The organism is Pseudoalteromonas sp. MER144-MNA-CIBAN-0113 (assembly GCF_040308965.1).
Classification (GTDB): Bacteria; Pseudomonadota; Gammaproteobacteria; order Enterobacterales; family Alteromonadaceae; genus Pseudoalteromonas; species Pseudoalteromonas tetraodonis.
Genome location: NZ_JBEOOG010000028.1, coordinates 1 through 47,220 on the forward strand (window position 1 = coordinate 1; position 47,220 = coordinate 47,220).

Here is a 47,220-nt window from a genome sequence, read left to right on the forward strand (position 1 = left end):
GTGACCAAGGTGATTATTATGCCTTGATCTGATCACTACATATTCTATAAGTTCAATTTATAATGATCTTGCCGTGACCAAATGGGCGTAAAGCGCCAAATAGTGCCATTGCTAGTGAGTTGCTTAATAGCATTATTTTTACTGCGATCTTTTAAGTAAATTTCGTACTCGCCGCTTTCATCGCTCATGTAGGCTATGTAGCGCCCATTTGGTGACCAGCTTGCATCTATTTCGCGGCTTTTTTCTGTGTAAGATAAGTTGCGTGTAGGCCCTTGTTTAATTGGTACACTAAACAGCTCACCACGGGCAGTAAATACAGCACGTTTACCATCGTGAGAGAGCGACATAGAATCAATAAAATCGCTAACATTTTTGCTATACGGCATTGCGTATTGGCGCACGCCAGCAATGTTAATGCTTAGCTTAGCGCTTTTTTGTGTTTTTGCGTCAAAGCGATATAAATAACCGCCGTTTTCATAAACAATCGCATTTGGGCCAGCTGAAGGCCAAAGTACGTCAAAGTTTTTATAGTTGGTAAGTTTTTTTGGTTCGCTGCCTTTGCGGTACTGGTAAAGGTTTAGCGTGTAATCACGGTCAGACACAAAGTAAATATCGTCACCAACCCAAGTTGGTTGCTGGTCGGTTGCACGGTTTGTAGTTAGTTGTTCTGATGTGTTTTTTTCTAAATCATAAATCCATACATCTTGCGCACGACCACCACGAGTACGTTTCCACGTACGAAATTCTCGATCAATTGGCGTGTAAACATATTTGCTGCCATCTGGAGATAGCATGCCGCCACCAGTTTCTGGAATCGCTAATGGCTGTTCAAGTCCGCCATCTGCAGGCACCATGTAAGGGCGGCCCATACGTTTTCCCCATGGTGTGCGGTTAGCTCTAAATACCACATTTTTACCATCGGCGGTCCAATCTAAAACGCGGTAATCAAAACCTCCACGCGGTGGCATTGGGCCAACGTCATTATAATAAGTAAGTTGCTTTAGGTTTGAACCGTCACTGTTGATCACATAAATTTGTCGGCTACCGTTATACTCGGCTGAAAATGCAATGCGCTTACCGTCAGGGGAAAACTTAGGAAATGCTTCAAATCCAATATGGTCGGTTAAGCGTTTGCTTTCGCCTGTTTGCGTATTCGCAATATAAATATCGCCACTGTAGACAAAGGTAACGGTTTGGTTATGGATATCTGGAAAGCGGAGTAAACGAGTGTCTTTAGTCTCATAGGCCGATACACCCGGCGCGATTGCTGCAGCCAAGGCAAGAGCCAATGTTGTTAGTTTTTTCATGGAATTACATCCTATATTAATAGCTATCCCATCATAACAATAAGGTGAAAAATAGCGATGCACTTACGATAAAAGGTCTGTTACAAAATGTGAATAAAAAAGGTTGGCAAAAAGCGCCAACCTTTAAGTAAATACAGATATAAAATTAATGTTCGTGTGCGTGTTCTTCCTCTTGTGCAATACCTAACCAAGTGATTGCAGCTGGTGGGAATGTAAGTTCTAGTTCGCCTTCAATTTCTAAGTCTTCTAGGTGTACTTGCACAACATGTTGGGCTATTGGGTCGGCTACGTAAGCAAACTGACCATTTTGCGCTACTGTCATACTAAACTTCATACCTTCAGGCATGGTTGTTACATCTTCTTGTGTAATATAAACTTGACCTGTTAGCTCCCAGTGTATTTCGCCGTCGTGCGCATGCGCCTCAAGCACGTTTAAAAAACCAAGGCTGTCTAAAACTAAAAAGTGCTCACCGTTCGCTGAGAAAGAGTAAGAAACAGCGCTTGCGCCATCGGCTAGTTGCCATTCAAATTCTTCCATTTCAGCTTCCGCAGGGTTAATGCTTAAGAGCACTGCAGGGCCGCCGCCGTGACCAGACACTACGCCAATAAAGGCCTCGCTATCTTCGTGGCCATAAATACTACCAATACGTAAATCGCCAACGGCTGCAATGTTCGCTATTTTTTCAGCTTCGTACTCGTCATCATGTTGGTGATCATGCTCGTCACCGTGGTCATGATTATGCTCATCACCATGGTCGTGGCCGCTTTCGGCGTATAGGCCTGTGTCGATTTGGTAATAATAATTGTCTACTTGGTTGTAGAAAGCATTAAGAATAAAACCGATATCACCTTGGGTTTTACGAAACGTTAAATCAATATTGTTTGCTGTTTCTAGGTCAAGCGCTTGCTCAGATAAACCAAAATGGCCGTCTTCATGAATATCAAATAGTGCGCCTACTTCATAAGTACCAGTTCCAATGTGAGGGCCGAATGATAATAGCTCAGACACCGAAGGAGCGCGCTCAGAACGAGATACCGATAAACCCAAGTTGTAACTAGGTGCAAAATCCCACACAACACCCGTTGATAAACTGACAGGAGTGAATTCTTGTTCTACGTCAAATACGCGAGTATTGCCGGCATGTTCTTCATGAGCATGATCGTCATGAACACCTGTGTCATTGTGTGCGTGTGCATCAATGTTAGGTAGTAACACGTTATCAGCATCGATAGTTACCCGTTCAACTCGGCCACCTAATTGCACTAAAAAGTCACCAAAATGATTAGTGCTATAGCAAAGCTTTGTGTTTGTGACGGTGGTGTGAATGCCTCTGAGCCTTGCGCTTCAACATCACTGTGTTTGTAATGAAAGCTCAAACTACCATTCCACAGCGCAAACGGGTTATGCATTAAGTTTACGCGTAACTCATTGGTTTCATTTTCAAACGTGGTACCCACTGCGCCATGTTCAATTTCAGCATGTTCGTAATCTGTAAAACCTGCGCGCAGGTTTACTCTATTAAGCCATTTGTTATCAAGGTTATATTCACCTAGCAACTGCACTTTAGTTTGCTCTAAGTCGGCATATACGCTTTCCTCAGCGCTATTAACATCTTCGCCACCGTGGGTGTGGCCTGGAATGCCGTATTGACGATTAAATTGCTCAACAGCTCTCCCAACAAAACCTTGGTCCATTAAATAGCTGGCCCCTAGGGTAAAGCCGTCAGACTCTTCATTACTATTTGCAACGGTGTAATCGCCACTATGTATGTTCTTCATGGTTATGGTCATGGTCATGGTCATCGTGGGCTAATTCAGCGGCCACAGGGATTTCATAGTCATCAGCTTCACGCCAAAAGGCATCAGCATAAAATGCAAAAGAATCAGTGCCAGTAGTGGCGTTAAGCGAGGCTACTTTTTGATTATCAACAGAGTTGTGCTCAAGGTTCCATTCGCCGCGAGTAGTGCTATCTGTTGGCACCCGATTATCAACTACATTAACCACACCACCAATTGCGCCGCTGCCATAAAATAATGTGGCAGGGCCACGTAATACTTCGATTTGTTTTGCGGTTGATGCCTCTGATGCGACTGAGTGATCAGGGCCAACGCGCGAAACATCACTGACATCAAGGCCATTTTGAGTAATTAACCTCAGATCTGCATAAGAATTAAAGCCGAGTCACTTTAATACTCGGCTTTTTAGTCTGAAAGGTATAGGCAATTAATCCAGCCATTAAATTAACCATAAATGAGATGCAGCTGCGGTGCCTGGTATGGTCTATTTGAGCCATATTTTTCAGTTGGTCGAAAACTGTTTCAATGATAAAACGCTTTGATAACATCGCTCTATCCCAAGATGATATTGGCTGACGTTTCATATTACTTCGTTGACCTATAATAAAATCAATGCCTTGCTCAGCAAGTTCCGCTTTTAGGTTTGCAGATACATAACCTTTATCAGCGTATAAACTACGTGTAACATTATCGACCATATCTAACACCGGCTGTCTATCATCAACATTCCCAGCTGTCACTTTTACTGCTAATAAACCACCTTCATCATTCATGATGAGGTGAAGTTTAAACCCATAAAACCAGCCCATTGTTCCTTTACCCCGCTTGGCTTTTCCCGCGAAAACTTGGTGGCGAGGAATACGCATGTTGTGACACACCTTGAGAGAAGTAGAATCGATAAATGCAATGCCTGTTGGTTTATCAAAGCGCTGCTTCAGATAGCTACACAGAGCAGGTAACGTGGCCTGAAGTAACTTCAACATACGTGTATAACTGACTAAATCAGGAAAATAATGTCGCCAATACTGACAAGCAAATTTGGTGTAGTAAGTTTTAAAGTCGCGATAACCTGATTGATGAAAGGCAATTAATATAGTCATCACTTCGCTAGAGGATAGTCGAGACGGCTTAATGCGTTGCTTCTCACCTGATTCTATTAGGTGTTTAAGCCACTGAGGTTCAAACAATAAACAAAAATCATCGACATCTACGTAAATTGCATCTAAGTTATTCATGCCCTTGCCTCGGTAATCTTATGTTTCTTGGTCGAAAGATCTGATCACCGCATGGGCATTTAGTTCCATTTCTTATGTGCAGCTCAGGTTATATAGGTAACTCGTTAGGCGGTTTATTTGGCGCCGCTGTTTTATTTACGATGCCTGAGCTATTTAGCAATTATATTATTGGCAGCCCGTCGGTTTGGTTTGATAATAATGCACTGCTAGCGTTAAAAGCGAATAAGCCCCAAATGCCAATAAAGGTTTATGTATCTGTTAGGGCAAAGGAAACGCCAGCCTTTGGTGAAGGGCAAAATATGGTTGAAGGCGCAGCGCAACTTGTGAAAAAAATTAATGCGCTCAATAGTGATAATATAAAATTAAAAAGTGTTGTTATTGAAGGGGCACAGCATGCAACCGCATTCCCAACCACCGCAATACAAGGGCTCGATTGGGTATTGGGAAGCAGTCAATAAGCTCGCAATGGATTTTCGATGCTTTTATAGTTAAATAATTGATATTAAATCGCTTTAATGTCGCTTTTCCACTTTACCAGCGCTGCTATAAATTCGGGGCCAATACCACAGCAGCCGCCAATAATTGTTGCGCCTAGGCTATGCCATTGTTTAGCAAATGCTACATACTCAGCAGGTGATAAATCGCGGTAACCTTGCGAGCCTTCATTGGCTTTATAATCACTGGCGATTGGTGTAAAACCATTCGCAAATGCCCCTAAATCAACATGTTTATTTTGCTGTTTTAGCACGCGATTAGTGTCGCGCAGCGCTTGTTCAATAACCTCGGGAATAGAGCAGTTAAAGAATATGCCCGCTATTTTATATTCGAGTAGTGCTAGGATAGCGTCTGATACTAATTCACCAGAGCGCAATGTCGCTTGTTCGCTTACTTCATCACTTAGGGTAAATGCGTAATAACATGGCTTGTTTGAATTCTTCAGTACGCTTGCCATTACCCGCGCTTCTTCAATGTTTGATATGGTTTCACCAATCCAGATATCTACATATTCGTCTTGTGCTTTATACAGGGTATCTAAAATAGTAAATGCGCGATCACTTTGGAAAAAATCAGCACGATACGAGCCAAAGGCAGGAGGCAGTGAACCGGCAACGAGTACCGTTTGCTTTGCGTTTTGAGTCACCTTTTTTGCAATAACCGCTGCCTGCTCAGCAAGCGCAGCACCTTTTACTTGGTAAAGCGTTTCACCCAAGTGAAAGGGGACACATGCATAGCTGTTAACAGTAATTATTTCAGCGCCAGCATCTATAAAACCTTGGTGTGCTTGGGTTACACATTGCGGTGCTTCTATTAAAGCTTGCGCACTCCACAGTGGCTGTGAAAACGGCGCGCCCATGCGTTTGAGTTCACGACCCATGCCGCCATCTAATATTATTAACTTGCTCATGATGGACTTCTATATGGCTAAATAATTAAAGCTATTCAAACATACTTTTTGAAAATTCATAATGAAACTTCATCAGGTTGAGTATGAAAAAAGTTCAACATGTTAAAGCTGTTTTTAAAAGGCACAAAAAAAGCGACTACCTAGTAAGGTGTCGCTTTTCTTTTTACAAGTAAGCTATTACTTGTAAAACGCTTCTACAGTGCCTTTTACTTTCATAAGTAATGGCTGGCCGCGACGGTCTAGCGCTTTAGGTGCCGCTACTTTTATCCAACCTTCGCTGATGCAGTACTCTTCAACGTCAAAACGCTCTTTACCGTTAAGTGTAATACCGATTTCATGTTCAAATACTTCTTCTACATAAAATTTGCTACGTGGGTTAATAGACAGTTGATTAGGTAATTCTGGTTTGTTTGTATCAGTCATAATAGTGATCTGCGTTGAATTAATTATGCGCTATTGTAGGCAATAGCAAGCTTAGGCTCAAGCAAGAGATCAATAAACTAATATATTGTGATGTGCTTTTATAGAGCTGTTACATATATTATGAGAAGGGTTAAGCAGTCGATGGAAATACAAAGTAGGTGTTATTGATATAAAATTTGGCTGTCACCTTCTTGTCATTAAAATTACCTTTATTAGTAACATCTATTTCCTATAGTGCAGCGGTTGATGTTTTTGAGCTCACAGTTTTTAAAAATAACCACTACATAATGGGAATTACGGATGAAAATTAAAAAAGTCGCTGCGGCAATCGCACTCACCTGTGCGTTTAGTGCCGTTAGTCATGCCAATGTTCTACCGCAAAGTCAAAAAGACAGCAGCTGGTACAGTGCCGCACAAACAAAACTAACAACTAAAACAACGCAAGCACAAGCGGTTAAAAGCACCAAAGCTAAAAATGTAATTTTATTTGTAGGCGATGGCATGGGTATTTCTACCTTAACGGCAGCGCGTATTTTACAAGGTCAACGCAATAATCAGCTTGGCGAAGAAGGCTATTTAAGCTTTGAGCAGTTCCCTTACTCTGCGCAAGTTAAAACCTATAATGTGGATGCACAAACGCCAGACTCTGCAGGCACCATGACGGCCATGATCTCAGGTGTAAAAACCGATGTGGGTGTTATTGGTGTTGATGAAGATATTGAGCGCGGTGAGTGCTCAACGGTGGCTGGTAATGAGTTACTTACAGCCACTGAACTTGCTGAAATTAAAGGCCTAGCAACAGGAATTATCTCTACTGCTCGCATTACCCATGCAACGCCTGCGGCAACCTATGCTAAATCGGCAGATCGCAACTGGGAAGATATCTCAGACATGCCCGAAGCGGCTGTTAATGCTGGCTGTGAAGATATTGCCTCACAGCTGGTTAATTTTGAAAAAAACCTAGAAGCACGCTTTGTCGGAACCGATGTTGATGGCTTAGATTTTGTGATGGGTGGCGGCCGTCGTCACTTTTTACCAAAAGAGGCCGCGGCTAATTCTACTGACGCTATGAGCGCCGTAGAAGGCGATCGTACCGATGAGCGTAACCTTGTTACTGAGTGGCAAACACAGTATCCAAATGGCACTTATGTGATGGATGAAGCCGGTTTTAATAGCATTGCCGATGACGCCACTAAAGTATTTGGTTTATTTAATGAATCGCACATGCAATACGAAGCTGACCGTGCCAACGATATAGCAGGCGAGCCTTCACTTACCGAGATGACCACCAAAGCCATTGATGTACTGGGTAAAAACGAAAAAGGGTTTTTCTTAACGGTTGAGTCGGGGCGCATTGACCATGCTCACCATGCGGGTAACGCATATAATGCACTTAATGACACCATTGAATTTGCAAAAGCAGTACAAGCTGCCGTTGATAACACCAATCCAGAAGAAACCCTTATTTTAGTTACAGCTGACCACAGCCATGTATTTACTATTGCAGGTTACCCTAAACGTGGTAACCCAATTTTAGGTAAGGTGGTTGCTGTAGGGCAAACTACACCAACGCTAGCTGCTGATAACATGCCATACACCACAGTAGGTTATGCAAATGGCCTAGGTTTTAGAAACTTAATCGATGAAACGGATGCAGACGCAAGCTATGAAACAGCTGCGGTTGCAGGACGTGTTGAGCTAAATGGTGTTGATACAACAACGCCAGGTTTTCACCAAGAAACCACGGTACCACTGAGCTCTGAAACACACGCAGGTGAAGATATTTCACTGCATGCAACCGGACCGGGTGCTCACCTAGCTCAAGGTGTTATAGAGCAAAACGTTGTATTTCATTTAATTAATCAAGCTCTTGAACTAACTCAGCGATAATGGCGGCTCACATGAATAAATTAACAGTACTTTCTTTAGCAGTAATGGTCGCATTAACGGGGTGTTCGAGTGATGACGACAAAAACAGCAATAATATTTTAGCGGTCGATCTCCCAATTGCTGTAGGCTCAGCACAATGTATCAATGGCGGCGTAGAAACACAAAGCGGTGTTGATACCAATACAAACGGGCAATTAGAGAGCAACGAAGTAACGCACACTAACTTAGTCTGTAACGACCCAGCCACCTCATTAACGAGTGAGCAGCTGGCGTCTCTTAGCAATAACGTATGGTTTAGTGATGCACAAACTAAGCTCGCCGGCGCGCAAGATGCTGCAAGTAAAGTGGTAACTGAATCGGGTAAAGCTAAAAATGTGATCTTGTTTGTTGGCGATGGAATGGGTATTTCTACTGTGACAGCTGCCCGTATTTTAGCGGGGCAATTACAGGGTGAAATGGGTGAAGATCACCAATTAAGCTTTGAAACCATGCCGTACTCTGGGTTTGTAAAAACCTATAACGTGGATGCACAAACGCCAGATTCTGCCGGTACAATGACGGCAATGGCCTCAGGTGTAAAAACCGATGTGGGTGTAATTGGTATAGACGAAGCGGTTGAACGTGGTAGTTGTGCATCAGGCAAAGGACATGAGCTTGTTACGTCATTAGAGCTGGCTGAGATTGCCGGTAAGTCTACGGGTATTGTTTCTACTGCGCGTATTACTCATGCAACACCTGCGGCAACCTACGCTAAATCGGCAGACCGTAACTGGGAAGATATTTCAGATATGCCTGCTTCTGAGTCAGCTAATTGTGAAGATATTGCCTCACAGCTGGTTAACTTTGAAAAGAACCTAGAAGCACGTTTTAGTGGTGTTGATGTAGACGGAATTGAAGTGGTTATGGGTGGCGGGCGTCGTCACTTTTTACCAAAAGATGCCGCGTTTAACTCAGCTGATGCTGTTAGTGCTGTAGAGGGCGATCGTACAGATAATCGCGACTTAACCGCCGAGTGGAAAACGCAATATCCAAATGGTGCTTATGTGATGGATCAAGCGGGTTTTACTGCTATTGATGCAACCACAACTGAGCGTGTATTTGGTTTATTTAATGAATCTCACATGCAGTACGAAGCCGACCGTGGCAATGATATTGCAGGCGAGCCTTCATTATCACAAATGACCGAAAAAGCGATTGATGTGCTTAATAACAACGAGCAAGGCTTTTTCTTAACGGTTGAGTCGGGACGTATTGACCACGCGCATCATGCGGGTAATGCATACAACGCACTTAACGATACTGTAGAGCTGGCTAAAGCAGTAAAAGTAGCGATGGAAAACACCAACCCAGAAGAGACGCTAATTGTAGTAACAGCCGATCACAGTCACGTATTTACCATTGCGGGCTACCCTAAACGCGGTAACCCAATTTTAGGTAAAGTGGTTGGTGTAGGGCAAACAGAGCCCAGCCTTGCTGCCGACGATATGCCTTATACTACAGTTGGTTACACTAATGGTTTAGGCTACAGAGACCTAGGTGCAGAAACCGATGCTGATGCATCTTACTTAGCAGCACCCGTTACAGGGCGTGTTGATTTAAGTAATGTTGATACTACAACGCCAGGTTTTCACCAAGAGGCACTTGTGCCACTATCATCAGAAACTCACGCAGGCGAAGATGTAGGTGTGTATGCAATGGGCCCTGGGGCGCATTTAGTAACAGGTACTAATGAGCAAAGCTTTTTATTCCATGTTATGGACTTTGCCGCTGACTTTGTAAAAGCCGCGGATGAAAAAGTAGCGCAATAAACCTTGCGATATAAAACAACCCGCACACTGTGCGGGTTTTTTTATGTCATTAAACTGCCATTATTTTTGGTTATGTTAAAGGCAATTAAGCTAAAAGCGATTAACTAAAGAGATAGTCCAATGAAAAAAGTATTTTTAATAATGAGCGCATTATTTAGCGCAAGCAGCTTTGCTGAGCAGTGCGATATCAATCCACAGGTATTAAAAGCCACTTACACTATTATTAATAAGGCTCCACAAGCGCTTAAAAATAATAAGGAAAACAGCCAAACTCTCACCCTTTGGCGAAATGAGCAACAAGTGGCGCACCAAAGCCAAGTTATAACAGAGCTTTGGCAACATACGAGCAACAATCAAATACGGCCTATTCGTTATTTTAATGCGCAGCAGCGCGGTATTGAATATCAGCCCTCAGAGGTGCAAGGAGTGCAAAACTGGAGTGCAAAAGTACAGCTGGTAGATAATCATCTTATTGAAAAAATGACATTAGTGAGCACCGAAGGCGAAGGCTGCAACGAAATAAAAAATTACAGCTTAGAAGAAAATAACTCTCAGTATAACTTGGCATTTTTTACCCATTCAAAACTAGTAAAAACATTTAGTATTAGTAACCTAGCGAATAAAGCAAGCACGTCACTTAGCTTAGACGCTGTGCAAAATGACACACCAGCTATTAAGGCTCAGTTTGCAAAATGGGATAACTTTCAAACCACCGACTATGCCGACATTGGCGATAACGAAAGCGACCCATTTTTAGCAAAAATGATTAACCTAGGCTTTATAGAGCACGGCGCCACCGGTTTTTATAATCCTCAAGGTGAGGCTATTCAAGGTGGACATCATCATTAGGTCGTTTTTTGGGCTTAGCAGAGTCTTCTGTTAAGCCATTTTCATAATTGTTGGCATCACAGGTATTTAAATTTTGCTGTGCTTGCTTATCTTGCTGTAATACCTGTTTTAAATCTTCCATACGTTGGCGTACTGCAACGCCGTAGCTGGCATCATCTCCCCAAAGCTCAGAAAGTTGTAACACAGATGCACGGTCATGATCCCTAAATAATTTACCAGCACGCTCAGCGTCTTCTTTGCTATTGCCAAGTAGCTGCAGTGATTCTATGGCTAAGTTAATGGCTGAGTCGACGGTTTCGCGGTTAAATGCATCCACTTTTAGATTCAGTAATTGATACGCATGGCGACGATCGATTGCGCGCGCCACTATTTTTAATTGTGGGTAGTTTTTATGTGCCAGCTTAATAATTTCAATGGTTTTATCTGGGTTATCAATCGCAACAACCAGCATTTGTGCAGTATGCGCGCCTGCGGCTTCAAGCAGTTCTTGGCGAGCAGCATCACCGTAAAATACGGTGTTACCAAAGCGGCGCAGCAGTTCTATTTGGCTTGGGCTGTGATCAAGTACGGTAATTTCGTAGCCTTGTGCATGTAATAAACGTCCCATAATTTGCCCAAAGCGGCCATAGCCCGCAATAATTACGTGTTTAGCGGTATTTATTTGTTCTGGTTTATCAAACTCAGGCTTAGTGCTACTACTGCGTTTTTGTATTTGCTCATACAGCATCAGTAATAAAGGAGCTATCAACATAGATACCGCAACCACTAAGGTCACTAGACTGGTTTGTTCTGGGGTTAAAATACTTAATGTGGTGGTCACGCTTAAAAGTACAAAAGCAAATTCACCACCTTGTGCTAGTGCCAATGTAAACAATAGTTTTTGCTTTGAGCTAATTTTAAATGTGACAGCAAGGGCAAACAAAATGCAGGCTTTAATGACAATTAATAAGGCAACTAAAGCAACCACGGTACTAAATTGATTAAATAATAGCTCAAAATTAATTGAAGCCCCTACAGTGATAAAAAATAGTCCTAGCAATAGGCCTTTAAAGGGCTCTATGTCGGCTTCTAATTCGTGTCTAAATTCACTTTCGGCCAATACTACACCGGCTAAAAAAGTACCTAAAGCAGGTGATAGGCCAATACTGTGCATTACAAGCGAAATAGCCACGACTAAAAACAATGCAAAAATAGTGAATATTTCACGCATGTGAGTTTGTGCGATGTATCTAAACAGTGGCGCAGAAACATATTTACCGCCGGCAATAATAGCGGCAATAACAGCTACAGAAACGCCTACTTGTTGCCAAACAGGCCAGTCAGCAATGATTGAATCGCTAATTTGTTTTGAACTACTTGGTGCAGCAAAGGCCAGTAAGGGGAGTAGCGCTAAAATAGGAATAATGGCAATATCTTGAAATAATAAAACCGAAAATGCATTTTGCCCAGCTTCTTGCTTTAACCAGCCTTTTTCTTCGAGGCTTTGCAATACAATCGCGGTAGAAGAAAGTGCCAGCATTAAACCAATGGCCAATGCGGTTTGCCAATGCATGGTAAAAAACCAATAACAAAAGGCAAAAATAACCGCCGCAGTTAGCACCACCTGTAAGCCACCAAGCCCTAAAATAGAGTGCCGAAGCTTCCATAGTCGTGAGGGTTGTAGTTCAAGTCCGACCAAAAATAGCATCATCACTACGCCAAATTCGGCAAAATGCATTACATCGGTTTGATCCCCTACGACTCCCAATGCATAGGGACCAATTAGTATGCCAGCAATTAAATAACCCAGTACTGATCCTAAGCCAAGTCGTTTGGCAATAGGAACAGCCACAATGGCGGCGGCTAAATAAATTAAAGCAATTTCTAGCATGGGGTGCTCTCTTGAGGTTAGGAGTTATTTATATTTTGATACTACTATAAATTAAGTTTGAGTTAATTGTGAAAGAAACATTATTAACGCATACTAATCCGCAATACTATTTAATCATTTTGAACGGGTAAACCAGATGTTAGTTGCGTTAAAAACTTCTCTTTTAGAACAACTAAATAACAAAGTTTTACCTTGCTATCGACACGATTGCCTTCCCTCAAAATAGCTCACTTAATTAAGCGAATTGGTATTACTTTATTGTGTACCATTAAATTTAATAATATGTTTTTTATAGGAACTAAAATGAGTATTAAGCTGCTTTTAAAAATTATGCTGACCACTGTGTTTGCTGCGGTATTTACACAAACGGTGCAAGCTCAACAGTACAAGGTTGAGTTTGAACCACAGCGAGCTGAGCTTGAACAGCAAATTACTGGTGATGAATTTAATGACTATTTAGTTAGTGCAAAAGCAGGTGATATCCTGAATGTGACTCTGACTCCTTCAAATTTAAGTAACTACTTTAATATTTTGCCCTTAGACAGTAATGAAGCCGTATTTATTGGCTCAATAGAAGGGCATGAAGCTAAATATCAACTCAGCACAGATGGAGATTATATTGTGCGAGTTTATTTAATGCGTAATGCAGCGAGACGTGGTGAAACAAGTGATTATAAGTTAACCATCATTAAACATGCAGGTGTAGCCGTGCCTGTAAAAACTATGCACCCAAGCTGGGATAGCGATGGCGATGGAATAAATGATTGTGAAAACGATGGCAGTTGTGACCACACCATTGATTATACAAAACCAAAAACGGTCAATTAATTGACCGTTTTATATGATTTAAAAGTAAGATTAGATTATTAGTCTAGCTTTACTGAACCAGAGATATTATCGATACTAACATCGCCAGAGCCTGCTTCTGTAATTGTTAGCCCTTTAGCGTAATTAACGCGAATATCGCCAGAGCCATCTTCAATCGTCACGCTTGAGCCAATATGTTCAATCAACATATCTCCTGAGTTATCGTCTACGGTGACTGCGCCTTTAATATGTTTAATAGTTATGCCGCCCGAGCCATCTTCAACATTTAATACGCCTGTTACGTTAGTCACTTGCATTTCGCCCGAGCCATCTTCAATAGCGACATTACCACTGACATTATCAATATCAATGCTGCCTGAGCCGTCATTTAATACTAAGTCGCCGACCACATTTTTTACGTAAATACTGCCCGAGCCATCATCAATATTTAGGTTTTTAGCACTATTGATAGATAAGCTGCCAGAACCATCTTTTACATCAATATTGCTTTGCATCTCGTTAATAACAATATCGCCTGAGCCGTCGTTAATATCTAAATTTAGGGTGTTAGGTACGGTAACAACTAAATTGATACTTGGTGATTGCCCGCTGTAAAAGCTAATCCCATTATTACTTTTATTTTGTGCAACAAGTTTTGCTTGTGTACCGCTTTTCTCAAGGGTGAGTTCGTATTCATCGTCAATGTCGGCGGTGTAAATGATGGCATCAACGCTAATATTGGTTGCAGTATTAGAGCCCTGAATATCGAGCGAACCGGCACCACTTAATATCGCTAGGTACTCAAGGTTATTGCTTGGTAGTGAAAGCTGCTGGGTTTGTTTAACTGATGCGACACTGGGCGATATGTGAAATACACAACCGCTGAGTAATAAAATGCCGCTAATTAGTGAAACGGGCTTAGTGAAGTTGAATAGAGTTGATGCGCTCATGTTTAGTCCTTTGATATTGATTATTTTAGTTAATATACAAAGTATAGAGCAAAATTGAGGCCGAAATGTAAGTTGTTGTTTTATATGAAATGGCAGCAGTAGTTAAAAAGTTAAAATGCCAAAATATGGTTAAAAATACTAAATATTAATAAAAAGGATGCACACTGCATCCTTTTGTAATTACTCTATTGTTAATGGGCGTTTTACTTAAAAATTGTAAGTAATGTTACCGTATAAAAAGCGCCCATCTAAACTGTAGGGTGTGTAAGGCGTGTACGGAAATATTTGGCCAAAGTTAGAGTAGCCAATATTATCTACCGTTGCTTGAGGGTACTGATCGAACAAGTTATTTGCACCCACTGCAAATTTCCACGCTTCGTTAGGACGATAAGCGACTTCTAAATCGGCAATCCATTTAGCATCTAAATATTCATCACCCTCGCTGGTGGTTGAAATATCTGCCACTTCCCCATAGCGAGTTGCACGCAAGGTTGTTTGCCATTGGTTAAAGCTCCAAACAGCCGATAGGTTTAGTTTGTTATCGGGTGTGCCTTGCTCAAAACGGCCTACTTCACGACGGGCAAATACCACGTAGTCATCGCCTAAAGAATTTAGCTCGCTCGGGTTTGCATCTACATGAGTCACTTCGGTATCGTTAATGTTTGCCGCCGCATTTAAGCGCACATCACCCAATGTATTTAAATCAAGTGTGTACGTTGCCACAATATCAACACCTTGCGTGCGCGAATTGATAGCGTTGGTAAAGTAACGAACACTTTCGGTATTTAGTTCGCCAGCATTCGCTAGAATTTGCTGCACAGCGTTACCGCTTAAGTTTTCAGAGAGTACAATCCGGTCATCAATATCAATGCGGTACGCATCAACTGTTAAGCTAAAGCCACCTTGAGTGTAAACAAATCCAGCGGTAACATTAACCGAGTCTTCTGCATCGAGCTGTTTTGCACCTAACGCTTGAGCTGCAGGAGCAGAGCTTGGGAATAGACCAACTTCAAAAGGCTGGTTATTTTCGAGAATAGTCGATATTTGACGGTACGAGCTTTGTGCAAGTGACGGCGCACGAAAGCCAGTACTTGCCGCACCACGTAACGATAGGTTGTCGTTAATACTGTAACGCGTGGCTAATTTTGAAGTAAATGTGTTACCAAAATCGCTGTAATCTTCATAGCGACTGGCTAAAACAACATTCCATTTATCAGTAAAGTAAGTATCAAATTCAGCAAATACAGCAACATTATGACGACTTTCATTGGTTGCGCTTTGCGGCCCAAACCCAGGAAGCACTTGCGCACCGCCAGCAGCAATTGGGTTGCCGTTGTTATCAAGCGCAGTAATATAAGAGGCTTCTTCGCCTTGCTCTATTTTATAGCTTTCACGGCGATACTCAGCACCAATAGTGAAAAACACATCATCGGGTAGACCAAAATCAACGCTGGTATTAGCATCAAAATTAACTAAAAATTGATCGTAAACCATGGCGCCGTTATCAAACTCAGTTTGGCTGTTAGTACCTAACGAAGTATTGAGGCTATTTACAACCCCTAAACCAAAGTCATTTCGGCCGTAGTTGGTACTTACATCCCAAGTCCAGTCGCCACTATCGCCTTGTAAACCAAGTGCCAGCGAGTAATCTTTTACGTCGGTAGCAATTTGTGGCAAAAAGCCATTAGGGTATAGCTCTAAAACATTGCGGCTGTCTTTTGCACGACGGTAAAATCCGCCCGAGTTACCTTCACGCTCTGAATAGCTACCAAACGAATAAACATTAAAGCCATTCTCTAAATCGTATCCCATATTGTAAAACAAAGCGTAGTCTTCCAACGCTGCTTTACCAAAACGGTGATTGTAGCGATCAATTGTAAATTCGCGTGGGTCTAGGCTGCCATCATCTAGACGGTTGTATTGTTCGCGTGGATCAAAACCGGAGCGTTGAGTTGAGTCGTTATCACGGTATTCAATTGATACATTTACAAAACCATTGTCTGTTAATGAAAAACCTGAGTTTGTGCTAATTGTGCGGGTATTACCGTCGTTAACGTGACGATCGTCGCCTAAATTAAATGCAAGGTTGCCGTTATCATCCGCATAAGTGCTATTTAGTTGCGGTACACCGGCCATTTGGCTGTCGTATTGGCCATAAGTTACACTAACACTGCCGCCTTCGGTGGCATCTTTTAAAACAATATTGATTACTCCCGCAATGGCGTCAGAGCCATATTGTGCTGCAGCCCCATCGCGCAGTACTTCAACACGCTTAATTGCAGAGGTTGGGATCATGTTTAAATCAACCGCGGTAGAGCCGCGACCAACCGTACCCCCTAAGTTTAATAACGCACCAGAGTGGCGACGCTTACCGTTAATAAGGACTAAGGTGTGATCGGGTGCAAGGCCTCTTAAAACCGCTGGGCGAGCATGATCGGTGCCATCAGAGAGTGTGGCACTTGGGTAGTTAAAGCTCGGGACTTGGTTAGCGAGCACTTGGCTAATTTCAAGTTGCCCCGTACTTGCCATATCGTCACTGCTAATAATATCTACAGGCACAGTACTTTGCGCAATACTACGCAAACTGCGACGCGTGCCTGTTACTGAAATTACTTCGATATTTTCTTCGACTTGATTAGTTTGCTCAGCCGCATTAGCAGCTGAAAAAGAGGCGCTAAGTGCGGTGGAAATAGCCAAGCTAAGTGCTAATTTTTTATTAGCTGATAAATGCTGAAAAGTCATTAAGCGTGCCTTGAAGATTTTGAAAAGGGCGCATCATATATAAGCGGCTAGTGCATCGCAAAGATCTAAATTGACTAAGTTATTCAACTATTTTCATAAAAATAAGTGATCGGAATAATAGATTGAAACAGGAACAGACAAGGAGGCTAAAATATAGGATTATGCTTATTTAGGCAGCGAAAATGACTAACTTGGTTTAAAGCTTTGCTAAAGGGTTTAAATTATAAAGAAGCTACAGGCCAAGCGATTAATGTGGCCTGTAGGGAATTAAAAAGTTATTCAGGTGCTACTTCAAGGGTGGTAAATAATACATAGCGGCTGGCGTCTACACCTTTTTCGTTTACTGTCACTTTTTGAGAGGTTTCGATTAGGTATAGGCCTGGCTCTTTCCACGTTGTGCTAAACATGCCGTTTTTGTCGGTCGTTACTTTTATTTCGCCACGTTCGTTACGGTAGCGTGTATCGCCTTTTAAAATGCTTACTTCAATGCCTTCGCCAACCGGCTTTCCATCGCTTATTAGCTGAAAGCGCGCTTGCTCGCCAACAAATAAATCGTTTGGATGCGTTGGGCCGCTAAGCTCTAAGCCTTGACCTAATTGTGCTGGTTTAGAGGTACCATTATGACTAACAAAGGTATCAACAGTAGAGATGGTTTTAATTGTAGTGATGTCGCTGGCGTCTTTAGGTAGATTGGCATCTGCTTTTTTGGCGAATACACGGCTTCGCTCACCTGCTGCATTTTTATAGAAGGTCATGTACATAGGTTTTTGCGTCATCGCAATATGATAGGTGCCTTGTTGCTGAAGTTTTACTGCAGCAGAGCTTTTGCGTTGTAGGTAGTAGGCACGAATGGTATCGGTAACTTGCTCGCCATTTGGGGCAAGTGCCATAAGCAGAGTATCGTCGTACTCTGCGCCTTTTGTGCTTGGACGAAATGCTTTATCAGGTGCAAAAATTTCGTTAGAAATACTCGCATCAATCATTACATAATGGGCTTTATCCCCTGATAGCGAAGTATGCGAAGGTAGTAACCAGCGGCCATGTGCACTTGCAGCTGTTGATACCAGCGCTGATAAACTCATTACGCCAATGAGTGCTGTTTTTAATAAATTAACGTTCATTATTTTTCCTTTAAATTTGAATGATAAGTAGGGACTACCTAGCGGATACAGTGACAAAGCTGGTTGAAAATTCGTTTTTGCCATCAATGGTTATTTTTCCTGATTGGGTTAAATCAAGCTCAATACGGCTGTAATCACGCCCGCCTTCTTCACGAACAACTTCAACATTTAACAGGTATTTTCCTGCGATAACTGATTTGCCATTAAGATCGTTTCCGTCCCAATTAATGGTATAAGTGCCTGCGCGTTTGGTTGCGCTACTAACCCCATCGAAGTTTGCATCACTTTTACCTGCTTTACGCCACCATTGGCGTAGGTCTTTAAACCATTCCGCTTTTTGTACCCAAAGCGCTAAAGTTGTGACATGTTTACGCTCTGGTGTTTCGAGCCAAACAGCAACATAAGGTCGATGATAGGGCTGCACATCTAACTCAGGTAAAGTTAATTCGATTTCTAATTGGGGTGATTGCGCTGCCACCGAAGTGTGAAAACACACGGCAATTAACAGCAATACGGTGCTAATTAAAGATTTAAACTTGAACATTAAAACACTCCTTTAATTTGTGGAACCCAGCATAAATAAATAACCAATGGTGTTGCGATTCCTAATACGGTTATCCATATTCCTGCTAAGCGTTTTTTTCTGTTTTGAAATAAAATAATCATGCCGGTGATGGCAAATAGAATCATCAGCACCGCTGATATATCAATAACCCAGCTCCATACTTCTCCTGAGTGACGACCTTTGTGTAAATCGCTGATAACACTTAAAAAACCACCGGTTTGATAATCGAGCAACATTTCGCCACTGATAAAATCAAACTCTGCATAGGCATAGCCTGCTGGTAATGGGTAGTCGAGCATAACCAGTGAATCTTGCTTTTCCCATTCAATGCTTTTCACTTTATTAAGCCCATAGTGTTTGGCTAAATAAGCTTCTATTTTGGGATAAATAGCAGGCAGGCTATTTAATTGTGTATTTGCTTGAGTAAGCAGATCTTGGGGGATTTGGACCGTAATTTGGCCATTGTTTTTATCGTTTTTTAACCAGTCAACATGGTTTAGCACTATACCGCTTACACAAAATAGAATAAGTAAAAAAAACAAAGCGGTGGAAATATAGATATGTAGGGTACGACTTATACTATATAAAGTGCGTTTATTAACAAAGGGCATAAAAGGAGCTGGGTTATTTAATTTATACGGATGATAATGATTTGCATTAGCTGTTACAAATTTATTTACCAAACTTTACACTTTATTTTTTAGGAGGAGCTGAGGGCTTAGAAATTAAGTAAGCCATAACCAGCACTTCAACAACCGCCACTAGGGCAATAATCCAAGCTGGAGGGCTGTTGTATAATAAAAATATAAAGCCTATTAGCATACCTATACCTGCAGCATACTTTGCCTTTACAGGAACCACTTGATGGGCGCGCCAATGTTGTAATGTTGTGCCAAAGCGAGGGTGGTTTAATAGCCAAGACTCAAGCGCCGCGGATGAGCGAGCAAAACAGGCTAAGGCTAAAATTAAAAACGGCGTGGTTGGCATAACAGGTAGGGCAACACCAATAATGCCGAGTAATACACACAGTAGCCCCAGCAATTTAAAGCCGAAATTTTTATAATAAATAAAAACGTTTTTTATGCTCACTTTAGCTCTTTTTTAATTAATTAAATGGTAAAAGGGTAAGCTAATTAAAAGGTAAAATGAAGAGAAAATGGCTTAGTTGCATGTTATTAACTAAGCCATTTAGGGTTAGCAAAGGAAAAGAATTTCCTGATTGCACTACCTATTAAAAGTAATAGCCTAAATTAATATTAAAACGGCGCTCGGTATCGCCATCACCAATAATGGTACCGCCAATAAAGGGTTGATTGCGGGCTTGTACGAAATCAACATAACTAAAGAATCCGCCAGCAGTAATGCTCATACCGGTTACATTCATCCAAGTATTGGCGCTATTATCTGACTTGTTGTAGATGATCCCATAGTCGTTATAAAACTGCAGGTTGGTAACTGGGCCCCATTCTAGTGCGTAGTCATAGGCAATATTAAAGTTGGTCATTGTGGCTTGGCTCGATACACTGTCATAATAGTCAAAAGCACCCACCGCAAAGCGGTTATTACCATCGTCTAAGTCGTAGTCATATTCACCGTGTTGCAATTGAATATTCCAGTTATTAATGTTGCTGTTTAAGTGAACAGCCCAAGCACTGTAATTACCAGCGCGGTCTTCACCGTCGTGAAGTCCGCCACTGAGTAACGATACCCCGATGTCAGTGGTGATATTTTTACTATGCTCAAGCTGATAAGTAGCGCGACCAGCAAAGGTGTTGTATTCACCAAGCTGCTTTGCTGGTTCAGCATAGATGCCTTCATCTGCAGGACGACTACCAACAATATCATAAGAGTAACGATGATTTTTGTCTGATGCTGAGCCATCAACTCCACCCAGTTCATCATTTTTGAAAAAGCCTAAATCAAGTGTCCAGTTGTCTTTAAGTTTGCGCTTAGCAACCACACCTAAATCAAAATCATCTTCTAGGCCAACATAGTAGTTAGTGCTAAAAAAGTAGCTGTGGGAATTATAAGGACCGTTACCAAACGGCACGGCTGTTATGCCTGCCTGAGCTTCCCAGCCATCAATAAATTCGTACCCTAAGTAAGCGTACTTTACGACAGTCATATAATCGTAAAAGCGTATTTCACCATTGACTGAAATATCATTAATTTCGCCAGAGACATTTAACCGGAAAATATCAAAATCAAAGTCACCACCGCGATCTTCATTGTCTTCATCGTAAGAGTTTATACCGTAGTTAGCGCGAATAGCACCTCCTACCTTTATTCCAGATGATTGCTTTTCTTGCTGTGCAGTATCTGTAGAAGTAGCTTGCAACTGTTTACTAACTTGTTCTACTTGTTGAGACTTTTTTTCAGCGAGTTTGCTTTCAAGTTTATCTACTTGTTGCTTTAACTGCGTTAATTGGCTTTGGAGAGGTTGAAGGTTTGATGCATAAGAATTGCTAGCAACACCACTTAAAATTAATGCGAGTGTTAGTTTTGAGAGTTTAGTCATAATAGCCGTTTTGATTGTGATTAAAAAATTAAAGGCGCAACGATGCGCCTCTTAGTGTGGAAAAAGGAGAAAATGGCAGACTAATTTAGTTTATTGTTTTTATACTGCGTTTTATTCTTTAGAAGTTTGAAACAGTGCGCCTACTTCTAAAAGAGGAGAGGCATCTAGCTTATCTGCATCCATCATTGCGGCAATACGTTGCATTGATGAAAGCAGTAGGCTCTGTTCCCATTCAGCAAGCGCTGAAAATTTTTCGATAAAGTGTTCTTGCAAGGGCTGAGGCGCTTTTTCGAGTAATTCTTTACCTTGTTCAGTAAGGTATAAGCTGACCCGGCGTTTGTCCATTTGACTACGAACGCGTGTTACCAAATTCTTGCTTTCTATTCGGTCAAGAATATTTGTGACCGTTGCCGGACTTAAATTGACGTTTTGCGCAATACGACTGGCGGTAATACCATCAGTTTGAGACACTTCTTGCATAATAAGCAGTTGTGGTCCAGTTAAACCCGCTGTTTTATTAAGTTGTTTTGAATGTAAGTCAATCGCACGGATCACCTTGCGTAAAGAAACTAGTAACTCGTCATATTTTTGCATTTGTTTGTCTCATGAAAGGCGAATCAGTTGCCGTAATCACGAAATGTTACACATCAAATAAATTGAATTCAAATGATATATATCATTTAACGCCGCTATTATTAGTTTTTAATGGTTTTTATTAATTTGAGCAGTAATTAAAATGGTATTTATTATCTTTATTTTATTAAAAGTTAATAACACTCTGTTTGCTAAGGCTGCGCACCTTACGTAAGTTAAAAGCGATACGCAAGCCACAGGTTTAAAACTTTAGTCGTAATTGAGCCGTTGATGTGGCATAACAATATAGTAACTAACTCAATTTAAATAACTATTCTATGTAGCTTATGCTTTAAGCATGCATTATTGTTTGTGTACAGTAACCTGAACTCAGGTTAAGTACTAAAAAATTAGTCTCAGTGTTAAAGGAAATAAAATGCAATTATCACCCTCAGTATGTATTGAGCGTACACATAGCGGTTTGGAATTTATTAGTATTAATAGTCGCCAATGTAAGGCGAAGATATTTTTACAAGGTGGGCAAATAACTGAGTTTACACCCAAAGGTAAATTGCCACTATTGTGGGTGTCTGGGGATGAAACCTTTAGCGAAGGGAAGGGCATTCGTGGCGGTATTCCTATTTGCTGGCCTTGGTTTGGTCAACATGAAAATAAAGACTTTCCAGCACATGGTTTTGCGCGCACGCACGTATGGCAAGCCGATGAAGTGCATGAAACCGAGAACGAGATTACTGTTAGTCTTAAATTACCAATGAAGCAGATAGATTCTACCTTTTGGCCTCATCAATCTTCTTTAAGGGTTGAGTTTATTTTATCTGAGAAGTTAGAGGTGCGTTTAACCACCTGTAATTTAGGTAACACCCCATTTAGTTATACACAGGCGCTGCATACTTACTTTCCAACTGATGATATTAATAATACTCGCGTAACAGGGCTGCAAGGAGCGCAATACATAGAATTTGGCCAAGGGCCTTATCAGCAAAGTGATGTGGTTGGTTTTACCCGTGAAACCGATATGGTTTATACCCAAGCCGCGGCTGTGCAAACCATTGAAACTCCTCAAGGGATGATCAGCGTTAGCAGAGAAAACTCACGCTCGTGCGTGTTATGGAATCCATGGATTGAAAAATCAAAGCGACTATCAAATTTTGCCGATGATGATTATAAAAGCATGTTATGCCTAGAGGCTGCGAATGTACTTGAAGATGCGGTTACGCTTGAGCCAAAACAAAGTCATACCCTAGTAACAACAATTAAGTGGCTTGGCTAAGCCTACCATAAGCGTAATGGAGCAAAGTGTGTTTACTAATCAACAAATAACCGACCTACCGCAACATAAAAGCATAGTGTTTGAGCCGCTTGCGGACAAAGCATTGTTGCATGCACAATTGAATTGGTTGTTATTTTTCATTCCTTTTTGCTTAGTACTAGCGGCTGTTTGCTATTTTAATACAGACTTTGCTGCTATGGCGCAAGGTTACTTATTGGTTGCTGTTCCGCTATTAATTTTACTGTGTATGTTATATAGCGTGTTCAGCATAAAATTACAGGGCAGCGCGTTGCGTACCCACGATATTGCTTTTAAAAAAGGCATTATTTGGCAGCAGGTGACAATTTTACCGTTAGCGCGTGTGCAGCATATTGAAATACACCGTGGGCCCATAGAGCGAAAGCTTGGTTTAGCCAGTTTAAGACTTTATAGCGCCGGCGGTATGAGTGCCGATTTACAAATTAGCGGCCTGACCCACGAAAAATGCAAAAATATTCGTCAGTTTGTACAAAGCTATCGCCACGATGAAACCGCAAGCGAGGTAGCTGCCATTGAGTGTTGATGCTGCGCAAATAACGTCACCTTCACTTAATTGGCAAAAAGTGTCGCCCTGGGCGCTGGCTTATTTTGTGATGCATTTTAGTGTGCGCTTCATAAAAGACGGCTTATTTAATTTACTGCCCGTGTTGGTGGTATTTGTTACCCAAGTAGAAAATAAACTCTTTTGGGGGCAGGTTGGGCTCGCGGTTGCTTTGACCTCATTGCTTGCCTATTGTTTTTTGTATTACCGTAGTTTTCGTTTTTGTATTACTGACGAGCATGAAATTTTACTTAATAAAGGCGTATTTAAAAAAGAGCGACTTACCTTAAAATTTTCTCGAGTGCAAAACGTAAATATAGCGGAGCCATTTTACTTCACCCCCATAGGGTTAGTTAATTGTATTTTTGATGCGGCAGGCAGTGTGGCTCAAGAGGCTGTTTTGCCAGGGGTAACTAAAGATTACGCGCAACAAATGCGTAAACGAGTGTTTGACTATAAAGCGCAGCAGCAACCATCAGCTGAGGTGGCTGATTCAGCGCAATCTCATATTGAAGAGCTGAGCGAAAATAGCTTACTCATCTCAAATAAAGAAATAGCTAAGTTTGGTTTAATGTCGAATATGGCTATTTTGGCACTTGCGGCAATTGCCCCTTTTATGAATGTGGCCATCGACTTTTTAGAGCAGCAATTTATAACAAAAATAGAGAGTTATTATCAACAAGAGCTCGGTTTGATGGCTAATGCAGCTGTGTTTGCAATAATTACTCTGATCATTATTTTGATATTTATAGCGGTACTTTTATCGGTAACTATGTCGCTCATTCGTTTTTATAACTATCAGCTTTACTTTAAAAATAATAAATTCAAACGTATTGCAGGGCTGTTAGAGCGTCATCAACTATCAATTAGTTTAGACAAAGTACAGTCAATCGTTATTAAGCAAAACCTAGTTGCTAGGCTATTAAAACGCTTTACTGTGGAGTGTTTGCAAGCCAGTAGCGGCGGTGCTGCAAGCATGGCGAAAAAGAATAAACAAACCTTAGTGCTGCCTGTGCTCACGCAGGAGCAAGTTGATAATGTGTGTCAGTGGATTTATCCGTGGTTTGACAGTAAAAAGCTGGCATTCAATGCGGTAGAAAGGGCGTTGTTATATAAAAACACGGTGTTTTATGCTTTGCTACCGAGCGTTGCTTCTGGTTTTTTTATTAGCTTTATGCAACTTAATATATTAATTGCATTAGCATTATTCTTGGTATTAGCCGCGTTAGTGTTTTTATCTTATAAACGTTATGGGTATTACCTTCATCAACAAGATGGGCGTTTTTATTTGGTGGTACGCAAAGGTATGATTGGTGTGCATTACCGGGTATTTGAGCTGTACAAAGCACAAAGCGCTCGCAGTGTGAGCACCTTTTTTATGCGTCGTTCTGGCTTAAAAAGCCTGTATATACAACTTGCTGCAGGCGGTGCGTACGTCCCATATTTAAAACAGCAAGATGCTGACTTCATTATAGATTTTACACTTATGCAGGCTGAGTCAGACCCTCGCAGTTGGATGTAACTTCCTTTGTTCAAAACTCAGATTAAATAATAAAGCGGGTGTAAATACACATTTGCACATGCTTTATTACACTTTTTTACTGCCCGTTTTTTCCATTTGATAATACTCTAAACATTATCAAATGTACTATTTAAGGGATTATTGTGAAAAAGTCACTCATTGCATCAGCCTTATTATTGGCTGCACCTAGCTTTGCTGCTAATTGGCAAACCATTCATACCGAGCATTTTAATGTTCACTTTAGTAGTGAGCATACTGATTTTGCTAAATCGACTGCTGTGGAGCTGGAAATTGTTCGCACTAAAGTGCTTGAGCAACAAAATCGGGCGCTTGATAAAATCGTCGATGTGGTGGTGTTTGACCCTCTAAATGCAGCGAATGGCTTTGCCTTACCAACCTCTAATAATCCTGTTATGGCGCTTTTTACTACGCCACCGCAGTCGGATACCGTGATATCAAATTCATCGGGTTGGCAGCAATTGTTGGTGCTGCACGAATACATTCATTTAGTCCATTTAGCGCAGCCAACCCGTAACGACTGGCAGCAAAAGATTCGCGGTGTATGGGATATATACGATTTAACCTATGGTGATACACCGCGCTGGGTAGCCGAAGGGTACGCCACTTTAATTGAATCAAAAATGACAGGTCGAGGGCGCTTATTTGATAACTATGCTGAGGCAATACTTAGAGAGTTTGCTCAGCAGGGAGCGCTTCCCACCTATGGGCAACTAAATAGCGATGAGGGCTTTATGGCGGGCTCTATGGCATATTTAATGGGAAGTCGTTTTTTATATTGGTTAGAGCAAAATTACTCAGAGCAGCTACTCGATAATGTATGGGTTCGTATGCGAGCAGTGAAATCACGAGATTTTGACGACGCATTTTCTGGTGTATTTGGGCAAAGCGCTGCAAGGTTATATCGTCGATTTATTGCAGAGTATACCTATAAAGCGATGCAACAAGAGCAAACCGAATCATCACTTAATAGCAAGCTTTGGTTAGAACTTGATTTATACGCTAGCAATCCAGCTCTTTCAAATGATGGTAGCAAAATTGCGATAGTTGAACGTGATGAAAAGAGTAAAACAAAACTAATAATTTACAGTACAGAAGACAACACCAAAGCACGAGATAAGTTTACTAAGGTGCAAAAGGAGCTCCTAGAGAACGATAAGCAAGATGTTCCTGATACCCCGCCAATCGTGTTTAAGCGCGAACAAAAACAAGTACTAAATCAAATTAATCGCGCAGGTATTGCTAACCCGCAATGGGTAAATAACAACACACTTTATTTTAATGCCTACAGTAGTGAAGGATCGGGAACTTATAACAAAGTGTCTGACATTTTTAGCTACAACACCGACACTGGCAACATAGAGCAACTTACAGAGCTGGCCGGTATTCGCCGTTTTAGTGTTACCCGTGATGGTGAAACACTTTACGGTGAGCAAATAAGAGCTGGGTATTCTGAATTAGTAAAAGTCGATCTTAATACACAAACAATCACGCCATTTTTTACTAAGAGCTTAAAAACAAGTTATGATTACCCGACACTGAACCCCGATGAAACAAAATTAGCTTACTTATCAGCATCATTAAACGAAAATTGGCAGTTGTATATACAAGGCTTAAACGGTGATGCCAGGCGGTCAATCCCAATGCCTAACGGGTATCAGTATTTAAGTCAGCCGAGTTTCAGTCAAGATGGGGAATCTATCTATTTTGTTGCTGGCCTAAATAATAAAACTGATATTTATAATTATCATATAAAAAATAACACCCTCACCCGCTTAACTAACGGGCAAGAAGCGCTCGCATACCCGATTGAGGCTGAAGATGGCTCACTACTTTATTTCTCTATTAATGCCGATGGCCCTGATGTAAAAACGCTTACAACAAAAAACCGCACAGCCGTGACTGATTTCGCTGTAAACAGTGAAGCTCCATTGTTGATGGTAAATAAGCATACTCTGCCACCGGCAAAAATATATACCGATGAGATAGCAGAACAAAGCGATTACGCAGTACTTGATCAGCAAGCGACGTTTGCTTTGGGATCTCAGTATTATTCAGCGTCAACCAGTTTGCTAAGTGTAGGTATAAAAAGTAGCGACCTATTAAAACAACTTGATTTACAAGCGGGTTATAACATTGATTTGCATGACGGTGCATTACATGGCGGCTTTATACAAGCAAAATACAATGCGTTAAATACAAAGTTTAAGCTTGCGCTATTTGATTATAATTTGGATACATCACATCAATATCAACCTAGCTTAAACGCTGATATTGAAGCCCGAGGTGGTTATGCTGCAGTAAGCCACCCATTGAAGTTTGGCCAGTTACATTTAACCCCAGAATTGGCCTATAACTATACAGATTATAAAAATAGCCATAAAAATTGGACACGGTTGAGTATTGCTCAAAGCTGGCAACATGACCGCCAAGCATTTGCTATTGGGCAGAGTATTTATGCCAGCATTTATGATGGGCAGAATCACAGTAGTCATTGGCAAGGTTATGACTTGGCAGCAAAAATATTTGGTAAAGCGTTTGATATACCACTTTTTGTTAACTTTGAGCAAAAGCAAAGAGATGACAGTAGCCTGACATTAGGCGGCTTTAGTTCTAATTTAATTAATCAGCAGCAAAGTAGTGAATTTGTGCTTGCTGCTGAACTGCCTTTTTATAGTGCAACCACTGAGCGCTACCAAGGGTATGGTGGTGGCATTAGCTTTAAAGAGGGAATGCCTTGGCTTTATTACAAGCAACATCAATTAGATAGCAACGTTTATGCACAAAGTTACGGCTTAAAATACCAAGGTGACTTTAGCTTCGGGATGGGGCCTGCGGGCGTTAATGACTTAACCTTTGATATGGGGTTGTCGCGAGTAGAAGGTGACAGCTTTGAAGATGAAATGCGCGCGTGGTTAAGCTTTTACTATTCATTGTAAAAGCCTATTTAGCTAAGTTACTTACTCGCTTTTAAGGACAGTAACTTAGCTTGATATACATTTAACTTTTGCTTGTCTTTTTCGAGCTCTATCGCTTTCTCAAGTAATTTTTGTGTTTGGTGATTTTTTCCTTGTTGATAGCGAATTTTAGCAAGCTCTAAATAAAGTTCTGCAATATACGGCGCTTTTGTTATGGCTTGTTCAATATGCTCTGTAGCGGTATTAATTCGTCCTGTTTCTAGATCATTTTTTGCAATAACTAAAAGTTCATAAGGATCTTTTTCTACTTCAGCAAGTCGGCTTGCTAATTGTTCAACAAGTTGCTGATCACCAATTTGTTTGGCTAAAACTTGATAATTAGTAAGTAAATTTATATTTATCAGCTTATTATCTAAAGCAGTTTGGTAAATAAGCTGTGCACTTTTTAAATCGCCAGCTCGTCGATGTAAAATTCCAGCCATATTAAATAGCTCAGGATCATAAGGGGTGTATTTATTTGCTTGTAAAATAAGAGAGTACGCTTGATCAAGCTGCTTATCTAAAAGCGCGTCAGCAGCTAAGTTACTATAAAATTTAGAGATTAAATCATTATAATTAGCACTATCAGAATACACACTACCTCTGGTTGGGAAGTAGTCTATTAAGGTTCCTGGGCGAAAAAAAGTGATCACATTTTCTTCTTTTTCAGGCAGTTCCTCTTCTGGGGCATAAACTTTAGTTCTAAAATGGTTTGCTACATAAACCAAGTTATCTTCCTGTGCGTAAACTGGCTCGCTAGTCATTTCTTGAAAGCTGGTTTTAAGCCCTAATGTTTGTGCATAACTTTGGGTAAGAACAGCAAGGCTGATACAGTTACCTTGTGCAAGGTTGAGAGATTGAGATGATGTAAGCGTATCGCCATGATAATTAAAATTAGAGAGCTGATTTTCAAGGTAGTTATAAATAATACGGTCACTACGAATATTAGCTGTTTGTTGTTTTGTTACGAAGGCTAAAAAGCGTGCTTTTTCTGCCTCGGGAAGTTCAAATATAACCTTTTCAGAAGGTGTGGTTTGTTGTACAAATAATGTGTGATTAATTAATGAACTTAATTGTACGCGCTGAGTTTGCGTATTGATTTTGCTGCTGCACCCCACAACAAATAAAAAAGTTAAACTTATTATTACCTTGAACATATTCATTAACTCACTCCCTCGTTGGTTTCACTTTACAAGGGAGTGATTGTTTTATCAAGCATTCGCGCTTCGTCGTTGAGTTAAGCGATTTTTGTGTGATTGCTTTTTACGCTTACGGCGTGTGAGCCATAAATAAAAGCCTGTACCAGCGAGCCATACAGGGCTAAGGCCAACAATACACCATAGTATTTTACTGATAAGCCCAGCAAAATAACCAAAGTGTAGTTTTCTAAAACTGTCTATTACTTGCCAACCAGCACCAGCCTCTCGAATATCCCAGTTAGCGATGTGTTCACCTGTTTGCTTATTATAGGTTATGGTATTGGCATATTCACTGGTAAGTGGGTTACTGGTATTTACTTCGCCATAAAGAGTGATATTTTCATCGGACTCTCGTGGAAAAACTAAAAAAGTTGTATTAAAAGTGGGTATTTGCAGCTTGCTATCATTAAGAATGCGCTCAAAAGAGATGTCGTCACTATATAATTTATTTGTAATAGTGTAGTGCTCTTCTTCTGCGTGTTCTATTACTTCGTGATACCACACTGCACCATTAAAATAACCACCTGTAATCGCTAAAACGATAAGAATAGGTGAGCCTAAAACACCGGTCATCTTATGAATGTCACTGAGTACTATTTGTAACGTTGCGCGCCAGCGTACGCTAAATAGTCGCTGCCAAAACTTACGGTAAATAATTAAGCCAGTAATACCTAAAGTTAATAAAAATAGAGCAAAAAAGAAGCCTAATACGGTACCTGTTTGCCCAGGTAAGCTTTTTAAGTCGTTAAGTAAAAAGGTGTAATGGAGTTCTAAAAACCAGTCGGTAAAATAATGAGTTGTGCTAACTGGTTCTGATAAAACCTCTCCGGTGTATTGGTCTAAATGCAACTTAAACCAATCGTCAGTTCCACGCTTAACCAAATAAAGTCGGTCAGCGGTGCTGTTATTAAAAAGCTCCCAGCTTCCTACTACATATTTAGGAAAGGCTGCTTCGGCTTTATCAATTAATGAATCCATAGGTAAACGTGCGGCTTGCTGCTGTACCACAAAGTGTTTATCGGGCATCAGTAAGCCATCAATTTCACTTTTAAACACTAAAACACTGCCGGTAATACTAATAACAATTAACGGAATAATGGCAATTAGCGCCAACCAACTATGAACTTTAAATAGTGTTTTTCTCATTACTTAAACTTGTACGTTAACTTACTGATATGCGCATGATAACAGTTATCATTTGTATTGCAATTAGTTAAAGTGGCGTGCTGTGAAGTTTTAGTAACGGTTTTTGTATACTCAAGTTGCCATCACTAAAAACTAAAGTAAGCGTTAAGCTTGTATAAAACCTAGCCAGCCCTACAATGCGCGCACACAAATAAAGCCTTTAAAAACAGATGTTTAAAAAGTGTTTTATTTCTTCCTTTTTATTAACAACAATGTAACGAGCGAGGTTTGCTTTGGCGTATTATTTGCCTATTTTGTCAGTGTTTATTTTGGTTTTTAGTTTTTTACCGCTACTTAATAAAATTATTAAAAACCGCAGTGTATCGGGTGTATCACTGCTAATGATGACATTTGGTTTAGCGCAAAGTGTGTACTTTATTAGCTACAATCTTTATTTTGCTCGCTTTTATATTGCCTTGCCGTTTTTTGCGACAGGATTGTTGAGTGGTTTAATTTTATACTTTTTTGCCCGTTATAATGCCGCTAAACGTCAGAAGCTGCAGTTACTTGGCATGCTTAGCTTTTCGTTATTACCTTTTTTGTTGCTGTTAAACCCTAACCTAGATACTGCCTCTGTGCTAAACGGCTTAACTTATGTGGGCTTAATTATGAGTTCGGTTCGGGTTATGCCACAAACCTATAAAACATTGCGAACAGGGAATATTAGTAACCTGAGTGCGCGCTATTTTAGTTTGCAATTTATAGCAGGTATCTGTGGTTTGTTTGCAGAGCTAGCCATGCCAGTGCAAAGTACTTCGCATATATTAATGTTTATTATGATATTGCTAACTAATGCGCTGCAATTTGCGTGTATGCAGTATTATCGCGTACGTCCTGTGTTGGCATAAAATTATAGTGACCGTTAATTTCATTTGTGGCACTTTGAGTGACCAATAAATAAAAAGTGCCCACTATGAAATTAACTATCCATCAAATCGATGCGTTCAGCAGTGAACTGTTTAAAGGTAATTATGCTGCCGTGATCCCATTGGAGTCTTGGCTTAGTGATGATCTTATGCTGAATATAGCTTCGGAAAACAATGTGTCTGAAACCGCTTTTACTTGTCAGTCGGCAGATGGAAGCTTTGCGATACGTTGGTTTTCGCCATTAATGGAGATTGATTTTTGCGGCCATGCTACTTTAGCGGCGGCCTATGTGCTTTGTGAGCAACATAGTATATCGCAGGTGTGCTTTAGCGCAGAGGCGGTGGGCAAACTGATTGTTAATAAAAATAACGATGGCAGCTTTGCTATGACCTTTCCTAAACAAGCCCCTGAAGAGGTTCAGCTCATCCCTGATGCTCTATTAGCTGGCCTGTCTATACAACCTGTTAAAGTGCTGAAAAACCGCCAAGCTTATTTTGCTATTTATGATAATGAGCAGCAGGTTGTAGATCTGAAAACAACCAATGAACAACTAAAAAAATTAGCCCCATTAGATGTGGTTGCAACAGCACCGAGTGTTGAGTACGACTTTATTTCTCGTTATTTTTGGCCTGCCAGTGGGGGTGATGAAGACTTTGTAACCGGCTCAATTCATACTGGGCTTGCCCCTTATTGGGCAGGGCAGTTTGGAAAAAATTCTCTCAGTGCTTATCAAGCCTCACAACGAGGTGGGAAGCTACACTGTGAAGTGGGCAATACAACAGTGACATTAACGGGTCATGCCGTAAGGTACCTTAAAGGCACTATTTACCTTTGAGTTAGTGTAAAAAAGGCCACGTATGACGTGGCCTTGGTTTACTCAGTGTTATTTATGCTTCTAGCGCTTTGCTAATTAAGCGGTCGATATATTTTTTATGTGCTTTGGTTGCGGTATCAGCGCCCCATGCAACCTTTTTATCGGCTATTTGAGTTAGCTGATATAGCGCGGCTGTTTTCGCTAAGTTATCGTATTTACTTGCTTTTTCTAGGCCTGCAATCGCAATTAGCTGATTAACATATTCAATCTGTAAATTATGACTGATTGAATTAGCGGTTTTACTATCAACAAAGATACTTGCAGTTAAATCCTCCATAAATTGCGTAAGGCTGTATTCATTACCATATAAAGCAGTATCTGAAATACGCAGTAACACAGCAGGATGTAGTAGTTGCGCTAGTACACTCTTTTGCATACCTAAAATCATTTTATGCGGTTTAGGGTCTTCGTTTTTACCGTAATGATTAAACCCACGACGCTGCTGCTGCATAAAGTTATACAATGGCTGCATGCTTTGCAGTACATTTGGAGCAAACACATACTCAGCTAAAATAGCCATTGCTTGGGTTTGACGCTCAAGTGGTACCGGTGTAAAAGGCTTTGCTGCATTTTCATCGCCCACGACGGCACGCTCTACATACACGCCACCAATTTGACGAGATACCACGCCTGCTTGTGCACGATACTGGCCAAATAGGCTGTTAGCTGAAGTAACAAGCTGTTGGTAAGACTCACCTTTTACTGTAGCTTTGTCTTTAAGTTCTGCAAAGAGCGTATTGATCAGTGCCATTCTATCTGCCCCGTAAGCTGCAGGGTTAGACGACAAGTCACCTATCATCACGCGAGGGTCTATATGGCGGCCAGGGGCACGCATGTCGTCGGCATCGTTACCAAAGGAAAGCGCATGTTCGCTTGAGCGAGCGAGTATTTTATCAAGGCGAGCTTGCTCTGCAGCTTCATCTTTAAGCGCTGCGCTGTAGCCGTAATTTATTGCCCAATCATCGTATGGACCTGGTTTAGTTTGGAAAATATCGCCTTGAGTCACACCCGTTGGCGCTATATTTGCTGGCGCATAGTCCATTACCGAGCCGGTAACTATGCCTTGGGTTTTACTTTTGTCGTGAACTTCTTTCTCATCCCACAAAATAGAAGACTTCATGTTGTGATTAAGACCTAGAGTATGCCCTACTTCATGTAAAACCAGCTGAGTTAAGCCTTGGCGTAACATTTGGGTATCTTCAATATCAGCGCCATTTGCTAAGCCCTTGGCCATTATTAGGCTTTGCTGTAATTCATGACCTAAAGAGCAATTGAGTTCTGAATAGTTGGTTGGCTGTGTATGGCTCATCGTGCCTTGAGTATACAGTGTGTCGTATATCCAGCGGTTTTTCATAAATACAAACTCAAGCATAATGTCTGAGCCTAAAATTTCACCGGTTAACGGGTTCGCTAATGCTGGCCCATACCCACCAAACGGTGGTTTGGGTGATGAAGTCCAGCGTAGTACGTTATAGTTAATATCGCCGGCATCCCAATCGGCATCGTCAGGTTGTATTTTCACTTCAAGTGCATTTTTAAAGCCTGCTTTTTCAAATGAGGTGTTCCAAGCAAGTACGGCATCACGCACGGTGTCACGCCATTCAACCGGTGTGGTGTTTTCTATCCACCAGGTAATCGGTTTTACTGGTTCTGAAAGTGCAGCGTTTGGATCTTTCTTTTGTAAATCCCAGCGCTTAATGACATCTTGGTATGGCGCCCAGTCGGTTGACGTCATTTTATCAAACTGATTGGTGAAATAACCAATACGTGCATCATCAAAGCGAGGTTGGTAATTGTTTTCTGGTAAAGCCACAAATGAATGTTGTACTTTTACCGACACACTTCGGGGGTCGCTTATCGCACCTGAACCTCGAACGGTTGGGCTGCTATTGGTAAAAACATAATCAACAACCACATCTAGGTTGTTAGGGTATGGGCGCTGTTTGATGATGCGTGATTTTTTATCGTCTAATTTACCTACTTTAAAACGCTTTTTAGCATTTCTATCGTTTGGGTTAGGCGTAGGAGATACTTTATGTAGCGCTTCACTTAAAAAAAGCTTATTTACATTAAAGGCTATTTTACCTTCTTCTTGTTTTTCTATTTTTATACTTGCAAGCACGGCTTCGCTGATGTTAGCTTCACTGGCTTTGGCAAGTGCGCTATTTTCGTTAAATAAGTAGCGAGGGGTTTTACTAATAATATCAATACGATCAAAGTATTTTCTAAATTCAATCAGCTTTGTTTCACGATACGACCCACGAAAATGACCCGCATCAGTTACACCATCAATGGTATGCGCAAAGTACACAAAGGGCGTATCGAGCTGTGATTCGTTTATCACCATTAAGTGATCGCCGGTTTTTTCATCTTGGTAAAGATTAAAAATACCCGCAAATTCGATTTGCCCTTTAATCATTTCAGTTAATGTTTGTGGTTTCTTTTCTTCTTTTTTTTCTGCTGCAACAGCATAGCTGCCACTAAGCGCTATACTCAGCGCCAAGGTAAGTGTGGTTAATTTCATCGTTTAGTCTTTTTTAGTTGTTAATGTAATTTTACTGTACGGTGTGTCATGCTTTTTCGCACAGTATGATTAATAAATACTAACCTAAAGTGATTAGCTTTATGATTTATAATGGTAAAAGATTGTAACAATACATTTATAAAGCGGCTTAACAGTGCTTTTGACTTACCTTTTATTTGCTGAAGAAGACCTTATTTATACCTTTTTGTAACAGTTGCTTACAAATGTCACGTTAATGTTTCATTAAGCTTTGGTATCATAGTGCTAATAGTAATTTGGGAGAAATAAACAGATGCAAGGTAATGTACTTAGATGGGCTTTTCCATTTGTAGCACTGGCATTAGGTGTTGCTGGTTTTGTTGCAATTAATGCGATTGCAAAAGAGTCAGATAAAAAAGAAGTCATAGACACTCGACCAACGGTGCAAGTTGAAGCCGTTTCCGCTAACGATCATCAAGTTATCATTAATAGTTATGGTGAAGTGCAGCCACTAGAAAATACCCAACTTTCAGCGCAAGTGTCAGGTGAAGTCGTCAGCTGGCATCCAAGCTTTGTGGCGGGTGGTGTTGTGGGTCGCGGCGAAACCTTATTTACTATTGAAAAAGATAACTACGAGGCTGCGGTATTGCAAGCTGAAGCTGAACTTGCCCGCGCTCAAGCGATGTTAATTGAAGAGCAAGCGCAAGCCAAAGTCGCAGAAGACGAAGCAAAACGTTTCCCAAATAAAGCACGTACAGATTTATTTTTACGCAAACCACAAGTGCTGAGTGCGCAAGCATCAGTTAAGTCGGCGCAAGCAGCATTAAAAAGAGCCCAACGCGATTTAGACAATTGTGAAATCACCGCACCTTACGATGCATTAGTGGTGAGTCGCAACGTAGGTGTAGGTCAGTTTGTCAGCATGGGCGCTCAAGTTGCCGAGCTGAATAATATTGAAACCGCTGAAGTGATTATTCCGATCGCAGGTTTTGACAGTGTGTTTTTACCTGAGCGCGTTAAAGGGGTAACGGCAACCGTTATTAAAACAGGATTCAATGGGTTTACTCGCCAAGCAGTAATAGACCGCGATTTAGGGATTGTTGATAACGCGACTCGCATGAGCAGTTTAGTGGTAAGAATTGAAGATCCTTACGGACTGACTAATCAGCAGCCTGCAATTAAATTTGGCACTTATGTACAAGTAAACTTTGCCGGCACTATGCTCAATAATATTTATCGTTTACCGCAAGAGTTAGTAAATAACCAAACCGTGTGGATAGTTAATGATGAGCAACAGTTAGAGCCGCGTAAAGTAAAAGTGATTCGTGAAGAAGGCGAATATTTTTATATTAGCGATGGCTTACAAGCCAACGATAAGCTCGTTACCACCTTACCTGAATACCCACAAAAAGGGATGGCGGTAAAAATAGCAGGGCTTACTGAATCAGAAGATGCTGCAGAGCGCACATCAACAGAAAAACTATAAAGGTAGCATGAGTTATGAATAGCACAGAACTACCCAATACAACCAAACAAACAGGGTTAATTGCCTATTTTGCTAACAACTCTGTAGCTGCTAATTTGATGATGTTTTTTATCATTGTAATGGGGATTATTAGCTACTTTACGATTCAGCGACAAATGTTCCCCAATATAGAAGTTAACTATATTACGGTGAATGCAAACTACCCAGGGGCATCGCCTCAAGAAATTGAAGAAAGTATCTTAATAAAAGTTGAAGAGTCGTTAAAAGATATTACCGAAATTAAAAAAGGGGTGTATCGCGCTTTTCGTAATGGGGGGTCTGCCAGCCTTGAAATTAATACTGACGCAGAGCTTACCGACGTTCTCGATAAGGTAAAACTGCGAGTAGATGGTATCGCGACTTTTCCTGCAGGAATGGAGCCGGTTACCATTAGCCAAATAGAGTTTCGCCAAGATGTAATTGGTATGACGCTTGTTGCCGACCTACCGCTAAATGAACTTAAGCCAATCGCAAATCAGGTTGAAGATGAATTATTGCAGTTATCGAATGTATCTTTAGTGGTAAATGATGTGCCACTGGATGAAATTGCCATAGAAATAGAGCCCGACACACTTCGCCAATATAATTTAACTTTATCGGATGTAGCAAATGCGGTACGTCGCTATTCGGCTAATTTTTCAGCCGGACAATTAAAAACGGATGCTGGTGTTATTTCGGTTCGAGTAGAAAATCAGTTTTATTCTGGTGAAGAGTTTAGGCAAATTCCGGTAAAAATTGGCGCCAATGGTGCCAAGGTGTTGCTACAAGATATTGCGATTATTAAAGATCAGTTTGTGGAAGGTGAGCGCTACTTTAAATTTAACGGCGAAAATGCGGTTTATTTATCGGTTAAAGCCACCGAAGAGCAAAATATTATTCCGGTGGCCGATTCTGTTAAAGCCTACATGGACCAAAAAAATAAAGAGCTGCCATTGGGTGTGCGTTTAGAGCCATTAATGGACATGACATACTACCTTAATGCACGCTTAGATATGATGAAAGCTAACTTGTTTCAAGGGGCTATTTTAGTTGCCATTATGCTTTCATTGTTTTTACGTTTTAAGCTGGCACTGTGGGTAATGATTGGCTTACCGGTATGTTTTTTAGGGGCGATGATGTTGATGCCATTATTTGGCATCACGATTAATATTGTGTCTTTGTTTGCCTTTATTATGGTATTGGGGATTGTGGTGGACGACGCCATAGTCATAGGTGAAAGCGCCTACACCGAAATAGAGAAAAAAGGCGGCGGTGTTGTCAATGTAGTGAATGGCGCAAAACGAGTTGCCACCCCGGCGACCTTCGGAGTACTCACAACCATTGCGGTATTTGCGCCATTTACACTTTCAAGTGGACCTGAAAGTGCCTTCTTTTATGGTATTTCAGTGGTAGTTATTTTATGTTTAATATTTAGCTTAATAGAATCTAAGCTAATACTACCAGCGCATATTGCGCATACTCACTTTTCACCTATAAACCCTAATGGCTGGCGGGCACGTTTTAATAAGCGCTTTTTTGGCTTTGTAAATGGGCCTTATAGGCAGTTTATTATTAATTGTATCAAATGGCGCTGGACGGTGTTATTTAGCTTTATTGCGCTGTTAATTTTTACTTTTGCGTTAATCTCGTCTAATCAGGTAAGAATGATCCCGTCACCTAAAGTGCCGCATGACTTCCCGCAAATTAATGTTGAAATGAATGATAATGTATCAGACATCCAAACCATTAACGCGATACGCCAAATAGAAGCTATGGTACTTGAGGTTGATAAACAAACAGCGCGTGAAGATGGCCATAAAATGGTGCGTGATGTATTGGTATTTAACCAAGGTCGAACCGAAGCGCAAATTTTAGCGCCATTGGTTGACGAAGATTTACGTCCATATAATGCCTTTGAGCTGTCGCGCCGCTGGCGTGAAGCGATGCCTAATATCGCGGGGGTTAAGTCGTTAACTATACAAGATGATGTTGGCGGTGGAGGTGGCGGCGGTAACGGCGAATTTGGTTACCTATTGTTTGGTTCTGATATAGATACCCTCAATGAAGCCGGGCGTCGCTTTATTCAACTATTGCAGCAGCAAGAAGGCTTATTTGATATCAGTTCAACGATTGATCCTGCTAGCAAAGAAGTACAAATGAGCTTAAAACCAGTCGCTTTTGACTTAGGGTTAGATTTGGCCTCAATTGCTAACCAGGTGGGGGCAAGCTTTTACGGTGGCGAAGCGCAACGTGTTATTCGTCGCGGTGAAGAAGTACGGGTGATGGTACGTTACCCTAAGCTTACTCGCGAAGCGTTTTCATCGCTTAAACACGCGGTTATCACCACGCCCCAAGGCAAAGAAGTATTGCTAGGAGATGTGGTTGAACTAACAGAAACACCGGGTATCAGTTATATTCGTCGTGAAGGTGGTTATCGTACCGTGTATGTTTACGGCAATATAGATGAAGAAGTAATTGAGCCGGGTGAAGTGGTTAAGCAAGTAAAAGAAAACCTATTGCCACAACTACAAGATGAATACCCCAGTGTTAAGTCAGAACTAGGTGGTGCCATTGAGGAGCAGCAAGCGCAAGCTAATGAGCAATTGCTATTTTTTGCTGGCGGGATGATTTTGGTTTACATTTTGTTGGCTGTGCCACTAAAAAGTTACTCGCAGCCTTTAATTGTAATGTCGGTTATTCCATTTAGTTTAACGGGTGCAATATGGGGACATTTTTGGTTTGGTTTAGATATTAGCTTAATGTCGGGCTTTGGTTTAATTGCTGCTGCAGGGGTTGTTATTAATGACTCATTAGTAATGACTGATTTTATTAATCAGGCGCGTCGCGCGGGTATTAGTATAAAAGATGCCGTTATTGAGGCTGGCTGCGCCCGCTTTAGACCCATACTACTTACCTCAATAACTACCTTTGCTGGCGTATTACCGATTATGTTTGAAACCAGTTTACAAGCTAAATTTGTAATACCGATGGCGGTAGCACTTGGTTTTGCGGTTATGTTTGCAACACTGATCACCCTTATTTTGGTGCCGTGCTTGTACATTATTTTAACTGACATAGGGGCGCTGTTTAAACGCCCATTTACAAGTAAAAAGGTGAGTGTGAGTTAGTATTATATATCACCCTGCCCCGTCCTAAATGTGTAAACACATGTCAGGACAAGGCATCCAGCTGAATAAAAAAGCCAACCGTTAAAGCGGTTGGCTTTTTTGTGTTATTTTTATGAATGTAAACTTAAGTGCTGCTTTTAAATTCTGGTTACATTCTTTTGTTTGATTATTGCAACATTGCGAATTACAATCAGTCGGTATTGGTATTACACAATGGTTTTTAACCTAATACTTTAGTTAATGCATATTAGCCTTCGAGCTAGTTTGCCTGTTGTAAGCCATATGATATGGGCGACGTTTGACTCTTTAAGGTGTTGCAGTGTTTATACATTCATCATTAACGTGTGGAGAATGGTTAACTATTGGTTGTCTTGGGCTCGATCAGTATAGCCAGCTATTTGTTGGTGATACGGTTAGTGTGAGCTTTTACGATGAGCATGGTGAATTATCTCAGCTAGCGTTTGAATATGAAATACTCTCCCCAGAGCAGGGTGAACCCCATGCTTGGAGCTTGCTGGTGGTTGAGCATATTAATATGCATATTCCGCTGGTGTGCGCTGGCAGAATGACAGAGCAAGGATTAGTAGTCGCTTATAGGCATAATAAAATATTTGCGCTTGAAAGTAGTGGTATTTGTAGCGCGGTGGTTCATTTTAATCGCGCTGAAAAAAATAAAAAATTAATTGCTGTAAGTAGCCTTGGATACGATGCAATTTATCCTCAAAATGGCGATATGTATAGTGCAGGCACCAAAGTACTACAGCCTAAAACGGGGCATATATACCAGTGTAAGGCATGGCCATTTAGCGAGTTTTGCCGTGTAGATGAGCATAACACTATGTTTGAGCCTGGCGTTGGCGAAAGCTGGACTATGGCTTGGCAGCAAATACAGTAAATCAACTTCCCTTAGGTATAACGACAACAATAAAATTCACGTAGTTTTTAGTTATCGAATTTATACCGCTTTAGCCCACTCAACTATGAGTGGGCTTTTTTATTTTTATGATAAACTGGCCGCCATTGTTATTTTTTAAGCGGTTTTTTTGTGTATTCTTCTGATTATTCTTTAAGCTTATTGCCTAATTTTCCTATTGCTAAAAAGCAACCTCATGCGCTTACTACTCACGCAAAAACACGCAGTGATGATTATTATTGGATGCGTGATGATGAACGACAAAATGCCGAAATACTCGCGCATTTAGCACAAGAAAACGCCTATTGTGATGAGCAATTAGCCGCCATTAAGCCATTACAAAATACACTATTTGAGGAGCTTAAGGGGCGTATTGTAAAAGACGACAACACCGTACCGGTCAAAGATGGCCAGTATTGGTATCACTCAGAGGTTCGCGGAGATGATGAATATGCACGCCATTATCGCAGTAGCAGTATGGCAATGGCTAATAAAGCGTTACTACTTGATGTGAATGAACTTGCCAACGGCTATGAGTTTTATGAGCTAGGGGAAGTGGCGCTGAGTCCCAATGAGCAATTAATGGCATATTCTGAAGATACTGACGGCAGACGTATTTACACAGTTCGATTTAAAGATTTAAGCAGCAATAAAATGCTCGACGATGTACTCGAGATTACCGAGGGGCAAGTTGTTTGGGCGAACGACAATAAAACCGTATTTTATGTAAAAAAGGATTTAAAAACCTTATTAGGTTATCAAGTTTTTAGACATGAGCTAGGGACTGAGCAACACCAAGATGTGTTGGTATACGAAGAGCAAGACAGTAGCTTTTTTATGGGCTTAGGTAAAAGTCGTGATGAAAGCTTAATTATAATCGATTTAGCAAGCACAGAAACTAACGACATGTGGATACTTGATGCCAATCAGCCCCATGGCGAATTTACTGCTTTAATGCCGCGTGAAGAGGGGCATGAATTTGATATCGATAAGCTTGGTGATACTTTTTATATAGTAACTAACTGGCAGGCTAAAAACTTTAGATTAATGACCGCGACAAGCAATACCATTGCTGATAAAAGTCAGTGGCAAACACATACCCCTCATCGTGAAAATGTATTATTAGAAGGTGTTGAATTATTTAACGACTTTTTAGTGCTTAGCGAGCGCGAACAAGGCCAAGCCCGCTTTGTTGTGGTTAATAAAAACGCTGAGCGAATGAACCTTGAGTTTGATGATCCTTGCTATTACGCTGCTATTGCCATGAACCCAGAACCAAATGTAGCTCATGCGCGCATTTACTATTCAAGCTTAACAACGCCAGGCTCGCTCTATAATGTTGATTTAACCACAGGCGAAAAAACCTTACTTAAACAACAAAAAGTACTCGGTGATTTTAACGCAGGAGACTATCAGTCAGAGCGATTAATGGTCAGCGCTCGAGATGGGGTAAAAGTACCGGTATCCTTGGTTTATCGTAAAGATAGTTTTAAACAAGATGGTTCAAACCCACTGTTTCAATATGGTTATGGCGCGTATGGGATCACCATAGATCCAAGCTTTTCGAGTACGTCACTTAGCTTACTCGACCGTGGCTTTGTTTATGCGATTGCGCATGTGCGTGGTAGTGAAATGCTAGGGCGTTCATGGTACGAACATGGTAAAAAACAGCATAAACAAAATAGCTTTAATGACTTTATAGATGTAACCAAAGCGCTCACTGAGCAAGGATACGGCAACAAAAGTAAAGTGTTTGCCTCTGGTGGCAGTGCTGGGGGGTTATTAATGGGAGCCGTAGCAAACCAAGCACCTGAACTCTACTGCGCTATGGGTTGCCATGTGCCATTTTTAGATGTGCTTACCACTATGTTGGATGAAAGCATACCGCTTACAACAAATGAGTATGATGAATGGGGTAATCCAAATGACCCTCATTTTTACGAGATTATTGAAGCGTATTCACCGTACGACAATATTAGTGCGCAACACTACCCCAATATATTGGTGACGACCGGCTTGCACGACTCACAAGTACAGTATTGGGAACCAATGAAATGGGTGGCTAAAATGCGTGAATATAAAACCGATGATAATATTTTAGTGTTTAAAACCGACATGGATGCAGGGCATGGTGGGGCATCGGGTCGCTTTAAGAGCTTAGAAGAAAAAGCGCTAGAAATGGCCTTTTTTATCGCTTTGTCATAGCCAGTATATGATTATCACAAAAAAGCCTCAGTCATAACTGAGGCTTTCTATTTTTTAAAATAACTTAATCTAGGTAGGCTTTTAACATCCACACTAGTTTTTCTTGCTCTTTAATGTAGTCACTCATTAATGACGCGGTACCTTCATCATCAGCTTCAGCGGCTTGTGCAAGAATATCGCGCTGCATTTTAATTAAGCTGCTGTATCCGGCAAGTAAGTTCTCTACTGCGGTTACGCCGTCGCTGATCCCTTTTGCTTCTTTAATTTCACTTACTTCTAAGTAATCTGAAAATGCATGTAGCGGTGCACCATCAAGCGTTAAAATACGTTCTGCGATTTCATCTACTTTTAACAGTAGTAAGTTATAAATTTCTTCAAACTTTAAATGTAATTCAAAAAAGTTTCGGCCTTTAATATTCCAGTGAAAACCGCGGGCATTCATATATTGAATTTGATAGCTGCTTAAAAGCGTATTCAGTGACTTAATAATATCTTCACTTTTTGTACTGTTTAAACCAATTGCATTTACTTGCGACATACTTTGCTCCTTAAATAACCGTTTTATGAATTTGTTTACACCTTGCTCAATACAGTCAGTATTACCTAAGAGGGTGTATTAATAAAATCGTTTATACATATTGGTGTCATAGCTAAAAGCTATCACCTTAGCTCGACTTTTTAAATAAGTTAGCTAACGCTGTTCAATAGATATGGGTTGTGTTTATAAAAATACTACCTTGAGCAGCGAAATTGTTTATTTTGTGAGTACAAAATATGATCTAAAACAAGCTTTTGACAGGCGCAGCGCACACTTATTTTATTTATTGATGTAGGTCAAAAAACGCTCATAAGTAAAGCGCATAATCACTATAGCCCAACTTGATAGGGATCACTTTATTGAGTTAAGGGGCTACTTGATTAGATGCGGAGAGAAATTATGGAAGCTAAAACACGTAAAGAAAATAAAGCTGAACTCATCGTTATTGGTATTGCTTTGCTAGGGTTTGTATTAGGGTTAGTTGCGCACTTAGCGGGTGCGAGTTTTGCAAACTCTGATGCCTTTGGCTATATTGCTGCACCAATGCCCTTAGTGCTAGGTATTATATTTTTGATCAGCTACAAAGTGGCGGCTGCAGCCGAGGACTAAATGTCCTCATTCAAGCGCTCAAGAATATAATTAACGACTTGGCGTGAGTAAATCATACTGGTATGGCTTAAGTGAAATACCTTATGTTCGGCCATACCCTTTAGCTTGGTTTCATCTAGCAATACAGTGCCATCAGAGCGGCTGCTTTTTACAATGAGTGGCATTAAGCCAATCGGTAAATCGCCAGCAATGCTATAAAGTTTGGCATTAAATGGCCAATCGCCATTTTCGGTCAGTAGAAATTCCACACTGTTTTTTAAAAATACATCAAAGCCTTTTTGCTGCATTCTGCGGGCTATATGGCTGCCTTTATGCGGCGTGCCTAAAGTAATAACTTTTGTTACGTTTTGGCTTTGCTCTGAATTTGCTGCTAAATAGGCTCGTGCTACAAGGCCGCCCATAGAGTGACATACCAGCGCCGTGCTTTTACCATCAATAAAGGCATCAATTTGTGCAAAAATAGCCGCGCGATCAGGTGACAGTGTATTGTAAGAAAGGTTAAGTATGCTCAGCCCCGATTTTTCTAGTTGCGAACATAAAGGGCGCATCACAAATCCCGACATATACAAACCATGCAACACCACAACTTGTTTAACAGCCATACACCCTCTTTTTTACAGAATACAATTTACATTAATTGTACTGGTTTTATTTCAATGTTAACTGAATCAGAGCTCATCCATACATCACCATCTTGAATGGTAATAGTCAGCGATATATTACGATCAACCAGTGCTGCCAGCGCTTGAGTTGCAGCAAAATCTAAACTAAAAATGCTTAGGTTTTTAAACTCATGCAACTTAGGTTGATGTTTTTGCCACCAAATTGCTTGGTTGTTTTCACCATAAGTGTATAGCACCACTTGTTTAGATTTATTACAGGCTTTTTTAACGCGCTTCTCGTCTGGTAAGCCAAGTTCAACCCACAGCTCAATCTCTTCACTGTAGTTTTTATGCCACAGCTCAGGCTCATCATCTGCGGATAAACCTTTGGTGAACTCTAAACCATCACAGGCATTGAGTGCATACGCAAGCAAGCGGATCATCAAGCGCTGCTCGGTTTCTGATGGGTGTTGTGCCAAGGTTAAATTAAAGTCTTGGTATACGTGACGGTCCATATCGCTAAGCGATAACTGCGCCTTCATGATGGTAGATTTGAGAGCCATAGTGTCTTATATGAAAAAATTTGCGTCAGTATAGCGCAATTAAATGAATTGCCAGTTAAAATAGCTACAAATTATATGTTAGGAGTTAAAAATGGCTATCCAGTGGTTCCCTGGGCACATGAATAAAGCCCGTAATGAAATTAAAGAAATCATGCCACAAATGGATGTGATCATTGAAGTGCTTGATGCGCGCATTCCTTATAGTAGTGAAAACCCGATGGTGGCTTCGCTGCGTGAAGGCAAACCGGTGATTAAAATTTTAAATAAAGCGGATTTAGCTGACCCTAAAATGACCCAAGAGTGGATGAACTACTTTGAGCAAGAAAGTGGTGTGAAGGCGATTGCATTTGGTAATGATAAAGCGGCGGAAGTGCACCGTATTAATGAGTTGTGTAAAAAGTTGGTGCCGCACAAAGTGGGTGCTGATAAGCAAGTTAAAGCCATGATCATGGGTATTCCTAACGTGGGCAAGTCGACGTTAATTAATACGTTAGCGGGGCGTATTGTGGCAAAAACTGGTAATGAGCCAGCGGTGACTAAAGCGCAGCAACGCATTAAGCTTGAAGACGGCATTATGTTGTACGACACGCCGGGTATGTTGTGGCCAAAAGTTGAAAACGAAAACTCGGGCTACCGTTTAGGTGCTACCGGTGCGATACGTGATACCGCACTTGAATATGAAGATGTTGCCAGTTATACCGCAGAATATTTATTACATGCTTATCCTGAGCTGTTAAAAGCACGCTATAAAATTGCTGAATTACCAGAAAGTGATTGGGAATTTGTTGAAATGGCGGGTAAAAAGCGTGGTTGTATTCGTGGTGGTAATCAAATTGATACTTATAAAATGTCAGAAATTCTAATTAATGAATTACGCGATGGCATTATTGGTCGTATTACCATGGAAACGCCAGCTATGCGTGAGGAAGAAGAAGTGATGGTTGCTGAGCTTCGTGCTGCGGCGGAGGCTAAAAAAGCCGCTAAAGAAGAAGAGAAAAAACAACGCAGAGCGCGAGCACGTAAAAACCGCCGTTAATTGTTTTTACATTAGGTAGCTCACTAAATAACAGACATAAAAAAAGCCCGTAAGGGCTTTTTTAGTTTCATATCTACCGTCACCGATATGAGCAATGTAGCAAGTAAAATGTAGGGCGGTTACCCGTTATCAATATCAAGGGGCGTTGCGATTAATAACAGGTAACCAAGCTTTAACGTGGGCTACACGTGTTTCAGGGTCGAGAAACAAAACAGTTTATTCCGTACAAGTAGTGATGCTTTACCGTCTTGTTGATATTGATTATCAGTTAGATTTGTCGAACTGTCAATACTCAATTGAAAATAATTCTCATTTATTTGTGGCTTTGTAAAAAGCTCAATAAAAGCAATGTATTGGCATTTAAACTAGTGTTGGGCTTTATAATTATGGTGTTTTCTGGTTATTCACTCTGCGATTTATTTGTGCCACCAACTCTTTATCTTTGCTTCCCTCGCTATCGACGATAAGTAAAAAGTGATCGCCTTGCTTATCTATCACTTTGATAACTGTATTTTCAAGTTGTGTTTTACCATAAGTTACTTCAACGCTAGCTATATCTTTAAAGTGTTTTAAGTTTGATTCAAGTTGGTCTTGTTCATTTTTCCAATAACTAAAAATATAGTTGTCGCTTATACCATTGCCGTCGTTACGAAAATCTACCCATGCATCGCTGTAAAAAAATAGCACATCTTCATCAATAGGCACTAATTGATGACGCTTCAAAAATTGCATTTGAAATGACCATAATTTATCGCCCTTAACGATCGCGGTACTCGGTAACAAGTAAACCTCTTCGAGCAAGCTTAAAAATAAAATGGGAGCCCAAATTATGGCGATCACAATATTTCTTACTCGCCATTTAGAGTTGTATGCAAGTGCGTCAGATGATTGGTTCAGGTGTTGAATGTAGTTAACTAATGGCAGCCAAAGCAAAGGAATTATACACAGCGCAAAAGTTGAGTAATCGTCAAACCGTGTTGTTACTGTAAGTACTAAAAGGAGTAGCCATGCCACAATAGCTAGCGCATTAGGCATTATTTTGTTCTTTTTATGGTGCTCTTGACTGTGTGCAAGGAGCTCCAAAAATAAAGGATAGAAAAAGAACAGCGAAAAAATCCCGCGAGCAATCGGCATGATATGACTATTTTGCTGTATTTTAATTGCTTTCCAGTTGCGATAACTCCAGTAGTTAACCTGAGCTTCGGATAAGAAATTACTAATTTAAAGGAACTAAATGCTCGTTCCATGATCCGATCATTCGACCAA

At 40.8% G+C, this 47,220-nt stretch carries 38 protein-coding genes and 3 pseudogenes; 17 read left to right on the forward strand and 24 right to left on the reverse strand.

All coding sequences use genetic code 11. The annotated features are described in order from the left end of the window. Positions 1-53: 53 nt before the first annotated feature. From AAEY57_RS09370 to AAEY57_RS09395, 6 genes and pseudogenes are all read right to left on the reverse strand, one after another. A pseudogene (locus AAEY57_RS09370) lies at positions 54-1,307 on the reverse strand (S41 family peptidase); the annotation flags it as partial. A 145-nt stretch (positions 1,308-1,452) separates the two neighbouring features. Next, the gene (locus tag AAEY57_RS09375; protein WP_350607604.1) at positions 1,453-2,571 is read right to left on the reverse strand and encodes a TonB-dependent receptor; all 1,119 of its coding nucleotides are present in this window, start codon (positions 2,569-2,571) and stop codon (positions 1,453-1,455) included. Then, positions 2,571-3,086, reverse strand: coding sequence for a hypothetical protein (locus AAEY57_RS09380; protein ID WP_350607606.1), 516 nt, complete (start codon positions 3,084-3,086; stop codon positions 2,571-2,573). The genes AAEY57_RS09375 and AAEY57_RS09380 overlap by 1 nt, the downstream gene beginning before the upstream one ends. After that, the gene (locus AAEY57_RS09385) at positions 3,070-3,312 is read right to left on the reverse strand and encodes a hypothetical protein (RefSeq protein WP_350607608.1); all 243 of its coding nucleotides are present in this window, start codon (positions 3,310-3,312) and stop codon (positions 3,070-3,072) included. The genes AAEY57_RS09380 and AAEY57_RS09385 overlap by 17 nt, the downstream gene beginning before the upstream one ends. A 57-nt stretch (positions 3,313-3,369) precedes the next feature. Then, positions 3,370-3,465, reverse strand: a pseudogene (locus AAEY57_RS09390) (hypothetical protein); the annotation flags it as partial. 13 nt (positions 3,466-3,478) lie between these two features. Beyond that, positions 3,479-4,339 (reverse strand): IS982 family transposase, encoded by an 861-nt coding sequence (locus AAEY57_RS09395; protein ID WP_350607611.1) that lies wholly within the window; start codon positions 4,337-4,339, stop codon positions 3,479-3,481. Between the two features lie 89 nt (positions 4,340-4,428). Here AAEY57_RS09395 and AAEY57_RS09400 point away from each other — a divergent pair. After that, a pseudogene (locus AAEY57_RS09400) lies at positions 4,429-4,797 on the forward strand (alpha/beta hydrolase); the annotation flags it as partial. A 44-nt stretch (positions 4,798-4,841) separates the two neighbouring features. Here the strand turns inward: AAEY57_RS09400 and AAEY57_RS09405 are convergent. Beyond that, positions 4,842-5,744, reverse strand: coding sequence for a homocysteine S-methyltransferase family protein (locus AAEY57_RS09405; RefSeq protein ID WP_350607614.1), 903 nt, complete (start codon positions 5,742-5,744; stop codon positions 4,842-4,844). A 177-nt stretch (positions 5,745-5,921) separates the two neighbouring features. Further along, positions 5,922-6,167 (reverse strand): DUF3297 family protein, encoded by a 246-nt coding sequence (locus AAEY57_RS09410; RefSeq protein ID WP_008112798.1) that lies wholly within the window; start codon positions 6,165-6,167, stop codon positions 5,922-5,924. Positions 6,168-6,467: 300 nt separating this feature from the next. Here AAEY57_RS09410 and AAEY57_RS09415 point away from each other — a divergent pair, with 300 nt between their 5' ends. From AAEY57_RS09415 to AAEY57_RS09425, 3 genes are all read left to right on the forward strand, one after another. Then, positions 6,468-8,057, forward strand: a complete 1,590-nt coding sequence (locus AAEY57_RS09415; RefSeq protein ID WP_350607618.1) for an alkaline phosphatase — start codon at positions 6,468-6,470, stop codon at positions 8,055-8,057. Between the two features lie 11 nt (positions 8,058-8,068). Continuing rightward, entirely contained in the window at positions 8,069-9,865 is a 1,797-nt protein-coding gene (locus AAEY57_RS09420; protein WP_128583417.1) for an alkaline phosphatase, read from the forward strand. Between the two features lie 120 nt (positions 9,866-9,985). Beyond that, complete coding sequence (locus AAEY57_RS09425) at positions 9,986-10,714, forward strand: hypothetical protein (RefSeq protein ID WP_033103572.1); 729 nt, start codon at positions 9,986-9,988, stop codon at positions 10,712-10,714. Here the strand turns inward: AAEY57_RS09425 and AAEY57_RS09430 are convergent. Next, on the reverse strand, positions 10,689-12,584 hold the full coding sequence (locus AAEY57_RS09430) for a monovalent cation:proton antiporter-2 (CPA2) family protein (protein ID WP_036957005.1): 1,896 nt from the start codon (positions 12,582-12,584) through the stop codon (positions 10,689-10,691). The genes AAEY57_RS09425 and AAEY57_RS09430 overlap by 26 nt on opposite strands. Before the next feature lie 303 nt (positions 12,585-12,887). On the opposite strand from AAEY57_RS09430, the gene AAEY57_RS09435 reads away from it, so the two are divergent. After that, a complete protein-coding gene (locus AAEY57_RS09435) occupies positions 12,888-13,412 on the forward strand; it encodes a hypothetical protein (protein ID WP_016899006.1) in 525 nt (174 codons plus the stop codon). A 38-nt stretch (positions 13,413-13,450) separates the two neighbouring features. Here the strand turns inward: AAEY57_RS09435 and AAEY57_RS09440 are convergent, their stop codons facing one another. From AAEY57_RS09440 to AAEY57_RS09475, 8 genes are all read right to left on the reverse strand, one after another. Beyond that, on the reverse strand, positions 13,451-14,341 hold the full coding sequence (locus tag AAEY57_RS09440) for a DUF4097 family beta strand repeat-containing protein (RefSeq protein ID WP_036957008.1): 891 nt from the start codon (positions 14,339-14,341) through the stop codon (positions 13,451-13,453). A gap of 207 nt (positions 14,342-14,548) precedes the next feature. Beyond that, a complete protein-coding gene (locus AAEY57_RS09445) occupies positions 14,549-17,083 on the reverse strand; it encodes a TonB-dependent receptor plug domain-containing protein (protein WP_036957011.1) in 2,535 nt (844 codons plus the stop codon). A gap of 275 nt (positions 17,084-17,358) precedes the next feature. After that, entirely contained in the window at positions 17,359-18,204 is an 846-nt protein-coding gene (locus tag AAEY57_RS09450) for a DUF4198 domain-containing protein (RefSeq protein ID WP_028834718.1), read from the reverse strand. Positions 18,205-18,238: 34 nt separating this feature from the next. Then, complete coding sequence (locus AAEY57_RS09455) at positions 18,239-18,748, reverse strand: DUF2271 domain-containing protein (RefSeq protein ID WP_016899010.1); 510 nt, start codon at positions 18,746-18,748, stop codon at positions 18,239-18,241. After that, complete coding sequence (locus tag AAEY57_RS09460) at positions 18,748-19,380, reverse strand: PepSY-associated TM helix domain-containing protein (RefSeq protein ID WP_036957109.1); 633 nt, start codon at positions 19,378-19,380, stop codon at positions 18,748-18,750. The genes AAEY57_RS09455 and AAEY57_RS09460 overlap by 1 nt, the downstream gene beginning before the upstream one ends. An 82-nt stretch (positions 19,381-19,462) precedes the next feature. Then, a complete protein-coding gene (locus tag AAEY57_RS09465; RefSeq protein WP_033103568.1) occupies positions 19,463-19,858 on the reverse strand; it encodes a YbaN family protein in 396 nt (131 codons plus the stop codon). A gap of 142 nt (positions 19,859-20,000) precedes the next feature. Next, positions 20,001-21,287: a porin gene (locus tag AAEY57_RS09470; protein ID WP_036957014.1), complete on the reverse strand. Its 1,287-nt coding sequence runs from the start codon at positions 21,285-21,287 to the stop codon at positions 20,001-20,003. Positions 21,288-21,398: 111 nt separating this feature from the next. Next, the gene (locus AAEY57_RS09475; RefSeq protein ID WP_016899014.1) at positions 21,399-21,881 is read right to left on the reverse strand and encodes a MarR family winged helix-turn-helix transcriptional regulator; all 483 of its coding nucleotides are present in this window, start codon (positions 21,879-21,881) and stop codon (positions 21,399-21,401) included. Between the two features lie 415 nt (positions 21,882-22,296). On the opposite strand from AAEY57_RS09475, the gene AAEY57_RS09480 reads away from it, so the two are divergent. The 4 genes from AAEY57_RS09480 to AAEY57_RS09495 all read left to right on the forward strand — a co-directional run bounded on the left by AAEY57_RS09480 (position 22,297) and on the right by AAEY57_RS09495 (position 28,210). Further along, the gene (locus AAEY57_RS09480) at positions 22,297-23,151 is read left to right on the forward strand and encodes a D-hexose-6-phosphate mutarotase (RefSeq protein ID WP_036957016.1); all 855 of its coding nucleotides are present in this window, start codon (positions 22,297-22,299) and stop codon (positions 23,149-23,151) included. Between the two features lie 16 nt (positions 23,152-23,167). Then, positions 23,168-23,713: a PH domain-containing protein gene (locus AAEY57_RS09485; protein WP_016899017.1), complete on the forward strand. Its 546-nt coding sequence runs from the start codon at positions 23,168-23,170 to the stop codon at positions 23,711-23,713. Next, positions 23,703-25,253: a PH domain-containing protein gene (locus AAEY57_RS09490; RefSeq protein ID WP_036957019.1), complete on the forward strand. Its 1,551-nt coding sequence runs from the start codon at positions 23,703-23,705 to the stop codon at positions 25,251-25,253. Before AAEY57_RS09485 ends, AAEY57_RS09490 begins: the two co-directional genes overlap by 11 nt. A 143-nt stretch (positions 25,254-25,396) precedes the next feature. Then, positions 25,397-28,210, forward strand: coding sequence for a TolB family protein (locus AAEY57_RS09495; RefSeq protein WP_016899019.1), 2,814 nt, complete (start codon positions 25,397-25,399; stop codon positions 28,208-28,210). Positions 28,211-28,227: 17 nt separating this feature from the next. Here the strand turns inward: AAEY57_RS09495 and AAEY57_RS09500 are convergent, their stop codons facing one another. Next, on the reverse strand, positions 28,228-29,391 hold the full coding sequence (locus tag AAEY57_RS09500; RefSeq protein ID WP_036957022.1) for a tetratricopeptide repeat protein: 1,164 nt from the start codon (positions 29,389-29,391) through the stop codon (positions 28,228-28,230). A 48-nt stretch (positions 29,392-29,439) separates the two neighbouring features. Next, entirely contained in the window at positions 29,440-30,573 is a 1,134-nt protein-coding gene (locus AAEY57_RS09505; RefSeq protein WP_350607628.1) for a PepSY-associated TM helix domain-containing protein, read from the reverse strand. 272 nt (positions 30,574-30,845) lie between these two features. Here AAEY57_RS09505 and AAEY57_RS09510 point away from each other — a divergent pair, with 272 nt between their 5' ends. Together AAEY57_RS09510 and AAEY57_RS09515 are read left to right on the forward strand one after the other, a co-directional pair. After that, positions 30,846-31,460 carry a PQ-loop domain-containing transporter gene (locus AAEY57_RS09510; protein ID WP_016899022.1) on the forward strand — a complete coding sequence of 205 codons (615 nt, stop codon included), beginning with the start codon at positions 30,846-30,848 and terminating at the stop codon, positions 31,458-31,460. Positions 31,461-31,525: 65 nt separating this feature from the next. Beyond that, the gene (locus AAEY57_RS09515) at positions 31,526-32,314 is read left to right on the forward strand and encodes a PhzF family phenazine biosynthesis protein (protein WP_013466229.1); all 789 of its coding nucleotides are present in this window, start codon (positions 31,526-31,528) and stop codon (positions 32,312-32,314) included. A 52-nt stretch (positions 32,315-32,366) separates the two neighbouring features. Here AAEY57_RS09515 and AAEY57_RS09520 read toward each other — a convergent pair whose 3' ends face one another. After that, a complete protein-coding gene (locus AAEY57_RS09520) occupies positions 32,367-34,877 on the reverse strand; it encodes a zinc-dependent metalloprotease (protein WP_013466228.1) in 2,511 nt (836 codons plus the stop codon). A gap of 292 nt (positions 34,878-35,169) precedes the next feature. Here AAEY57_RS09520 and AAEY57_RS09525 point away from each other — a divergent pair, with 292 nt between their 5' ends. The 4 genes from AAEY57_RS09525 (at position 35,170) to AAEY57_RS09540 (ending at position 42,606) form a co-directional block, all read left to right on the forward strand. Next, positions 35,170-36,342: an efflux RND transporter periplasmic adaptor subunit gene (locus AAEY57_RS09525; RefSeq protein ID WP_350607632.1), complete on the forward strand. Its 1,173-nt coding sequence runs from the start codon at positions 35,170-35,172 to the stop codon at positions 36,340-36,342. Between the two features lie 14 nt (positions 36,343-36,356). Continuing rightward, complete coding sequence (locus tag AAEY57_RS09530) at positions 36,357-39,488, forward strand: efflux RND transporter permease subunit (protein WP_350607634.1); 3,132 nt, start codon at positions 36,357-36,359, stop codon at positions 39,486-39,488. A 319-nt stretch (positions 39,489-39,807) separates the two neighbouring features. Beyond that, entirely contained in the window at positions 39,808-40,383 is a 576-nt protein-coding gene (locus tag AAEY57_RS09535) for a chitin-binding protein (RefSeq protein WP_350607637.1), read from the forward strand. Between the two features lie 150 nt (positions 40,384-40,533). Further along, on the forward strand, positions 40,534-42,606 hold the full coding sequence (locus tag AAEY57_RS09540; RefSeq protein WP_350607638.1) for a S9 family peptidase: 2,073 nt from the start codon (positions 40,534-40,536) through the stop codon (positions 42,604-42,606). 64 nt (positions 42,607-42,670) lie between these two features. Here the strand turns inward: AAEY57_RS09540 and AAEY57_RS09545 are convergent, their stop codons facing one another. Beyond that, positions 42,671-43,144, reverse strand: coding sequence for a Dps family protein (locus AAEY57_RS09545; protein ID WP_008112861.1), 474 nt, complete (start codon positions 43,142-43,144; stop codon positions 42,671-42,673). A gap of 399 nt (positions 43,145-43,543) precedes the next feature. Between AAEY57_RS09545 and AAEY57_RS09550 the strand changes: the two genes are divergently transcribed. Beyond that, positions 43,544-43,753 (forward strand): hypothetical protein, encoded by a 210-nt coding sequence (locus AAEY57_RS09550; protein WP_016899028.1) that lies wholly within the window; start codon positions 43,544-43,546, stop codon positions 43,751-43,753. Here the strand turns inward: AAEY57_RS09550 and AAEY57_RS09555 are convergent. After that, positions 43,750-44,355: a lipase family alpha/beta hydrolase gene (locus tag AAEY57_RS09555; RefSeq protein WP_350607642.1), complete on the reverse strand. Its 606-nt coding sequence runs from the start codon at positions 44,353-44,355 to the stop codon at positions 43,750-43,752. The two genes, AAEY57_RS09550 and AAEY57_RS09555, sit on opposite strands and share 4 nt — an antisense overlap. Before the next feature lie 26 nt (positions 44,356-44,381). Continuing rightward, entirely contained in the window at positions 44,382-44,918 is a 537-nt protein-coding gene (locus AAEY57_RS09560; protein WP_350607645.1) for a YaeQ family protein, read from the reverse strand. A 91-nt stretch (positions 44,919-45,009) separates the two neighbouring features. Between AAEY57_RS09560 and ylqF the strand changes: the two genes are divergently transcribed. Further along, positions 45,010-45,954 (forward strand): ribosome biogenesis GTPase YlqF, encoded by a 945-nt coding sequence (gene ylqF / locus AAEY57_RS09565; protein WP_350607647.1) that lies wholly within the window; start codon positions 45,010-45,012, stop codon positions 45,952-45,954. A gap of 384 nt (positions 45,955-46,338) precedes the next feature. Here the strand turns inward: ylqF and AAEY57_RS09570 are convergent, their stop codons facing one another. Then, positions 46,339-46,989, reverse strand: coding sequence for a hypothetical protein (locus AAEY57_RS09570; protein ID WP_212746079.1), 651 nt, complete (start codon positions 46,987-46,989; stop codon positions 46,339-46,341). Positions 46,990-47,220 lie beyond the last annotated feature (231 nt).

Coding starts and splice junctions, on each gene's coding strand:
- AAEY57_RS09415 (WP_350607618.1), top strand. CDS start 6,468: ATGAAAATTAAAAAAGTCGCTGCGGCAATCGCACTCACCTGTGCGTTT.
- AAEY57_RS09525 (WP_350607632.1), top strand. CDS start 35,170: ATGCAAGGTAATGTACTTAGATGGGCTTTTCCATTTGTAGCACTGGCA.
- AAEY57_RS09455 (WP_016899010.1), bottom strand. CDS start 18,748: ATGTTCAAGTTTAAATCTTTAATTAGCACCGTATTGCTGTTAATTGCC.
- AAEY57_RS09520 (WP_013466228.1), bottom strand. CDS start 34,877: ATGAAATTAACCACACTTACCTTGGCGCTGAGTATAGCGCTTAGTGGC.
- AAEY57_RS09505 (WP_350607628.1), bottom strand. CDS start 30,573: ATGAGAAAAACACTATTTAAAGTTCATAGTTGGTTGGCGCTAATTGCC.
- ylqF (WP_350607647.1), top strand. CDS start 45,010: ATGGCTATCCAGTGGTTCCCTGGGCACATGAATAAAGCCCGTAATGAA.
- AAEY57_RS09485 (WP_016899017.1), top strand. CDS start 23,168: ATGGAGCAAAGTGTGTTTACTAATCAACAAATAACCGACCTACCGCAA.
- AAEY57_RS09395 (WP_350607611.1), bottom strand. CDS start 4,339: ATGAATAACTTAGATGCAATTTACGTAGATGTCGATGATTTTTGTTTA.
- AAEY57_RS09500 (WP_036957022.1), bottom strand. CDS start 29,391: ATGAATATGTTCAAGGTAATAATAAGTTTAACTTTTTTATTTGTTGTG.
- AAEY57_RS09530 (WP_350607634.1), top strand. CDS start 36,357: ATGAATAGCACAGAACTACCCAATACAACCAAACAAACAGGGTTAATT.
- AAEY57_RS09435 (WP_016899006.1), top strand. CDS start 12,888: ATGAGTATTAAGCTGCTTTTAAAAATTATGCTGACCACTGTGTTTGCT.
- AAEY57_RS09470 (WP_036957014.1), bottom strand. CDS start 21,287: ATGACTAAACTCTCAAAACTAACACTCGCATTAATTTTAAGTGGTGTT.
- AAEY57_RS09480 (WP_036957016.1), top strand. CDS start 22,297: ATGCAATTATCACCCTCAGTATGTATTGAGCGTACACATAGCGGTTTG.
- AAEY57_RS09405 (WP_350607614.1), bottom strand. CDS start 5,744: ATGAGCAAGTTAATAATATTAGATGGCGGCATGGGTCGTGAACTCAAA.
- AAEY57_RS09570 (WP_212746079.1), bottom strand. CDS start 46,989: ATGCCTAATGCGCTAGCTATTGTGGCATGGCTACTCCTTTTAGTACTT.
- AAEY57_RS09555 (WP_350607642.1), bottom strand. CDS start 44,355: ATGGCTGTTAAACAAGTTGTGGTGTTGCATGGTTTGTATATGTCGGGA.
- AAEY57_RS09550 (WP_016899028.1), top strand. CDS start 43,544: ATGGAAGCTAAAACACGTAAAGAAAATAAAGCTGAACTCATCGTTATT.
- AAEY57_RS09425 (WP_033103572.1), top strand. CDS start 9,986: ATGAAAAAAGTATTTTTAATAATGAGCGCATTATTTAGCGCAAGCAGC.
- AAEY57_RS09475 (WP_016899014.1), bottom strand. CDS start 21,881: ATGCAAAAATATGACGAGTTACTAGTTTCTTTACGCAAGGTGATCCGT.
- AAEY57_RS09380 (WP_350607606.1), bottom strand. CDS start 3,086: ATGAAGAACATACATAGTGGCGATTACACCGTTGCAAATAGTAATGAA.
- AAEY57_RS09460 (WP_036957109.1), bottom strand. CDS start 19,380: ATGCCCTTTGTTAATAAACGCACTTTATATAGTATAAGTCGTACCCTA.
- AAEY57_RS09420 (WP_128583417.1), top strand. CDS start 8,069: ATGAATAAATTAACAGTACTTTCTTTAGCAGTAATGGTCGCATTAACG.
- AAEY57_RS09445 (WP_036957011.1), bottom strand. CDS start 17,083: ATGACTTTTCAGCATTTATCAGCTAATAAAAAATTAGCACTTAGCTTG.
- AAEY57_RS09515 (WP_013466229.1), top strand. CDS start 31,526: ATGAAATTAACTATCCATCAAATCGATGCGTTCAGCAGTGAACTGTTT.
- AAEY57_RS09450 (WP_028834718.1), bottom strand. CDS start 18,204: ATGAACGTTAATTTATTAAAAACAGCACTCATTGGCGTAATGAGTTTA.
- AAEY57_RS09410 (WP_008112798.1), bottom strand. CDS start 6,167: ATGACTGATACAAACAAACCAGAATTACCTAATCAACTGTCTATTAAC.
- AAEY57_RS09440 (WP_036957008.1), bottom strand. CDS start 14,341: ATGAGCGCATCAACTCTATTCAACTTCACTAAGCCCGTTTCACTAATT.
- AAEY57_RS09545 (WP_008112861.1), bottom strand. CDS start 43,144: ATGTCGCAAGTAAATGCAATTGGTTTAAACAGTACAAAAAGTGAAGAT.
- AAEY57_RS09560 (WP_350607645.1), bottom strand. CDS start 44,918: ATGGCTCTCAAATCTACCATCATGAAGGCGCAGTTATCGCTTAGCGAT.
- AAEY57_RS09430 (WP_036957005.1), bottom strand. CDS start 12,584: ATGCTAGAAATTGCTTTAATTTATTTAGCCGCCGCCATTGTGGCTGTT.